Origin of the sequence: Cereibacter ovatus (assembly GCF_900207575.1) — a bacterium.
Taxonomy (GTDB): Bacteria; Pseudomonadota; Alphaproteobacteria; order Rhodobacterales; family Rhodobacteraceae; genus Cereibacter_A; species Cereibacter_A ovatus.
Window position 1 is genome coordinate 392,054 of the sequence record NZ_OAOQ01000001.1, and the last position, 55,902, is coordinate 447,955.

General features: G+C 67.9%; 56 protein-coding genes (1 of these 56 running past the window's edge). 29 read left to right on the top strand and 27 right to left on the bottom strand.

Annotated elements, in window-relative coordinates; genetic code table 11:
- On the bottom strand, window positions 1-337 hold the 5' portion of the coding sequence (locus CRO07_RS01845; RefSeq protein ID WP_097028967.1) for a hypothetical protein. It extends 317 nt beyond the left edge of the window; only the first 337 of its 654 coding nucleotides appear in the window; the start codon lies at window positions 335-337; its stop codon lies beyond the left edge, outside the window.
- 126 nt (window positions 338-463) lie between these two features.
- Complete coding sequence (locus CRO07_RS01850) at window positions 464-1,096, bottom strand: response regulator transcription factor (protein WP_097028968.1); 633 nt, start codon at window positions 1,094-1,096, stop codon at window positions 464-466.
- Between the two features lie 281 nt (window positions 1,097-1,377).
- Here CRO07_RS01850 and CRO07_RS01855 point away from each other — a divergent pair, with 281 nt between their 5' ends.
- Complete coding sequence (locus CRO07_RS01855; RefSeq protein WP_097028969.1) at window positions 1,378-1,917, top strand: molybdopterin-dependent oxidoreductase; 540 nt, start codon at window positions 1,378-1,380, stop codon at window positions 1,915-1,917.
- A gap of 53 nt (window positions 1,918-1,970) precedes the next feature.
- On the top strand, window positions 1,971-4,580 hold the full coding sequence (locus tag CRO07_RS01860; protein WP_097028970.1) for a hybrid sensor histidine kinase/response regulator: 2,610 nt from the start codon (window positions 1,971-1,973) through the stop codon (window positions 4,578-4,580).
- Between the two features lie 49 nt (window positions 4,581-4,629).
- On the opposite strand, the gene CRO07_RS01865 is transcribed toward CRO07_RS01860, so the two are convergent.
- On the bottom strand, window positions 4,630-5,568 hold the full coding sequence (locus tag CRO07_RS01865) for a hypothetical protein (protein WP_097028971.1): 939 nt from the start codon (window positions 5,566-5,568) through the stop codon (window positions 4,630-4,632).
- 140 nt (window positions 5,569-5,708) lie between these two features.
- Here CRO07_RS01865 and flgB point away from each other — a divergent pair, with 140 nt between their 5' ends.
- The 13 genes from flgB to CRO07_RS01930 all read left to right on the top strand — a co-directional run bounded on the left by flgB (window position 5,709) and on the right by CRO07_RS01930 (window position 19,969).
- Window positions 5,709-6,050, top strand: a complete 342-nt coding sequence (flgB, locus tag CRO07_RS01870) for a flagellar basal body rod protein FlgB (protein WP_235840917.1) — start codon at window positions 5,709-5,711, stop codon at window positions 6,048-6,050.
- The gene (flgC, locus tag CRO07_RS01875; RefSeq protein WP_097028973.1) at window positions 6,050-6,466 is read left to right on the top strand and encodes a flagellar basal body rod protein FlgC; all 417 of its coding nucleotides are present in this window, start codon (window positions 6,050-6,052) and stop codon (window positions 6,464-6,466) included. The genes flgB and flgC overlap by 1 nt, the downstream gene beginning before the upstream one ends.
- Before the next feature lies 1 nt (window position 6,467).
- The gene (locus CRO07_RS01880; RefSeq protein WP_097028974.1) at window positions 6,468-7,139 is read left to right on the top strand and encodes a flagellar hook assembly protein FlgD; all 672 of its coding nucleotides are present in this window, start codon (window positions 6,468-6,470) and stop codon (window positions 7,137-7,139) included.
- 41 nt (window positions 7,140-7,180) lie between these two features.
- A complete protein-coding gene (locus tag CRO07_RS01885; RefSeq protein WP_097028975.1) occupies window positions 7,181-8,449 on the top strand; it encodes a flagellar hook protein FlgE in 1,269 nt (422 codons plus the stop codon).
- Between the two features lie 8 nt (window positions 8,450-8,457).
- Entirely contained in the window at window positions 8,458-9,213 is a 756-nt protein-coding gene (locus CRO07_RS01890; protein WP_097028976.1) for a flagellar basal body rod protein FlgF, read from the top strand.
- A 267-nt stretch (window positions 9,214-9,480) separates the two neighbouring features.
- Entirely contained in the window at window positions 9,481-10,269 is a 789-nt protein-coding gene (gene flgG / locus CRO07_RS01895; RefSeq protein ID WP_097028977.1) for a flagellar basal-body rod protein FlgG, read from the top strand.
- 8 nt (window positions 10,270-10,277) lie between these two features.
- Window positions 10,278-10,937 (top strand): flagellar basal body L-ring protein FlgH, encoded by a 660-nt coding sequence (locus CRO07_RS01900; RefSeq protein ID WP_097028978.1) that lies wholly within the window; start codon window positions 10,278-10,280, stop codon window positions 10,935-10,937.
- Complete coding sequence (locus tag CRO07_RS01905; protein ID WP_097028979.1) at window positions 10,934-12,055, top strand: flagellar basal body P-ring protein FlgI; 1,122 nt, start codon at window positions 10,934-10,936, stop codon at window positions 12,053-12,055. The genes CRO07_RS01900 and CRO07_RS01905 overlap by 4 nt, the downstream gene beginning before the upstream one ends.
- Window positions 12,056-12,233: 178 nt before the next feature.
- Window positions 12,234-12,539, top strand: a complete 306-nt coding sequence (locus CRO07_RS01910; protein ID WP_097028980.1) for a rod-binding protein — start codon at window positions 12,234-12,236, stop codon at window positions 12,537-12,539.
- 4 nt (window positions 12,540-12,543) lie between these two features.
- The gene (gene flgK / locus CRO07_RS01915) at window positions 12,544-16,647 is read left to right on the top strand and encodes a flagellar hook-associated protein FlgK (RefSeq protein WP_097028981.1); all 4,104 of its coding nucleotides are present in this window, start codon (window positions 12,544-12,546) and stop codon (window positions 16,645-16,647) included.
- 7 nt (window positions 16,648-16,654) lie between these two features.
- Entirely contained in the window at window positions 16,655-17,887 is a 1,233-nt protein-coding gene (flgL, locus tag CRO07_RS01920) for a flagellar hook-associated protein FlgL (protein WP_097028982.1), read from the top strand.
- A 49-nt stretch (window positions 17,888-17,936) separates the two neighbouring features.
- On the top strand, window positions 17,937-18,719 hold the full coding sequence (locus CRO07_RS01925) for a transglycosylase SLT domain-containing protein (RefSeq protein WP_097028983.1): 783 nt from the start codon (window positions 17,937-17,939) through the stop codon (window positions 18,717-18,719).
- 149 nt (window positions 18,720-18,868) lie between these two features.
- Complete coding sequence (locus CRO07_RS01930) at window positions 18,869-19,969, top strand: sigma-54 interaction domain-containing protein (RefSeq protein ID WP_097028984.1); 1,101 nt, start codon at window positions 18,869-18,871, stop codon at window positions 19,967-19,969.
- A 186-nt stretch (window positions 19,970-20,155) separates the two neighbouring features.
- Here the strand turns inward: CRO07_RS01930 and fliD are convergent, their stop codons facing one another.
- The 3 genes from fliD to CRO07_RS01945 form a co-directional block, all read right to left on the bottom strand.
- Entirely contained in the window at window positions 20,156-21,805 is a 1,650-nt protein-coding gene (fliD, locus tag CRO07_RS01935) for a flagellar filament capping protein FliD (RefSeq protein ID WP_097028985.1), read from the bottom strand.
- 181 nt (window positions 21,806-21,986) lie between these two features.
- Window positions 21,987-23,081 carry an OmpA family protein gene (locus CRO07_RS01940; protein ID WP_097028986.1) on the bottom strand — a complete coding sequence of 365 codons (1,095 nt, stop codon included), beginning with the start codon at window positions 23,079-23,081 and terminating at the stop codon, window positions 21,987-21,989.
- Between the two features lie 3 nt (window positions 23,082-23,084).
- Entirely contained in the window at window positions 23,085-23,846 is a 762-nt protein-coding gene (locus CRO07_RS01945) for a motility protein A (protein WP_097028987.1), read from the bottom strand.
- Window positions 23,847-24,006: 160 nt separating this feature from the next.
- On the opposite strand from CRO07_RS01945, the gene CRO07_RS01950 reads away from it, so the two are divergent.
- Together CRO07_RS01950 and rpoN are read left to right on the top strand one after the other, a co-directional pair.
- Complete coding sequence (locus tag CRO07_RS01950; RefSeq protein ID WP_097028988.1) at window positions 24,007-25,476, top strand: flagellin N-terminal helical domain-containing protein; 1,470 nt, start codon at window positions 24,007-24,009, stop codon at window positions 25,474-25,476.
- Between the two features lie 177 nt (window positions 25,477-25,653).
- On the top strand, window positions 25,654-26,994 hold the full coding sequence (gene rpoN / locus CRO07_RS01955) for an RNA polymerase factor sigma-54 (RefSeq protein WP_235840909.1): 1,341 nt from the start codon (window positions 25,654-25,656) through the stop codon (window positions 26,992-26,994).
- 149 nt (window positions 26,995-27,143) lie between these two features.
- On the opposite strand, the gene CRO07_RS01960 is transcribed toward rpoN, so the two are convergent.
- From CRO07_RS01960 to CRO07_RS02050, 19 genes are all read right to left on the bottom strand, one after another.
- Complete coding sequence (locus CRO07_RS01960; protein ID WP_097028990.1) at window positions 27,144-27,812, bottom strand: hypothetical protein; 669 nt, start codon at window positions 27,810-27,812, stop codon at window positions 27,144-27,146.
- A gap of 66 nt (window positions 27,813-27,878) precedes the next feature.
- Window positions 27,879-28,613 carry a hypothetical protein gene (locus tag CRO07_RS01965; protein WP_097028991.1) on the bottom strand — a complete coding sequence of 245 codons (735 nt, stop codon included), beginning with the start codon at window positions 28,611-28,613 and terminating at the stop codon, window positions 27,879-27,881.
- Window positions 28,614-28,654: 41 nt separating this feature from the next.
- Window positions 28,655-28,855, bottom strand: coding sequence for a hypothetical protein (locus tag CRO07_RS01970; protein ID WP_097028992.1), 201 nt, complete (start codon window positions 28,853-28,855; stop codon window positions 28,655-28,657).
- Window position 28,856: 1 nt separating this feature from the next.
- Window positions 28,857-30,008 (bottom strand): flagellar biosynthesis protein FlhB, encoded by a 1,152-nt coding sequence (gene flhB, locus CRO07_RS01975; RefSeq protein ID WP_097028993.1) that lies wholly within the window; start codon window positions 30,006-30,008, stop codon window positions 28,857-28,859.
- Complete coding sequence (gene fliR / locus CRO07_RS01980) at window positions 29,995-30,837, bottom strand: flagellar biosynthetic protein FliR (protein ID WP_235840910.1); 843 nt, start codon at window positions 30,835-30,837, stop codon at window positions 29,995-29,997. The genes flhB and fliR overlap by 14 nt, the downstream gene beginning before the upstream one ends.
- Window positions 30,838-30,844: 7 nt before the next feature.
- On the bottom strand, window positions 30,845-31,111 hold the full coding sequence (gene fliQ, locus CRO07_RS01985; RefSeq protein ID WP_097028994.1) for a flagellar biosynthesis protein FliQ: 267 nt from the start codon (window positions 31,109-31,111) through the stop codon (window positions 30,845-30,847).
- Window positions 31,111-31,854, bottom strand: coding sequence for a flagellar type III secretion system pore protein FliP (gene fliP, locus CRO07_RS01990; protein ID WP_097028995.1), 744 nt, complete (start codon window positions 31,852-31,854; stop codon window positions 31,111-31,113). The genes fliQ and fliP overlap by 1 nt, the downstream gene beginning before the upstream one ends.
- Window positions 31,851-32,108 (bottom strand): flagellar assembly protein FliO, encoded by a 258-nt coding sequence (locus tag CRO07_RS01995; protein WP_097028996.1) that lies wholly within the window; start codon window positions 32,106-32,108, stop codon window positions 31,851-31,853. The genes fliP and CRO07_RS01995 overlap by 4 nt, the downstream gene beginning before the upstream one ends.
- A gap of 72 nt (window positions 32,109-32,180) precedes the next feature.
- On the bottom strand, window positions 32,181-32,474 hold the full coding sequence (gene fliN / locus CRO07_RS02000; protein WP_097028997.1) for a flagellar motor switch protein FliN: 294 nt from the start codon (window positions 32,472-32,474) through the stop codon (window positions 32,181-32,183).
- 48 nt (window positions 32,475-32,522) lie between these two features.
- Entirely contained in the window at window positions 32,523-33,494 is a 972-nt protein-coding gene (gene fliM / locus CRO07_RS02005) for a flagellar motor switch protein FliM (RefSeq protein ID WP_097028998.1), read from the bottom strand.
- A 2-nt stretch (window positions 33,495-33,496) separates the two neighbouring features.
- A complete protein-coding gene (locus CRO07_RS02010; RefSeq protein WP_097028999.1) occupies window positions 33,497-34,075 on the bottom strand; it encodes a flagellar basal body-associated FliL family protein in 579 nt (192 codons plus the stop codon).
- A 10-nt stretch (window positions 34,076-34,085) separates the two neighbouring features.
- Complete coding sequence (locus CRO07_RS19035; protein WP_235840911.1) at window positions 34,086-35,687, bottom strand: flagellar hook-length control protein FliK; 1,602 nt, start codon at window positions 35,685-35,687, stop codon at window positions 34,086-34,088.
- 112 nt (window positions 35,688-35,799) lie between these two features.
- The gene (locus CRO07_RS02020; protein WP_097029000.1) at window positions 35,800-36,216 is read right to left on the bottom strand and encodes a flagellar biosynthesis protein FliJ; all 417 of its coding nucleotides are present in this window, start codon (window positions 36,214-36,216) and stop codon (window positions 35,800-35,802) included.
- A gap of 1 nt (window position 36,217) precedes the next feature.
- Window positions 36,218-37,546 (bottom strand): FliI/YscN family ATPase, encoded by a 1,329-nt coding sequence (locus tag CRO07_RS02025; RefSeq protein WP_097029001.1) that lies wholly within the window; start codon window positions 37,544-37,546, stop codon window positions 36,218-36,220.
- Window positions 37,543-38,256, bottom strand: a complete 714-nt coding sequence (locus CRO07_RS02030; protein WP_097029002.1) for a FliH/SctL family protein — start codon at window positions 38,254-38,256, stop codon at window positions 37,543-37,545. The genes CRO07_RS02025 and CRO07_RS02030 overlap by 4 nt, the downstream gene beginning before the upstream one ends.
- A gap of 3 nt (window positions 38,257-38,259) precedes the next feature.
- The gene (gene fliG, locus CRO07_RS02035; RefSeq protein ID WP_097029003.1) at window positions 38,260-39,282 is read right to left on the bottom strand and encodes a flagellar motor switch protein FliG; all 1,023 of its coding nucleotides are present in this window, start codon (window positions 39,280-39,282) and stop codon (window positions 38,260-38,262) included.
- A 1-nt stretch (window position 39,283) separates the two neighbouring features.
- A complete protein-coding gene (gene fliF, locus CRO07_RS02040) occupies window positions 39,284-41,002 on the bottom strand; it encodes a flagellar basal-body MS-ring/collar protein FliF (protein WP_097029004.1) in 1,719 nt (572 codons plus the stop codon).
- Between the two features lie 19 nt (window positions 41,003-41,021).
- Window positions 41,022-41,345 (bottom strand): flagellar hook-basal body complex protein FliE, encoded by a 324-nt coding sequence (fliE, locus tag CRO07_RS02045; RefSeq protein ID WP_097029005.1) that lies wholly within the window; start codon window positions 41,343-41,345, stop codon window positions 41,022-41,024.
- A 14-nt stretch (window positions 41,346-41,359) separates the two neighbouring features.
- Window positions 41,360-42,496 carry a sigma 54-interacting transcriptional regulator gene (locus CRO07_RS02050; protein WP_097029006.1) on the bottom strand — a complete coding sequence of 379 codons (1,137 nt, stop codon included), beginning with the start codon at window positions 42,494-42,496 and terminating at the stop codon, window positions 41,360-41,362.
- 398 nt (window positions 42,497-42,894) lie between these two features.
- Between CRO07_RS02050 and CRO07_RS02055 the strand changes: the two genes are divergently transcribed.
- From CRO07_RS02055 to CRO07_RS02110, 12 genes are all read left to right on the top strand, one after another.
- On the top strand, window positions 42,895-43,218 hold the full coding sequence (locus tag CRO07_RS02055; protein ID WP_235840912.1) for a hypothetical protein: 324 nt from the start codon (window positions 42,895-42,897) through the stop codon (window positions 43,216-43,218).
- Window positions 43,219-43,338: 120 nt separating this feature from the next.
- Entirely contained in the window at window positions 43,339-44,541 is a 1,203-nt protein-coding gene (locus tag CRO07_RS02060; protein ID WP_097029007.1) for a chemotaxis protein CheA, read from the top strand.
- A complete protein-coding gene (locus tag CRO07_RS02065) occupies window positions 44,538-45,347 on the top strand; it encodes a CheR family methyltransferase (protein WP_097029008.1) in 810 nt (269 codons plus the stop codon). Before CRO07_RS02060 ends, CRO07_RS02065 begins: the two co-directional genes overlap by 4 nt.
- On the top strand, window positions 45,347-46,420 hold the full coding sequence (locus tag CRO07_RS02070; RefSeq protein ID WP_235840913.1) for a protein-glutamate methylesterase/protein-glutamine glutaminase: 1,074 nt from the start codon (window positions 45,347-45,349) through the stop codon (window positions 46,418-46,420). The genes CRO07_RS02065 and CRO07_RS02070 overlap by 1 nt, the downstream gene beginning before the upstream one ends.
- 18 nt (window positions 46,421-46,438) lie before the next feature.
- Window positions 46,439-46,951 (top strand): chemotaxis protein CheW, encoded by a 513-nt coding sequence (locus CRO07_RS02075; protein WP_097029010.1) that lies wholly within the window; start codon window positions 46,439-46,441, stop codon window positions 46,949-46,951.
- 3 nt (window positions 46,952-46,954) lie between these two features.
- On the top strand, window positions 46,955-47,674 hold the full coding sequence (locus CRO07_RS02080; protein WP_176504465.1) for a ParA family protein: 720 nt from the start codon (window positions 46,955-46,957) through the stop codon (window positions 47,672-47,674).
- Complete coding sequence (locus tag CRO07_RS02085) at window positions 47,671-49,677, top strand: methyl-accepting chemotaxis protein (RefSeq protein ID WP_097029011.1); 2,007 nt, start codon at window positions 47,671-47,673, stop codon at window positions 49,675-49,677. The genes CRO07_RS02080 and CRO07_RS02085 overlap by 4 nt, the downstream gene beginning before the upstream one ends.
- Window positions 49,678-49,732: 55 nt before the next feature.
- Entirely contained in the window at window positions 49,733-50,137 is a 405-nt protein-coding gene (locus CRO07_RS02090) for a response regulator (RefSeq protein WP_011908653.1), read from the top strand.
- A gap of 25 nt (window positions 50,138-50,162) precedes the next feature.
- Window positions 50,163-53,252: an Hpt domain-containing protein gene (locus tag CRO07_RS02095; RefSeq protein ID WP_097029012.1), complete on the top strand. Its 3,090-nt coding sequence runs from the start codon at window positions 50,163-50,165 to the stop codon at window positions 53,250-53,252.
- A 139-nt stretch (window positions 53,253-53,391) separates the two neighbouring features.
- Window positions 53,392-53,994: a hypothetical protein gene (locus CRO07_RS02100; RefSeq protein WP_235840914.1), complete on the top strand. Its 603-nt coding sequence runs from the start codon at window positions 53,392-53,394 to the stop codon at window positions 53,992-53,994.
- A 113-nt stretch (window positions 53,995-54,107) separates the two neighbouring features.
- Window positions 54,108-54,503 (top strand): flagellar export chaperone FliS, encoded by a 396-nt coding sequence (locus CRO07_RS02105; RefSeq protein ID WP_097029013.1) that lies wholly within the window; start codon window positions 54,108-54,110, stop codon window positions 54,501-54,503.
- Window positions 54,500-54,832, top strand: coding sequence for a hypothetical protein (locus CRO07_RS02110; protein WP_097029014.1), 333 nt, complete (start codon window positions 54,500-54,502; stop codon window positions 54,830-54,832). The genes CRO07_RS02105 and CRO07_RS02110 overlap by 4 nt, the downstream gene beginning before the upstream one ends.
- A gap of 204 nt (window positions 54,833-55,036) precedes the next feature.
- Here the strand turns inward: CRO07_RS02110 and CRO07_RS18355 are convergent, their stop codons facing one another.
- Both CRO07_RS18355 and CRO07_RS02120 read right to left on the bottom strand, forming a co-directional pair.
- Window positions 55,037-55,222 (bottom strand): hypothetical protein, encoded by a 186-nt coding sequence (locus CRO07_RS18355; RefSeq protein ID WP_141400036.1) that lies wholly within the window; start codon window positions 55,220-55,222, stop codon window positions 55,037-55,039.
- Window positions 55,223-55,328: 106 nt separating this feature from the next.
- Window positions 55,329-55,805, bottom strand: coding sequence for a hypothetical protein (locus CRO07_RS02120; RefSeq protein WP_097029056.1), 477 nt, complete (start codon window positions 55,803-55,805; stop codon window positions 55,329-55,331).
- Window positions 55,806-55,902: the final 97 nt, after the last annotated feature.

The window sequence follows — 55,902 nt, forward strand, 5'->3', positions numbered from 1 at the left end:
GGGCGAAGATGGTCTGGTAAAGCGCGCACAGGCAGATGAACGCCTTGTCGCGCGCCTCGGTCTCATCGCGTACGAAGGCCGGCAGAGAGGGGAAGACCGTCTCGCTTTCGCGGTCTTTCAGCACGATGTCGACGATCCACCCGCGCCCGGCCGGCATCACGATCACCGCAAGGATCTGGTCCTCGTCCAGCACGCTGGCGCTGCCGCGCACATAGGCATCCGGCGGAAACCAGCGATTGTCGAGCAGATAGTTGCTGCCCGCCCGCCGCCGCGCCTCGCCGGCCATCTCCGCCAGCCGTTCCGCACCGCTGTTGAGTTCCGCTCCGCTGTAGCCCATCCGCCGCTCCTCAGCCCGTCGGGACAGCGGTGCAAGAAACGGGCCACCGCCCCGTTCGGACGCCCCCGGATTGCGCGCGCGCTTCACAGCCCCCCGCTCTGGCGTGCTTTCCGGCCACCGGCCGGGTCAGATGATTCCCAGATTGCGCGCGGTCACCACCGCCTGCGTGCGGTTTGTCGCGCCCAGCTTCTTGCAGATCGATTTCACATGCATCTTGATCGTCGGCTCGGCCAGGTTCAGGCCATGGGCGATCTCCTTGTTCTGGCGCCCTTCGGCCAGATAGGACATCACCAGCATCTCTTTTTCGGTCAGCCGCCCGCCCGAGGTGTCGCCGCCCTGCCGGCGGTCGCGCGCCAGTTCCAGCGGCAGGTAGTGCTCGCCCGCATACATGAAACGGATCGCATTGCCCAGGCTGCGGACCGGCGTGGTCTTCAGCACGATCCCGGAGGCGCCGGCGGCAAGGATCTCGTCCACCATCCGCGGCGTCGGGTTCGAGGTCAGGATCGCCACCGGCTTGCCCGCCGACATCTTGATCGCCCGCACCAGTCCCGCCACCCCGTTCATGCCCGGCATGTTCAGATCAAGCAGCGTCACGTCGAAGGGACCGTGCTCCTTGATCCGCTCCAGCGCCTCATCCAGGCTTTTTGCGGTCTTGACGGTCATCTCGGATGAGGCGGTCAGGAAAAGCGAGAACATCTCGACCACCATCTCGTGATCGTCTGCGATGAGAACGCTAAGTTTCAGGGGCGTCTGGGTCATGGTACTCTCGCTTCCGTGTCTCTCGCATCCCTGCGTCGAGGGGTGATCGTGCGAATGATGGACTTACAAAGTATACATCCTTCGCCTGTGGGTTGCACACATCCTAAAAATTGCGGATTTGACAAGGGGAATAGAGACACTGCACACTCCCGCGTCTCTTGCGTGACATTGGTTTGCGGCAAATCTATACGAAAGTATGTTAAGACATTCTTAAGCGGTGATGTCTGCTCTGGAAAGGTCTGTTACTCATCTCGCGACATGTTCCTGGTCGGAGGCTTTGAATGTCGTTTCATCCGCTTGACTGGGCGACTCATTTCCGTTGCATTGCTGCGACAGTCACAAGTGTCGTTCTTCTGGCTGCTCCGGTTGTGGCGCAGGATCTGCGCTCGCCCGCGGACAGGCCGGTTCTGACGGTGGACGGCGCCATCTCCGTGACCAATGTCGAAGGCAAGGCCGCTTTCGACATGGAGATGCTGCAATCCTTGCCCGAGGTGACCTTTCGCACCTCGACGGTCTGGACCGAGGGCGTTCACGAATTTTCTGGCGTTCCGCTGAAGGCCGTGCTTGCGCATCTGGGCGCGACCGGCGCCACATCGGTTTCGGCCCGCGCGATCAACGACTATTCGGTCGAGATCCCGGTTGGGTCGATCACCGACACGGCGCCGATCATCGCCTATCACATGGATGGCGCCCGGTTCTCGCGCCGCGAGAAGGGGCCGCTGTGGGTGGTCTATCCGTTCGATTCTGACGAAGCCTATCGGTCCGAGGTGATCTACGGTCGCAGCATCTGGCAGCTTGACCGGCTGACAGTCAAAAAATGAGCGTGCCGTCCCGAAAATCGGGACGGACCGAACGGGGAGCGGACGTAAAGGTCATGTTCTCCGAAGCGCAGGATCATACCCGCGGCGGCCGGTTCGAGCCGTTCTTGCGCATGGGGATGATCCTTGTGGTCGGGCTTTCGACGCTGATCGGGGCGCTGTTCATCTTTTCCGACATCGACCACCAGCTGGAAGCGAACCGGGTTGCCCATCTCGACAACCGCACCTGGGTTCTGGCGCAGCTTGAGGTGGACATTCTGAACCTTTCCTCGGCGGTGCAACTGGCCGAGTTGCGTCCCGACGATCCCGACCGGCTGGAAACGGTTCGGCAAAAGTTCGACATCCTTTACAGTCGGGTCGAAATCATCCGCGGATCGGAACCCGAGGTGATTGCCGGGCTGATCGACAAGGTGCTGCCGCGGTTCGACCGCCCGGGGGGCTTTTTCGATCTTTGGATTCCGGTAATCGACGGCACCGATGCGCAGCTTCGCGCCAGCCTTCCCCGCATGATCGACCAGCTTGAGACCGAAACGCGGATCGTGCGCGAGGGCGTTGTCGCCACGCTGAGCACGGTGATGCGGCACGCCGACGAACATCGCGCCAACCTGCGCCTGTCGCTTCAGCAGTTTGCGCTGGCCTCGCTTGGGTTGCTGGCGCTGATGGCGGTGCTGATCGTGGTGGTGATCGTGCAAAGCAACACCCGCCGCCGCCGCGGCGTGCTGCTGGAACGGTCGGTCCACAATCTGCGGGCCACCATTGAATCCTCGCTGGATGCGGTGGTGGTGCTGGATCACATGGGGCGGGTGGTGGAATGCAACCAGGCCGCCCTTGACATGTTCCGCTGGCAGCCCGAGGCCGCGCGCGGCGCCAGTTTCGTGGACTACATCCGCAACGACGAGGGCGGCAGCCTGCTGCGCCCGCGCCGCGAAGGCGAACCGGACCTTCTGCCCGCCGGCACCGACGGGCGCATCACCATGATGGCACAACGCACCGACGGATCGACCTTCCCGATCGAGGTCAGCGTGGCGCAGGCGCAGGGTGCGGCGAAAGACCCGTTCTTCATCGCCTTCATCCGCGACATCTCGGAACGGCTTGAACGCGAGGAAAACCTGAAGAAGGCCCGCAACGACGCGCTGAAGGGCGAAGAGGCCAAGTCGCGCTTCCTTGCGGTGATGAGCCACGAAATGCGCACGCCGCTGAACGGGTTGATGGCGGCATCAGACCTGCTTCAGACCTCGACCGATCTGAGCGAGCGCCAACGCTGGTTGACCGATATCATCATGAGCTGCGGCACGGCGGCGCTGGATCAGGTGAACAACGTGCTGGAACTGACGCGGCTTTCGGACCGCGACGGCGCCAGCTATTCCTGTTCGTCCTTCTCGCCCGTCGAGGTGATCGAGGGGCTGATCCGCCAGAACCAGCCGCAGGCGGCCAAGCGTGGCAACAAGCTGTGGTTCATGACCCCGAAAGAGGGTGTGCCGCGGGTGATCGCGCCGCGCCATCTGTTCCTGCGGGTGATGTATAACCTGATCGGCAATGCGATCAAATTCACCGACAACGGCAAGATCTCGATCGAGATGCTGGTCCGGCCCGGCGATGTTGCCGGCACTTGCGTGTTTTCGATCCATGTCAGCGATACTGGCATCGGCATCGCCGAGGAACATCTGGACACGATCTTCAAGAATTTCGAGACGCTGGATTCGTCCTATGGCCGCATCCGCGAAGGGACGGGCCTTGGTCTGGGCATCGCCAAGCTGGCGGCGGAAACCATGGGCGGGCGGATCAGCGTGCAAAGCAAGCTGGGGCTTGGCTCGGTGTTCACGCTTCAGGTGACGATGGCGTTGGCCCATGACGAGGATATTGCCGACGACGAATGCGATGAGGATGTGGCAGGGGCGCCGGCGCCCTCGCGGTCGATTCTGGTGGCCGAGGACAATGCGATCAACCGTCAGCTCATGGCCGAGATCCTGCGCATGGCCGGCCATGAGGTGACACTGGCCGAAGACGGCGCCGAGGCGGTCGAGGTCGCCGCCAGCCGCCGGTTCGACCTGATCCTGATGGATGTCAGCATGCCGCGCGTGGATGGGCTGGACGCGACGCGGCAGATCCGGGACGGCGGCGGTCTGTCCCATGCAACGCCGATCGTGGGCGCAACCGCGCACGCCGACCCTGAACATGTGCCGGGCTTTCTGGCGGCGGGCATGAATGACGTTCTGGTGAAGCCCATCACCCGCGCCGCGCTGTTCCGCGCGATCCGCCAGCAGACCGATGGCATTGCCTGCGCCGATGACGATCTGATCGCCGACGATCCGGACGCGCAGGGCCTGCCCTTGATCGACGAGGAACTGCGCGCCGATCTGATCGGCAACCTTGGCCCGGATTACATCGCCTCGATGAGCGGCCGCGTGCTGAACGAAGCCGCTGCCGCGCTGGCCGAGATGCACCGTCTGCACGACGAAGGCAACCATGCGGCGGCGGCAAAGCTGGCGCATCGCGCGGCGGGTGCCGCGGCGGCGGTGGGGCTGGTTGCGATCCACCGCGTTCTTTCGGGCTACGAGACCGCCTCGGCGACCGACAATCTGCCCGCGGCCGAGGTCGCACTCGAGGCGCTGCCCGGCGCAATCGATGCGACGGCGGCCGCGCTGAAGACGGCCACGCACGCCTGATCCGGTGGTCGCGCCGTCCGCCGCCGGGCAAACGCCCGGCGCGCGGCCATCACTCACCCGCCTCTGACGCCTTCTTCTTGCGCGCCCGCCGCTGAGTCGGCTTTCGCGCCGGTGCCGGCTCTGCCTCATCGGGATCGTCCGGGAAGGTGACCTTGAAGGGCTTGGGGCCGTCGTCCTCGGGATCGTCCGGGAAGGTGACCTTGAAGGGCTTGGGGCCTTCGTCGGGATCGTCCGGGAAGGTGACCTTGAAGGGCTTGGGGCCTTCGTCCTCGGGGTCTTCCGGGAAGGTGATCTTGAACGGGGTTCCGGCGGCCGCCGGAACCTCGGCGGGGCTGGTCTGTTCCGGGTCCATGTCGTCTTCGGTGGCCGGCAGGGGGATCGGGTCGTCAAGTTCTTCCGCGATCCCGGCGATCAGCAGTCGCGCCGCATCCTCAAGCCGCACCGACAGCACGCCGCCTTTCGGGAAATGACCGGGGCCGCGCGGGCCGTCTTCGGTCAGGCGGATGCGGGTCCAGCCTTCGTCCCGCTCTCCTTCGGGGGCGTCGTCAGTTTCGGGGTCGTCCGCAGGCTCGTCGAGGTCTTCGGGTGCGGGTTGACCCTCATCCTTGGGGTCGAACTCGGCAAACAGCGACATCATCGCCGCAAAATCCACCTTCGGGATCTCGACCGGCTTCGGGGCAGGCTTTGGCGCGGGCTTCGCCGGGGGCTGCGGTTCGGGCAGCGGTTCCGGTTCGGGCGCGGGCAGGGCTTCGGGCTCGACCGGGGCCGGCTCTGGCGCGGGCGGCTCAAAGATCAACGGCGCACCGCGCAAAAGCGCCAGCCGCGCCGCCAGCAGCGCGCGGCGGCGCGGACCGGGCAGGGTGGCGCTGTAAATCCGTTCCAACCGCGCCAGCGCCTCGGCCCGGTCAAGCGTGCCAAGCGCCGCCAGAACCGCGCGGGCGGCGCGGTCGATCGCCGGGTGGCGGGCCAGAGGTTCGGGGGAGGTCATCGCTTTCTCCTCGCGCGGCGGGCATCTGGCATCGTCCTTGCAAGTCCCGGTCCAGATACCGCCATCACGGCGGCGCGACGGAGGGAAAGGTGACGGTTCCGGATATCCGCGATCATCTCGGGCTTCATGCCGATGCGCTGATGCTGCGCGAAAAGCGCAACAACCTGCTCACGTCCAACATTGCCAATGCGGCGACGCCGAACTTCAAGGCGCGCGATCTGGATTTCGCGGCCGAGATGGCGCGTGCGACCGGCGGCGGCAGCCTGACCACCAGCCAGTCGCGGCATTTCGCGGTGGGCGGACCTGCGGGCAGCGGACAGGCGCTTTACCGTGATCCGGTGACGCCGTCGCTGGATGGCAACACGGTCGAGATGGCCGTGGAACAGATGGAATTCGCCGAGAACACCCTGCGCTACCAGACCAGCCTTGCGCTGCTGAACCGCCGGATCTCGGGGCTGATGACGGCGATCAAGGGGGAATGATGAGCGGGATCGGAAACGTCTTCGATGTCGGGATCCGGGCACTGTCGGCGCAGATGGTGCGCATGAACACGGTGGCCAGCAACCTTGCCAACGCAGGCACCGTCAGCAGCAGTGCCGAGACCGCCTTTCGCCCGCTGCGCCCGGTGTTCGAAACCGAATATGCCGATGCGATGGGCCAAAGCGGCCTTGCCACCACCGGCGTGGCCGAGGTCGTCAGCCTTGATCGCGAACCCGCCCGGGTCTTTCGCCCCGACCATCCGCAGGCCGATGCCGAAGGCTTTGTCTACGAGGCCGCCGTGTCGGTCGACGAAGAGATGGTCGAGATGATGGAAGCCAGCCGCCAGTATCAGAACACGCTGGAAGCGGTGTCCACGCTGCGCTCGCTGATGGCGCGCACCGCCAGCATGGGATCGTAAGATGACCAGCATCGACACCTCTTTCGCCACCGGGCTGGCCGTCCAGACCGCGACCCGCCAGACCGGCAACGCCAATCTGGGGCAGGACGACTTCCTGACCCTGCTGACGACCCAGTTGAAAAATCAGGACCCGTTCCAGCCGATGGAGAACGGCGAGTTTCTGGCCCAGATGGCGCAATTCTCGACCGTGGCCGGGATCGAGCAGTTGAACACCACCCTGCAAGGCATCGGTGACGGGATGGGGCAGTTCCGCACCGCCACTGCTGCCTCGCTGATCGGCAAAAGCGTGCTGGTGCCGGGCACGCTGGTGCGCGCCGATGCCTCGGGCGCGGTCAGCGGCGCGGCAGTGCTGACCGAGCCCGCCGAGGCGGTGATGGTCACCTATTCCAACAGCGTCACCGGCGCGCTTCTGCATACCCAGACGCTGGGGCCGCAGCAGGCAGGCCAGATCGGCTTTGGCTGGGACGAAGTGCCGGCCTCGCTGGTCGGTTCGCGCGTGCCGCTGCGTATCAGCGTCACCGCGGCCGGCGGCACCGCCGGCTCGACCCCGCTTGCGCCGTCGGTCTACGCCCGTGTCCTGTCCGTCGGCACCAGCGCGGACGGCAAAAGCGTCGTTCTCGATGTCGAGGACAAGGGCACCGTCAACGCCAACGCCATCACCTCTTTCCGCTGATCCCGCCCCACTGCTGAAACGCCCGCAACCGGAGCCTTCCCATGTCGATCAACACCGCCCTGTCGGGCCTTGCCGCCGCCCAGCACGATATCGCCGCCACCTCGCACAACATCGCCAACGTGGGCACCATCGGCTTCCGCGGCAGCCGGGCCGAATTCGCGGATGTGTTCAACGCCTCGCCCTACAGCATCGCGCGGACCGCCGTGGGCTCGGGGGTGCAGACGCTGCGCACCGCGATGCAATTCGGGCAGGGCTCGGTCGTGGCCACCGGCAACACGCTGGATCTGGCGGTCGAGGGGCAGGGCTTCTTCGCCTGCGAACCGGCGGTCGGTCCGAATTCGGCCAAGCCCGAACCGATCTATACCCGCGCGGGCGCCTTCGGGTTGAATGCGGACGGGGTGGCGGTGAATGCGTCGGGGCAAAGCCTGCTGGCATGGCCGGTCAGCGTTGAAGGCGACGCGCTGAGCCAGGTGCCGGGCACTGCCCAACCCCTGAAGATCCCGCTGACCATGGGGGCGCCGGTCGCGACGGGCAGCATCGTGATGACGGTGGATCTGCCGACCGATGGTGCGATGCTGGGCCAGCAGGGCGCGGTGCCGCCCGTGGACGCCTTCGATCCGGCCAACCCCACCACCTATGCCGCCGTCACCGCCGTTCCGGTCTTTGACGCCAACGGCAATGCCGTCGAGGCGGCGGCCTATTTCATCAAGACCGCCAATCCCGACGCGCTGACCCCCGAAACCGGCTGGGCGCTTCGCCTTGTGGTCGGCGGAGAGGTGATGACCCCGGCCGAAGGCGACCTGAGCTTTGACGCCACCGGCACGCTGATCGGCACGGGACAGCAAAGCTTCACCTCGGGGATGGGCAAGCCCTATACATTGCAACTGGCCGGAACCGTGCTGGCCGACCGCAGCTTCGAAGTGAACACCGTCGCGCAGGACGGCAAAAGCGCCGCCGCCCTGACCAGCCTCGAGGTCGATTCCAGCGGCACCGTCTGGGCAGCCTATGGCGCGGGCATTCCGGTGGCGATGGGGCAGGTGGTGCTGGTGACCTTCGCCAACCCGCAGGCGCTGCGGGCGCTGGGGGCCTCGGGCTTTGCCGCCACCGCGGATTCGGGCCAGCCGGTTGCAGGCACCGCGGGGGATTCGGGCTTCGGCATCATCCGTGCCGGCGCGCTGGAACACGCCAACGTCGACCTGACCGAGGAACTGGTCCACCTCATCACCGCGCAGCGCAACTATCAGGCCTCGGCCAAGGCGCTTGAGACCTCGAATTCGCTGATGCAGACGATCATGAACATCCGCAGCTAAGGCAGGCCATGGACCGGCTGATCCATACCGCGCTGAATTCACTGGCGAACCTGCGCGACAGCCGGGTGATTCAGGCCCAGAACCTTGCCAATCAGACGGTGCCGGGCTTTCGGCGCGATCTGGCGAACGAGGGCGATCCACGCTTTCTGAAGGCGCTGGACGAAGCCTCGGCCCGGGCCTTCCAGACCGAGCGCGGGCCACACAGCTTTTCGTCGCTGCCGGGCACGATGACCCAGACCGGCCAGCCGTTGGATGTGGCCATCGCCGAAGAGGGGTGGTTCTACATCCAGCCCGACGGCGGCGAGCCGGCGCTGTCGCGGCGCGGCGACCTGCGGCTGACTGCCGACGGCCAGCTGGTGAACGGCGCGGGCGAGGCGATGCTGGATCAGGGGCTTCAGCCGATCCAGCTGCCGCCGGTGCGGGCGCTGACCATCGACGACGCCGGCCGCATCACCTTCGAGGCGCAGGACGCCCCCGAGGGACAGGTGACCGAAGGCCCGGTGCTGGCCACCGTCATTCCGCAAGGCGTCGAGTTGCGCAAATCCCCCGATGGCCGGGTGCGCGCCGGAGATGCGCCGCTGCCGGCGCCCGATCAGCGCGCGAAGGTGCTTCAGGGGGTGCTGGAAGCCTCGAACGTGAACACGATGGAGGAACTGGTGGCCTCGATCGAGTTGCAGCGCAGTTTCGAATTGAACCTGCGGATGATCTCGACCGCGAAGGAACTGGACGAGACCGGCTCGCGGCTGTTGCGCCCGCCGGAATAGGCGCGGGCCGCGCCCCCGGACCCAGGCCCGGACGGCGACCGTCCGTCCCCCGGACGCAGGCTTGCGATCTGGTGCCGGTGCGCGTCTGCCCCCGAAGGCCCAACGCTGCCACAAAGGGCCTGGGTCCGGGAGCGCGCGCCCCGGCCGATGGCGGCCCACCCCCCCCTGTGGCGCGCAGCCCCCCCCCATGGCGCGCAGTCGGCATGAGGTTCGGGGGCTGGCACGGGCCTTGCAGACCGACAGGCGAAAGCGCCCGAAGGAGCCCCGATGTCCAGCAATGCGATGCATGTCGCCGCCACCGGCCTGAACGCCCAGCAGACCCGGTTGCAGGTGATCTCGAACAACCTTGCCAACGTCAACACCACCGGCTTCAAGCGCGACCGCGCCAATTTCGAAAGCCTGCTGTATCAGACCTACAAGCCCGCGGGTGCCCAGACCTCCGAAGGCACGAACATGACTTCGGCCTCGGCGGTGGGCACGGGGGTGCGCGTGGTATCCACCGAAAAGCTTTACACCCAGGGCTCGCTGGTCAACACCGGCAATGCGCTGGATGTGGCCATCGACGGGATGGGCTTCTTTCAGGTGCTGATGCCCGACGGGCGCATGGGCTATACCCGCAACGGCACCTTTTCGCAAAGCGCCGACGGCACGCTGACCACGCCTTCGGGCTATGTGGTCCAGCCCGAAATCCAGCTGCCCGAAGGAGCGGTGTCCATCACCATCTCGGCCGACGGGATCGTCAGCGCCCTGATGCCTGACGAGATCGAGGCGCAGGAGCTGGGCCAGATCACCATCGCCAGCTTTGCCAATCCGCGCGGCCTGCAACCCGTGGGCGAGACCTTTGCCGTCGAAACCGCCGCCTCGGGCGAGGCGGTGATCGGCACCCCGACCGAGCCGGGTTTCGGCAAGCTGGTTCAGGGTTCGCTTGAATCGTCGAACGTCAATGTGGTGCAGGAACTGGTCGACATGATCGAGACCCAGCGCGCCTACGAGGTCAATTCCAAGTCCATCTCGGCCTCGAACGAGATGCTGCAATTCCTTGCCAACAAGCTTTGAGATCCGTCATGTCCCGCCGCGCCCTGCTGTTTCTTGTCCTGCCCCTTGCCGCCTGTTCGACCCATATCGAGGATCGCGCCTCGGAAGCCTGGGCGCCGGTCTATCCGGTCGAACAGCCCGCCCCGACCGATGCGATGCCCACGGGCGGGATCTATTCCGCCTCGTCGCGCGGATTGTTCGTGTCGGACCGGCGCGCGGCGCGGGTGGGCGACATCCTGACCGTGCAGTTCACCGAGAAATTCTCGGCCTCGAAATCGCAGAGCGCCTCGGGCGCGCGCAGCAACGATTATGAAATCGACCTGCCCGATGCGCTGACGCTGGGGCTGGACAATGGCGCGCTGACCAACAGCACCGATCAGGGCTTTTCGGGCCGGGGGGCGGCGTCGCAGTCCAACTCGCTGCGCGGGCGGATGTCGGTGTCGGTGACCCGCGTGCTGCCGGGCGGCAATCTCGAGGTGATGGGTCAGAAGCTGCTGACGCTGAACAACGGCAACGAATATGTCCGGCTGAAGGGCGTGGTGCGCCCCGAGGATATCGGCCCGGACAATGTCGTGGTCTCGGACCGGATCGCCCATGCCGAGATCAAGTATGTCGGCGCGGGCGACACGGCCGATACCGCAAAACCGGGCTGGCTGCGGCGCGGCCTTGCCGTGGTCTCGCCGCTGTGAGGGGCGCGGGCCTTCTTCTTGCCGTGCTTCTGGCGCTTCAGCCCGCTGCGGGGTTCGCGGACCGGCTGAAGGATCTGGCGACGGTGGCGGGGGTCCGCTCGAACCCCTTGGTGGGTTATGGCATTGTCGTGGGCCTGTCGGGGACCGGCGACGGCAATTCGCAACTGACGCAGCAATCGATGCAGTCGCTGATCTCGCGGCTGGGGCTGTCGGTCGAAACCGGCGATCTGAAGGCGAAGAATGCCGCCGCGGTGATGGTGACGGCCGACCTGCCGCCGTTCCTGAAAACCGGCCAGCGGCTGGATGTCACTGCCTCGACGGTGGGGCAGGCCAAATCGCTGAAGGGCGGCACGCTGCTGATGACGCCGCTTCTGGGCGCCGATGGCGAGGTTTACGCCATCGCGCAGGGCAATCTGATCGTGGGCGGGTTGGGGGTCGAGGGTCAGGACGGCTCGTCCTTGACGGTGAACATCCCGACCGTGGGCCGGGTGCCGGGCGGGGCCAATGTCGAAAAGATGGTCGACACGCCGTTTCTGGAATCGGACCATCTGATCCTGAACCTGAACCGGGGCGATTTCTCGACCGCGGCGGCGGTGGCCGAAGGGGTCAACCGCACCTTCGGGCCGGATGTGGCGGTGGCGCTGGATGGTACCTCGATCCGGGTCCGCGCGCCGGCCGACCCGGCGCAGCGCGTCAGCTTCATGAGCCTGCTGGAAAATATCGAGGTCGATCCCGCGCCCCCGGTGGCGCGGGTCGTGGTCAATTCGCGCACCGGAACCGTGGTGATCGGCGGGACGGTGAAGGTCACCCCCGCCGCTGTCACGCATGGATCGTTGACCGTGCGCGTGACCGAAGATCAGCGCGTGACGCAAGGGGCGACGGTGGTGGCCGGAAACGGCGGCACCGTGGTCGCCCCGGGCGAGCCGGTGGTGACGCAGGACAGCGGCATTGCCGTGCAGGAAGACCCGGCCAAGGCCTTCGTGTTCGATCCCGGTGTCTCGCTCAGTTCGCTGGTGGATGCGATCAATGCGGTGGGCGCCAGCCCGTCGGATCTGGTGGCGATCCTCGAGGCGCTGCGCGAGGCGGGTGCCCTGCGCGCCGAACTGGTGGTGATCTGATGGCCCAGCCCCCCGGCCCGATCCGTCCCGCACAGGTCGCCTGGGTCGATGCCCGGGGCCATGGCCGGGAAAGCAGCGCCGGGGCGGGGGGGCCGATGGCGGCGCCTGTTGTTGGCCCCGTCCTCAAGAAACCGGCGGCTTCGGTTTGCCGCCCGATCCGCAGGAAAGGACAGATCCGATGGACGTGACCTTCCGCCCGCTTGCGCAGCCTTCGGCCATGTCGCTGTCGGGCGCGCGTCCCGAACCCGGCGGCAGTCAGGATCTGCGCAAGGCCGCCGAAGGCTTTGAATCGCTGTTCGTGTCCGAATTGCTGAAGGGCGGCCGCGCCGGCCTGCCGGGGGGCGATCTGCTGGGCAATGCCGGTGTCGATGCGGCGCGCGATCTGCTGGACATGGAACTGGCCCGCGCCGCGGCCGGGCGCGCGGGTCTTGGCATCGCCGATGCGATCGAGCGTCAGTTCGCCCCTCTGGTGAAGGTAAGGTAAGCCTTTGTCCATCCTTGACATTGCCCGCTCTGGCATCCTGTCCTATCGCACGGCGCTGTCGGTCACGGCCGAGAACATCGCCAATGTGAACACCGAAGGCTACATCCGGCGCGAGGTGTCTCTGGTGCAGTCTCCGGGCGGGCAGACCACGCCGACCTCGGGGGCGACATCGGGCCAAGGTGTCCGGGTCGAGGACGTGCGGCGCGCCTTCGACGGGCTGGTGGCGGCGCGGCTGAACGCGGCGACCGGATCGGCCAGTTCTGCCACCAGTTTCGACGCCACGGCAGGTGCCATCGAGACGCTGTTCCTGTCGGGTGCGGGCAGCGTTCCGCAGTCCTTGGAAGGCTTTTTCAATGCGGTGAACGCGCTGTCGGCCAGTCCCGCGGATGGCGCGCTGCGGCAGGTGTTCATCGCGGCGGGTGACGATCTGGCCTATTCGGTGACGCAGGTCGCGGGCGGACTTGCCGGCCTGCGATCCGAGGTGCTGACGATGGCCGGTCAGGCGGCGGCACTGGCCTCCAGCCAACTGGCCCAGCTTGCCGACCTGAACGGTCGCATGGTGGGCTCGTCTCAGGGGTCGCTGAACCCGCTGCTGGACGAACGTGACCGGCTGTTGCGCGAGTTGTCGGGCACCATCGGGATTTCGGCCAGTTTCGACAGTGGCGGCCGCGTGCGGGTGACGCTGGGATCGGCGCCCGGGGGGCCGGTTCTGCTGGAAGGCGATGTGGCGACCGGGATCGGTCTGGCCGAGGCGGGCGGTCTGGTCTTGAACCTGACCCGTGGCGGCGTCACCAGTCAGACCCGCCAGCTTTCGGGCGGCACGCTTCAGGGGCTGGCGGCATCGCTTGGGGCGGTGGATGCGGCTGCGGCCGAACTGGATGCGCTGGCCAGCCATATCGCGACCGAGATGAACGCGGTTCACCGGCAGGGGCTGGATCAGACCGGACAGCTTGGCGGTGATCTGTTCGCGCTTGACGGCTGGCAGGTCACGGCGATGGCCACCAACGGCGGCAATGCCCGCGCCGAGGTCGTGGATTTCGACATGGATCTGGCACCCAGCCCGCTGACGCTGGTGCGCGACGGGGCGGCGGGCCTGTGGCGGGCCCTGGACGCCGGCGGCGCCGAGCTTGCCAGCGGTGCCGACACGTTGGCACTGGACGGGTTGACGCTGCGACTGACGGGGACGGCTGCGAATGGCGACCGGCTGGTGCTGACCGCGCGTCAGGACAGGGCCATCGACATGCGCTTCGTGCCGACGAGCACGCGCCAGATCGCCGCCGCGGCCGCCACGCTGGTCAGCAGCGCGGCCTCGAACGCGGGCAGCGCCACGGCGACGATGACCCCGGTGACGGTGGCGCCGCCTGCGGGGCTGGGCACGGTGGCCGATCTGCTTTCGGATGCGCCCGCCGCCGCTTCGGCCGTGCCGCTGATCCGCGCGGGGGTGGTGGGCTATGTGCCGGCGGGGGCGGCCTCACTTAGCCTTGCCAGCCTTGGAACGCAGGCGCAGCAGGAATTCGCGCTGACCGATGCCGAGGCTGCGGGCGCCACGCTGCTGTCGTTTTCCGTGGGCGGCACGCTGCATCAGTTCGACCTGTCGACGCTGGGCGCGGGATCGGCCGGCGATCTGGCCGCGGCGCTGAATGCGGGCGCGGTGGGGATGGCGGGGGAAACGCTGGCCGGGCTTGGCATTGTCGCCTCGGGCGGGGCGGGGCGGTTTGCGCTGTCGCTGGGCGCGGGCGATTTCGACGCCGGTGCCAGCATCACCGGCCCCGGGATCGCGGCCGCGGGCAACCCGACCCCGGCCGAGCCTGCGGGCGGCACGATCCAGATCATCACCCGCGACGGCCGCCATATCGCCGGCACGCCGCTGTCCTCGGCCGAGGTCGCGCTGCTGCTGACGGAAGAGAACGGCTTTCTGCCCGGCGCGGTCTATACCTACACCGCCGACTATCTGAATGCGGCCGACGGGACCGGCTATCGCGGACTGGGTTTTGACAGTGTCACCCTGCCGGGTCAGCAGACATTGTCGCTGAGCATCGCCGCGCCCACGCTGGGCGCCTCGGGCAGTGTGGGTGCGGCCAGCACCGCGGCCAGCCTTGCCGTCGATGGCGGGACCGGCCTGCCGGTCGTGATCGACATCCCGGCCGGTGCCTCGGCGCGGCGCGTGGCCGACATGCTGAACGCAGCCCTTGACGGGATCGAGGCGGCGGCCAGCACCGCGGTCGAGATCGCGGCCCCCGCTGACGGGATGCTGAGCTTTCGCCTTGGCGGCGGCACCGCCACACCGCTGACGATCAGCGGTGCGGTTTCGGGCGGGCGGATGGACGGTCTGGCGCAGGCGGTGAACTCGGTCACCTCGGCCACCGGCGTGCGGGCCGAGCTTTCGCCCGACGGCACGCGGCTGCTGCTGATCCAGGACGAGGGCGAGGATATCGCGCTGACCTCGGTTCGCCATGATGCGGGGGCTGCGGTCACGCTGCGGGCGACGGCAACGGATGGCACGGCTTCCACAGGCACGGTCACGCTGGCCGGCGCCTCCGACAGCGTGCGGTTCACCGGGCAGATCCGGCTTGGTTCGGCCACCGGATTTGCGGCCGATCTGGACGGAATCCGGCAGGATGCGACCGTCGATCCGATGCTTGGCGGTCTTGTCGCGCGCAGCACCAGTGCCGCGGGCGGGGTCGAGCGGTTCGCGTTCCGCCTTGATCCGGCGCTGGATGGGGCGGGCCTTGCGGCGGACGGGCTGTCCGGGGTGGCGGCCTCGGCCAGCTACAGCCTGACCCTTGGCAGCCGCAGCGTCAGCCTTGATGCCGGCGCGGCCGGGGTGGTGGATGGGGCGGGGGTTGCGGCCTCGCTGGCGGCGCTGCTGCGCGAGGGCACGCCCTCGGCCGGACTGACGGGCCGGGCGCTGACCAGCCTTCCCGCCGAGGGCCGCACCCTGACCGTGTCGTATGACGGGCAAAGCTACACCTTGCGCATGACAGCCACCGGCATCAGCGTCGAGGGGGGCGAGTCCGGCCAGCTGACGGCGGCTTTCGATGCCTCGAACCGGCTGCGGATCACCGGGGCGGGGTCACTGGACGGGTCGGGGATCGTGGTCGACAGCGGGGCCGCGGCGGCCTTCGGGGTGGCGGCTGCCGATGCGCCAGTGTCGCGGCTGACCGGCGCGCCGGCCGATCCGGCCGACCTGCCCGCCAGTTTCGAGATCGAGATCGGCGGCACGCGCTGGATGCTGGATGCGGCGGCCGGCGGGATCACGGCGCCACCCGGTTTTCCGGGCACGGTGGCATGGGACGGCGACGGCCGGCTGGTTCTGGACGTGCCCGCCAGCGCCGGCGCGCTGCGGGTGCCGCCGCAGGACGGCGCCCGCGCCGCGGGCCTTGCGACCGAGGGCGCGCGGGTTGCGGTGACGGATGGCGGGCTGGTGCTGACCTCGACCATCGGCAGCCCGGTGGGGGCGGTGGCCGGGGCCACGGCGCTGGCCAGTCAGCGGCTGACGCTGACCGATCTGCCCGACGAGGATCTGATCGTGGTGATGACCGGCAGCGGCGCCCTGCGACTGGCGGGATCGGTCGGGCCTGATACCGCCGCGCAGTTGCCGTCGGCCATCGAGGTGCGGGTGACGGACGCGCAGACCGGCCGGATCGAGGTGTTCGATCAGGCCACCGGCCATTCCATCGCCACCCGGACGCTGGGCGCGGATGGCGCGGCGACGGTGGCCGGCCTGCGCATCAAGCTTTCGGGCCAGCCCGCGACCGGCGACAGCTTCTTCCTGACGCCCAATTCCGCCACCGCAGGCGGGGCCGAAACCCTGGATCGGCTGCTTGATCTTGCCAATGGCGACCGCGCGACCGGGCGGGGGGGCTATGGGTCCGAATATGCCAACCTTCAGTCGCGCATCGGCGCGCAGGCCAAGGCCGCCACCGGCCGGGTCGCCACCACCGCAGCCGGGCTTGAGACCGCCCAGCGTGTCCATGCCAAGGCCACAGCCGTCGATCTGGACACCGAAGCCGCCCGGCTGATCGAACAGCAGCAGGCGTATCAGGCCTCCTCGCAGGTGCTGTCGGTGGCGCAAACCCTGTTCGAAACCCTTCTGAACGTGCTGTGAGGGCGCCATGACCATTGGAAACACCCTGTTCGCCGCCCTTGCCAGCCGCAGCTTCAGCCGGCTTCAATCCGACATCGGCAGCCTTCAGGAACGGATTTCGGCCGGCACCAACGATCCGCGCCCCTCGGCCAATCTGGAACAGGCGGTGCGGCTGTCGGCGGCCAAGGAACAGCGCGCGATGCTGGACCGTTTTTCCGCCAATGTGACCACCGCGACCGACCGGCTGGCACATGCCGACCTGACGCTGGCCGATGTCTCGACCTATACCCGCGAGTTGAAGGACATCGTGCTGCAACTGGGCAACCCCAGCCTGACCGACGAGGGCCGGTCGGGCCTGCGGATCGAGGCCGAGGCCCTGCGCGAGTCGCTGTTCTCGGCGGCAAACCGCAGCGACGGACTGGGGCAGGGGCTGTTTTCCGGCTATGGCACCGGCGCGGCTTTCGTTCAGACCGCCAATGGCGTGGCTTTTGCCGGCAATGGCGGGCAGACCGTCGCGCAACTGTCGGAAAGCATGCGCCTGCCCACCGGCATCGCCGGCGACGAAGTGTTCATGGCGGTGCGGACCGGCGATGGCGTGCGCTCGATCTTCGAGATGGCCGACGATCTGGTGGCCGCGCTGTCGCCGCCGGTCAGCATGTCCAGCGTGACAGCCACCGCCGACAGCGAGGCCCGCCTGACCATTGCGCCGGTCCGCGCCGAGGCCGTCCTGCGCTTCACCCTGTCCGGCCCGAGCGGCACGGCCGAGATCGAACAGGTGCTGCCCGGCTCGGTGGCCGAGGCGATCAACGCGGCCAGCGGACGGACCGGGATCGTCGCCACCGCCAACGACGATGGCTCGGTTCGGCTGAACGCCACGGGGCCGATCGGGATCGCCGGTCTTTCGCGCAGCGATGGGGCGCGCTCGGTGCTGGCCAGCCTGACGCCGCTTCCCGGCGGCACGCAGGAATGGCTGGTGGACAAGCGGCTTCATGCGTCGAACCTGACGGATGGCTTCGACGATGCCATCGGCCACATGGCCGAGCAGCGGGCGCGTGTGGGCTCGCTTGCGGCCACCGTGGACCGGCAGAAAGAGGCGCTGGCCGCGCGCCAGACCCGCATTGCGCAATCGGTTGCCGGGCTTCAGGATCTGGACGTGGCCGCTGCGGTGACCCGGCTTCAGTCGCTGCTTCTGACGCAAGAGGCCGCGCAACAGACCTATGTCAAGATCGCCAACCGCAGCCTGTTCGACTATCTGCGCTGACGGGCGGGGCTTGGCACGGGCTTGGCACGGGGCTTGCCAGTCCCCTTGCATGAGGATCGCGCTTCTTCTTCTGATGCTGTTTCTGCCCGCGCCGATCCGGGCGGCGGACAACTGCGAGGCGCTGGCCGAGCGGGCAGGCGCCGAAGCGGGCGTGCCCGAGGGGCTGATGGCTGCGATTGCCCGCGTCGAATCCGGGCGCGGCGATGGCGCCTGGCCCTGGACGCTCAATCAGGGCGGCAAGGGGATGTTTCTCGCGACCCGCGCCGAGGCGGTGGCGCGGCTGAGCGCGGTCGTCGCCTCGGGGGTGACGAATATCGACGTGGGCTGCATGCAGTTGAACTGGCGCTGGCACGGGCCGGCCTTCGACTCGGCCGACGAGATGATCGACCCGGTGCGCAACACCCGCCACGCCGCGCGGTTTCTGGTGGAACTGCGGGCGCGGCTGGGATCTTGGCAGGCGGCGGCGGCGGCCTATCACTCGTCCGACCGGGCGCGGGGCGCGGCCTATCTGGCCAAGGTCGAGTCCGCGCGCGGTGGCCTGCGTCTTGCCGATGCCGGCGGCGATCTGCCGACATCGGCTGTGATGCAGGCCGCCCGGATCGAAGGGCTTCTGGTGCTGGCCCCGCAGCCGATGGTGGCTGTTCAGACGCAGGCCGTGGCGGTCGTGGGCCCGGTTCCCGATGCGGCGACCGGCCTTATCCCCTCGGCCGGGCCGTTTGATCTGGCGCCGGCCACAGCCGAGATGTTCGAGGCCGCCGACCTGCCGCCACGGCTGCGGGCACGCTGGCAGGCGGTCGAGTCGTTCCGGGCCGCCCTCGCGGAACAACCCTGACTGGTGAACCCCTCCGAAGGTATGGGCACGCCCTTCGTAAGTGATCAAAATGACTTTTGCCGCATCGCGGCAAGCCAATGGCGTGGTTGCCGTGCGGGTGGTCTATACGAGATTTTAACCCTGATTTCCGCCCTTGCACGGTTGCCCGCATGACCAGCCACTTCCTGCCCGAAGCCAGCTTTGTCCGCCCGCTTCCGCCATCTGCGGGGCTGATCGACCGGGTGATCCCGGGGGACTCGTTGCCGATGCGGCGCGTCAAGCAGCTGATCGCGGCGGTTGCGGTCAGCGAGGCGCCGGTTCTGGTTCAGGGCGCGACCGGCACCGGCAAGGAACTGGCGGCCGAGGCGCTGCACCGTGCCTCGGGGCGCGAGGGGGCGCTGATCGCGGTGAACTGCGCGGCGATCCCGGCGGAACTTCTTGAATCGGAACTGTTCGGCCATGAAAAGGGCGCCTTCACCGGCGCCGACCGCCAGCGGATCGGCCGGATCGAGATGGCACAGGGCGGCACGCTGTTTTTGGACGAGATCGGCGACATGCCGCTGGCGCTTCAGGCCAAGCTGTTGCGCGTGCTGGAAAGCCGCCGGATCACGCGGGTAGGCGGCAGTTCCGAGATCGAGGTGGATTTCCGTCTTGTCACCGCCACCCACCGCGATCTTGCCCGGCAGGTGGCTGCGGGCGATTTCCGCACCGACCTTTACTATCGCATCAACGTCTTTCCGCTGGATCTTCCCGACCTGCGCGAACGGGCGGCCGACATCCCGCTGATCCTGAACCGGATGATCGAGGATCACCTTGCCCGCAGCCCCGCCGCCGATGCGCCCCATTTCGACGCGGGCGCGCTGCGCGAATTGTCGGCGCATGACTGGCCCGGCAATGTGCGCGAATTGCGCAACGTGTTGGCCCGTGCGCTGGTGCTGTTTCCCGGCCGGATGGTCAGCGCCCGCCATGTGCGCGAAAACCTGCTTCAGCTTGCGATGCCCGACCCCGAGTCGGCGGCCGATCTGGCCCCCGCCGCCCCGCCCGAGGCGCAGGGCCTGCCCGAGCCGCGCCAGTTCCAGGAGGCGCTTTCGGCACGGGCCGATCTCGATCTGCGCGGCTATCTGCGCGATATCGAGGTGGCGCTGATCGAATGTGCGCTGGCGCGCAGCGATGGCAGCGTGACCCGTGCGGCCGATGTGCTGCGCCTGCGCCGCACGACGCTGATCGAAAAGATGAAGAAATTCGTCATCCTGCGCTGCTGCGAGGTCTGATCCCCGCGCCCGGATGCGGCCTGCCACGCAGCCGCAGGGCTTCTTGCTGGTGTGGTCTTGGCCCGGCGCCGGGATGCGCGTTCTACGGTGGCGCGCGGCTTGGCCTGCGCGATGCCTTCCTGACACCTGCGCTTGGCGCTGTGCGTGCCGGTGGCCGGGCGGGCGACCGGCGCCCCCCTTGCGGCGCTAGTCGCTGTTCCACTGATCGACAAGGTTTTGCAGATAGGTGCCGGTGCTTTTGAACCGGCTGACCGCCTGTTCCATCGCGGTGAACTGCGCCAGATACCGCTGTTCCAGCTTGGCCGCGCGCAGGTCCAGCCCTTCGAGCACCGTGGTCTGCGCATCGAGGGTCGCGTTGATCTTGTTTTCGCGCTGCGCGATGGCGCCGCCCGAATCCAGCGCGCCGGCAAGCAGCCCCCGAAGCGTCGAGGCAAAGCTGCGGCCAAAGCGGATGGTGGCGCCGGTCACCGTGTCGTCGGCGGTGACGACAAGGCCGCCCAGTTCGCCCGACAGCACGATGAAGCGGGTCTGACCCTCGCCGGTGGGGATGCCCAGCGTGGCCGATCCGCCGATGGTGGCCTTGCCCGATCCATCGCGACTGAAGGCGAAATCGCCCGATCGGGCGGCCGCGCCCAAGGCGCCGCTGACCGTCACGCCGGCATCGGGCGACGAGAAACTGTTGGAAAAGATCGCGTCGAACAGTTCGGGCTTTTGTTCGAACGCGGTGGCGAAGGCCTTGGCGTCGAAGCGCAGCGACCCGTCGCGGTTCGTGCTGACCCCCAGTTGCGACAGGTAGACCGGCTTTTCGCCATGCCCGTTCATCGGCTGCGAGATCATCGCGGTCAGCGCGCGTCGCAGCGTTTCGGCGGTGCGGTCGCCCGCCAGATCGCCCGATTGCGATCCGTCAGTGGCCCGCAGCGTCAGATCCTTCAGCAGCGCAACGGTCGAATTCAGTTCCTCGACCAGATAGGTCATGGCCGTCTCGGCCGCTTTGGCATCGCGGCTGAAGCCGACGGTGGCGGGGCTGCTGGTGGTGCCCGTCAGCGTCAGCGTGGTGCCGGCCAGAAGGTCGGTGATCTCGTTCGACGCGCGCGAGATGGTGATGCCGTCCACCGTCAGCACCGCGTTGGCCGCGGCCTGCACTTCGGCGGCGCCGTTGCTGGCGGTGGTGTCAAAGCGCGCAAGCCCGGCCCCGGGCACGGCTTCGGTGACGGTAAAGCGCAGCGCGCTGCCCGACCCCGGTTCCGAGATCACACCCAGCGAAAAGGTGCCGTCGCCCTTGTCCAGCACCCGTGCCGTCACGCCCCGGATCGACGACAGCGCCTTGGCCAGATCCTCAAGCGTGGCACCCTCGCCCACCGCGATGCTTGACCCCGGCAGGTCGGGGTTGGCGGCGAAACTGGTCGCCTCGGTCTCGCCCTCGGGGGCGAACCAGACGCCGAAATCCACCGCGACGCTGCCCGCGGCCAGCGTCTGGCTGGCCGAGGTGAAGCCGCCGAATTCCAGCACCTGCCGCGTGGCGATCTGATGCACCTCGATCTCTGTCGACTGGGTCTGCACCTTGCTGCGGTCGGTCACCGTCAGCGACAGCGCCGAACTGGACGAGGTCGCCTTGAGCACCGAGGTCTGCGTGACCAGCCCCAGCGCATCGTCCAGCCCTTGCAGGCGCGAACGCAGCGTGCCCAGCGCCGAGATCGAGACTTCGGCCGAAGCGATCTTCTTTTCGGCCGCCGCCCGCCGCGGGGCGGTGTCGGCGTCCACAAGGCTTGTGGTCAGTTGCTTGATGTTCAACCCGGAACCCGAGGCGCCGAGTGCGTTCAGATAGTCCACCGCCATCAGGATACCCCTTGCGCTCTCGGAATGATAACGGCCGGATCGCCCGCAGGTTTAGCGCCTTTGGCGTCGGGGGGGGCCGTTCGGTGCTGCCGGCTGGTCGGCCCGGTCACGCAGGGGGCCGGCATGGCTTGGCCAAGGCCGGTCCTGCGGCCCGGTATCGCGCCCGCGGTGGTCCGCCGGTTCAGTCGCCGCCGTTGCCATAGGTGATCTCGATCTCGATCCGGCGGTTCTTCTCTCGGCCTTCCTCGGTTTCGTTGCTGGCGACGGGGGTGCTTTCGCCGCGGCTGATGGCGGTCAGGCGGGTCGGGTCGAAGCCGGTGGCGCCCAGTTCGCTGACCACATTGGACGCCCGCGCCGCCGCAAGGCCCCAGTTGTCGCCATAGGCCGAACCCGGCCCCAGCGGCACGCTGTCGGTATGGCCCGTCACCGTCACCCGGGTGTTGGGGCCAAAGGACGACAGCGCGATCTGTTCCATCACCTTGCGCGCCTCGTCGGTCAGTTCGGCCGAACCCGAGGTAAAGGCGCCACCCGCACCCACGGTAACGACCACCCGATCCTCTTGGGTTTCGACATTCACAAGGCCCTGTCCGGTCTGTTCGCGCAGCGCGATGCGCAGGCGGGCATCGGCGATCGCCGCGCGGCGCTTGCCGGCGCTGCCGCCGCCCTGACCCTCGCCGCCGCTGCCGGCGGTCTCGCCGGGGGCCTCGGCGGGCGAGGGCGCCTTTTGCGGGGTGGTGCCGGCGGCCTCGGCGATCGCCTCGGCCATCTGCGCCACCTTTTCCTGCGAGGCGTCATCGGGCAGGCGCACCACCACCTGACCCTTGCCGCTTTCGACCGTCAGTTGCCCGTTCGCCGCCGCGGTGGCCAGCGCATCGGCCAGCGCCTTTGTCGCGGCATCATCGGCTTCGGGGGCGGTGCTGTCCTGATGCGACCCGGTGGTGTTGCGGGGCGCCTCTTCGTTGGGTTCCTTGTTCGGCGGGGTGTCCGACGGCGGGTTCGACAGGTCGATGATCGTGGTTCCCAGCGGCTCGGGCAGGGCAGGCACCACCATCTGCACGCCGAACGCTTCGCGCATGGAACCTGCCAGCTTCTTGAACGACGGTTCGTCGAACTGCGCGAAAGCCAGGATCAGCACGAAGAATGCCATCAGCAGCGTCGCGATATCGGCAAATGTCGCCATCCAGGCCGGGGCCCCGACCGGCGGGCATTTGGGACATTCGTGGTCTTCCTCGTCCTCGGGCGGGGGGGGCAGGGGCAGCTTCTGGACCTTGGCCATGTGTCAGGCGGCCTTCAGTTTCAGTTGCTGCTTGGGCGGCAGCGTGGCCACCATCGTGTCCTGAATGTTGCGCGGGCTTTCGCCCCGCGCGATCGAGCGCAGCCCCTCGATCACCATTTCGCGGTAATGCACCTCCAGCGCGGTGTATTTTTCCAGCTTGGTCAGCATCGGCCCGAACAGCACGTTTGCAACCACCGCGCCGTAAAGCGTGGTCAGAAGCGCCACCGCCATCGCCGGCCCGATGGCCTTGGGGTCGGACATGTTGCCCAGCATCAGAACAAGACCGATCAGCGTCCCGATCATCCCCATCGCCGGCCCGATATCGATCCAGGCCTTCACGCAGGCCTGATAGCTCGCATGGCGGTTCTTCATCGCGCTGATTTCCTGCTTCAACTGCTTGACCAGACGCTGCTCGTCGGCGCCGTCGACCAGAAGCTGAAGCCCCTTTTCGAAGAACTTGTCGGGCACGGCCTGGCCTTCCAGCGCCATCATCCCGTCCTTGCGCGCGGTCGCGGCCAGTTCCACCATCCGCTCGATCAGCGCATCGGGTTTGGCGCTGAACGGCTTGAATGCCTTTCCCATCGCCGCGAAGCTGCCAAGAAAGACATCCATCGGCGCGGTATACATCACGCAGAACGCCGTGCCCCCGAACACGATCAGCACCGAAGGCACATCGACGAACGGCATCAGACCGCCCGCATAAAGCATTGATCCCAAGATCATGCCGAGGGCTCCGATCAATCCCAGAAGCGAGGCGATATCCATGGGCGGGTCTCCGGTGCGCTGTCGACGCGGGTCTGCGGGCAAGATGCGTGCCAGATGACGCACGGCGCCATTTGCACCGAGACCGCTAAAAGTTTTCGGAATGGGTCGTTTACTTGACCAGAGCGCCGGGGGGCGCGATGCCACATCAGGAGGCTAACCCATGACGACGATCAACACGAACATCGGTGCCATCGCGGCTCAGGCCAACATGACCAAGGTGAACGACGATTTCAACAACGCGATGACCCGGCTTTCGACCGGCCTGCGCATCAACGCGGCCAAGGATGACGCCGCCGGCATGGCGATCGGGGAAAAGATGACCGCGCAGGTCATGGGCCTGAACCAGGCGATCCGGAACGCCAGCGACGGCAAGAACCTGGTGGACACGACCGAAGGTTCGCACGTCGAAGTCTCGTCGATGCTTCAGCGTCTGCGCGAACTGGCCGTCCAGTCCTCGAACGATACCAACACCGCCTCCGACCGCGGCTCGCTGATGGCGGAAGCCGGTCAGCTGGTCTCGGAAATCAACCGGGTGGCCGAAACCACCACCTTCAACGGCATGAAGATCCTTGACGGCTCGTTCAAGGGCAAACAGCTTCAGATCGGCGCCGACTCGGGCACCACGATGAACATCAACGTGGACAGCGCCAAGGCCAGCGACATCGGCGCCCACAAGGTGACCTCGGAAGCCGCCATCGCCGACTTTGCCGCGGAAACGCTGACCATCTCGGGCAACCGCGGTTCGCAGACCGTGGATACCGCGGCGGGCGACTCGGCCAAGCAGATCGCGTCGAAGATCAACAGCGTGACCGCCTCGACCGGCGTCGAGGCCACGGCGTCCTCGACCGCGATCCTTGAAGGCCCGGACGCCTCGGGCGCCGTCGCCTCGACCGTCGAGTTCGAGATCAACGGCGTCAAGATCGAGGCCGTCTCGGTTCCCGCCTCGGACCCCGAGGGCGGCGAGCGTCTGGCCGGTCTGCGCGACGCGATCAACGAAGTGTCCAGCCAGACCGGCGTGACCGCCTCGATCAACGAGGATGGCAACATCAAGCTGACCGACGCCGACGGCGACGACATCGAGATCACCGCCTTCAGCTCGTCCACCACCGGCTCGTCGATGACGATCACCACCGGCGACGGCGCCGCGACCGACGATCTGGACGGCACCACGACCAGCGTCACCATCAAGGGCGTGGTCGAGATGACCTCGACCAAGTCGTTCTCGATCGCCACCGACGAGGCGGGTGCCGCGGCCACCGAAACCTCGTTCCTTGCCGTCGATACCGACAAGCAGCACTTTGCCTCGAAGCTTGACGCGGTGTCGCAGATCGACCTGACCACCGCCGAGGGCGCCGCCAACGCGATCAAGGTGATCGACGTGGCGCTGTCGAAGATCAGCCAGTCGCGGTCCGATCTCGGTGCGGTCTCGAACCGTCTCGACTCGACGATCTCGAACCTGACCAACATCTCGACCAGCGTGCAGGCTGCCCGCTCGCAGGTCATGGATGCCGACTTCGCCGCAGAATCGACCGCGCTTGCCCGCGGCCAGATCCTGAGCCAGGCCGCGACCGCGATGCTTGCGCAGGCCAACTCGTCCAAGCAGAACGTGCTGAGTCTGCTCCGCGGCTGACGGAAAACCGACAGCCCCGCCATCGCCCCCCGTCCGGTCTCCGGGCGGGGGCTTTTGCGTCAGGCACTTGGCCGCCGCGCGGTGGGCCTGACGTGTCGGCGTTCCGTCATTTTACCCCCGTCAAACGGATTTTTTGCCGGATTGGCATTTTTGGTCCACGGTGCCCTCAGGACTTGCATGGGGACGCGACGGATGCAGCTTTACAACGCCCAAAGCTTTGCGCAGCGCCAGTCGCTTGTGGTCACGGCCCAGTTGCAGCAGGCGATCTGCCTGCTTCAGATGCCCAATTCGGAACTGTCATCCTTCATCGAGGGCCAGGCCGAGGAAAACCCCTTTGTCGAATTGCGCCTGCCGGCCGCGCCTGCGCCATCGGTGGCGCTGCCGCGCGCGGCGGCGGCGGCGGGCGACGACTGGGACAGGATCGCGGGCCTTGCCGCCGATCCCGGCCCTTCGCTTTATGTCCATGTCACCGCCGAGATTGCCCGCCTTGGCCTGACCCCGGCCGAGACGGCGGCGGCGGGTCAGTTTCTTGACGCACTGGAACCCTGGGGCTGGCTGGGGCAACCGCTGGATCTGCTGGCGGCGCGCAGCGGTCTTGACCAGACCCAGGCCGAGGCCTTGCTGACACGGCTTCAGAAGATCGAGCCGGCGGGGCTGTTCGCGCGCAATCTGGCCGAATGTCTGCGGCTTCAGGCGGCCGACCTGGGCATTCTGACGCCGCTGTTTCAGGCGGTGCTGGACAACCTGCCGCTGCTGGCCTCGGCTGATCTGCGGGGCCTGTGCCGTGCCTGTGGCTGCGGGATGGACGATCTGAAGGCGGTGCTGCGCCAGCTTCGCGGCCTGAACCCCAAGCCGGGCATGCTGTTTGATGCGGCGCCCTCGCCGCAGCGTCCGCCGGATCTGATCGTCAGCCGCGCCGCCGATGGCTGGCGGGTTGACCTGAACCGATCGACCCTGCCCACCGTCGTGGTGCGGGCGGATGCGGCGCAGGATTACGGCCAGACCGCGCGGGTCTATGTCGGTGAGCGGCTGTCGGTGGCGCGCTGGCTGGCGCGGGCGGTGGAACACCGCAACCAGACCACGCTGAAGGTGGGTGCCGAAGTGGTCCGCCGGCAGACCGGCTTTCTGGCCGAGGGTCTGGCCCGGATGCAGCCGATGACGCTGCGCGAGGTGGCCGACGCCATCGGCGTGCATGAAAGCACGGTCAGCCGGGTGACCTCGGGCCTGATGATCGCGACGCCGCAGGGCACGCTGCCGCTGAAATCGTTCTTCACGGCGGCACTTTCCAGCCGCGAGGGCGACACTTCGGGCTCGGCTGCGGCGGTGCGCCACCGTATCCGCCAACTGGTGCAGGGCGAAAACCCCGAGGACCCGCTTAGCGATGACGCGATCGCCAAGGCGATTTCGGATGAAGGCGTGACGCTTGCACGCCGCACGGTGGCGAAATACCGCGAGCAGTTGAACATCCCCTCATCGGTTCAGCGGCGCAGGCAGGCGCTTGTGGCCGGCTCTGTCTGACGCGGGACGGGGGACAGGGAAGGGGCCGGGCGTTGCATCGCCCGGCCCCCTGTCTTTTGGAACGGCGGCCCTGCGATGCGCCGCGGGTGGCGGTGTCCGTGCCGTTTGGCCTGCGTTTCACCTCCCGTGCGGCTCTGTCCTGGCCTGGATCACGCCGATGCCGCCGCAGGTTCGGGCAAGACGCGGGCAAAGAGAAAGCGCCCACGCGGATGCAGCGCCAGCCATGCCGCATGGGCGCCGGATTCGCTGCGTGCGGCCAGCGTGGCCGCAGGATGCAGGCCCCGCATCCGCCGGTCGGCCCGGACATAGGCCGCGCCCGACCGCCAGACATGGACCGAGGCCAGCAGATGGACCGCCACCGCCAGCCATGGCGACACCATCAGCGCCAGCGCGACCGCGGCCGTCAGCGCCGCGGCCAGCCCCCAAAGCCGCATCTGCAACAGCCAGACCGCGGTCGCGACCAGCGACAGGATCGAGGGCGGCACCGGCTGAAGGTCATAGCGTCCATCGGGCGCGGCCATCACCTCCCAGTTGCGCAGCGCCTCGGGCTGAAGCCGGGGGGCGTCGGCGGGAAGGGGGGCCGCGATCTGGTCCCACCGGCCAAGGGCCGCGGTGGCGGCCAGCAGCGTGAACTCGGCCTCGGCGCGGCGAAACCCCAGCGCCAGTGGCGAGGCCGCCGCGAACCGCGCGCCAAGATCCGCGGCGCTGCCCGAAAACGGCAGCCCGTTGATCCGCACCAGCCGGTCACCCGGGCGCAGGTGCAGTGCCGCACCGGCCGGAGCAAGGGCGGCAAGTTCAAGGCAGGTCGCGTCAGTCATGGCGGATCAGGGTCCGGTTCTGGGTCGGGTGAAGGTCAGGTCGGGATGGTCGAAATCTGACAAGACTTACGGGAAGCGGATCGGATTGTCGGCGGGCTTGGGCGCGGGGCGTGGCGCTGTCGCTGCGGGGCGGCTTGCGCTGCGGCTGGCGGCCGGCTTGGCCGCCCGTCCGGGCGCGGCGCGGCGGTTGGCCTTCAACTCGTCGACAAGGGCGCGCAACTCTGCCCCATCCGCCCCGCCGCTGCCCAGCGTCTTGTGCAACGAAACCTCGACATCGCCCATCGCCGCCAGCAGCGCATCGCGCGTGGTGGCAAGGCTTTCGTCGACATGGGCCTGAATCGCGGTGGCGAACTGCGGCTCGACCGAGGCCGCCTGAGCGGCAAAGCCTTCCAGATCGGTGGCGATCCGCTCTCCGACGCCGTCGATCGCGGCAAGGATGGCCTGTTCCTTCGCATCCAGTGCGGCCGACAGCGTCTTGACCCGGTCCAGCGCTTCGGCCAGTTCGGTGATCCGGCCCACCATGATCTCGCCCGCGGTGGCCTGCACTTCGGCGGCTTCGCGCAGGTCGGCAAGGCTGCGGAAATAGACCAGCCCCCCTAGCAGCACGGCGATCCCGGTCCCCACCAGCATGCCCAGCATCGCGGCCTGCATCCGGCGCTGGCTGGCCATCACCGCATCGATGAAGGCACGGTGGCCGGCCTGCAACTGGTCCAGATCCTGCGCTGCGTCATTGGCCGCGCTGGCGGCCGAAATCGCACGGGCGATGCCGTCGCCCAGCGGGTCGTTGGTCTGATCGGTCATCGGGGCCTCCTTCTTGCGACCCTTCGGCAAGTTGCGTGCCATCAGCTGCGCCACCTGTCCGCCAATCGTTGCAGCGGGAAGCGCGCGGCCCCCAGCGCCGAGGCCACGGCGCACAGCGCCAGCAGCGCACGCAAGCCGCCCGGACCCGGCCCTGTCAGCGCCTCGAACCCCAGCCAGAGGGCCACGCCGGTGAAACAAATCGTCGAGATCATCTCGCCTATGCTGTGACTGTTGCGGGACATGTCACGCTCCTTTCAGGGGTCGTCCGAATTCGTCGAAGCCAAGCTCGTCTGGCACCTCGACTTCGGGCGGGTCGGCAAACTCGCCGCGGTCAAGCCGATAGACATGGGCCAGAACGGCCGCCACGGCACCGTAAAGCTGCTCGGGGATTTCCTGGCCAATGTCGCCGGTGAAATACAGCGCACGCGCCAGAAGCGGGATGCGCAGCGTGCCCACGCCGGCGCGGCGGCCGCGCTCGATGATGTCCAGCGCCATCGGACCCTTGCCCAGCGCCAGTATTCGCGGCGCCGAGGTTTCGCCCGGCACATAGCGCAACGCCACCGCGAAATGGGTCGGGTTCGTCACGATGGCGGTGGCCTGTGGCACATCGGCCAGCGCCGCGCGGCGCCGCGCGCCGTTCTGCGACGCCTCCATCTGCATCCGGCGCATCCGGCCCTTCACCTCGGGCGAGCCATTGGATTCCTTGGCTTCTTCCTTCAGATCCTGCCGCGACATCTTGATCGAGTTGGTCAGGCTCCAGGCTTGCCACGCCAGATCCAGCCCGCCGATGATCGCCAGCACCACCAGAAGCGCCGACAAAAGCCGCACCAGACCCGCCCCCATCACCGCCGCCGCATCGCCGGGTGCCGCGGTCCACAGCCGGTCCAGCGGGCCCAGCTGGTCGCGCATCACCACCACGGCCACGCCGATCAGCAGGCCGACCTTCACGATGGCCTTGGCCAGTTCCACCAGCGCCTTGACCGAGACCATGCGCTTCATCCCCGCCAGCGGGTTCACCCGGTCGGGGCGGAAATTCATCGCCTTGGTCGAAAAGTTGATCCCGCCCATGCCGTATTGCACCAGCAGCACCACCGCCAGCAGCGGCACCGAGACCGCCAGCCCCCACAGCAGCACCTCGGTCCAGGCCTGTCCCAGCCGGGCAAAGGTCGCGGCATCCAGATCGGTGCCCGGTTGCAGCACGAAATATCCCGACCACCCCCGGACCAGCGCGGGCAACAGCCCCTGCATCAGCACCAGAAGCCCGGTGCCGCCGGCCAGTGAGGCGAAGACGAACACTTCCTTCGAAGTGACGATGGACCCGTCCTCGCGCGCCTGATCGCGGCGCTTCTGGGTCGGCTCTTCGGTCTTTTCCTGGCCGTCGTCACCTTCCGCCATCAAGCATCTCCGACAGGATCAGCAGGCTGTCCGCGACCAGCCCCTCGAAAGCGCCCATCGTGCCGGGGGCGGTCAGGAACAACAGGATCAGCGTGGCCGTCATGGTGACCGGGAAGCCAAAGGAAAACACGTTCAGTTGCGGCGCCGAGCGGGTGATGACGCCGATGGTCACGTTGATCAGGATCAGCGCCGAAACCACCGGCATCATGATCTGCATTCCCAGAAGGAACATCCGCCCGCCGGCCTCGATCCCGGCGCCCAGCAGCCGGCCGGGGTCGAAATCGGCGCCCGGCGGCAGCGTCCGGTAGCTGTTCAGCACGATGTCCAGCGCGGCCAGATGGCCGTCCAGCGCCAGAAACACCATCGTCAGCCCGAAGCCGAAGATCTGCGCCACGATCGGCGTCTGCCCCCCGGCCGAGGGGTCGATCTGCGCGGCAAAGCCAAGCCCTGCCGTCGCCGCGATCCGGTCGCCCGCGACCGAGGCCGCACCGAACAGGATCGACAGCACCAGCCCTGCCGACAGCCCGATGGCCATTTCCTGCACCATCATCGGCACCGCCTGCAAGGATGCGACGGTCTCGGGCGGGGGCAGGTCGATCATCGCCATCACCGGCAGCGTCAGCACGATCGTCGCCATGATCCGCACCGGCAGCGACACGAACCGGCCGCCGAAGACCGGCGACGACAACAGGAACGCCCCGATCCTGAGCGAGGCGAAGAAGAATCCGGTCAGGATCTCATACAGGCGCGGAAGTTCGATGCCGGGCAGGGTCTCCATCAGGCCCCCCGGGATCGCGGGGGGCGGCACGCCGGCGGGCAGAGGCGCCACGAAACCATCATCGGATCGCCGCGATGGTTTCGAACACGAAGGCGAAATAGTCGGTCATCCGCGTCAGCATGAAGCCGGACACCAGCGCCATGGTCAGCATGACGATGGCCAGCTTCGGCACAAAGCTCAGCGTTGCCTCGTTGATCGAGGTGGCGGCCTGAAGGATGCCGATCACCAGACCCACCGCCAGCGCCACCAGAAGCACCGGCCCCGCCGTCATCAGGATGTTCCAGTAGGCGATGCGCAGATGTTCGATGCTTGCGTCGAAATCCATCAGCCGCCCCCGTAGGTTGCCGCCAGCGAGCCCACCGTCAGCGCCCAGCCGTCCACCAGCACGAACAGCAGCAGCTTGAACGGCAGCGACACCAGCATGGGCGACAGCATCATCATCCCCAGCGCCATCAGGATCGAGGCGATCACCATGTCGATCACCAGAAACGGCAGGAACAGCAGAAAGCCGATCTGGAACGCGGTCTTGAGCTCCGATGTCATGAAGGCCGGCAGCAGGGTCGAGAAGGGAACGTCCTTCGGCTCGGCATAGGGGCCGGCGCCCGACAGGTCGGTGAACATCAGCAGATCGTTCGACCTTGTGTTGGCGATCAGGAACTCTTTCATCACCGCGCCGCCACGTTCCAGCGCGGGTTCGGCGGCCAACTGCCCGTCAAGGAAGGGCGAAAGCGCCTCGGCGTAAAGCGTGGTCAGCGTGGGCTGCATGACGAAAAAGGTCAGAAACAGCGCCAAGGCAATCAGCACCTGATTGGGCGGCGTCTGCTGCGTGCCCAAAGCCTGCCGCAGGATCGACAGCACGATGATGATGCGGGTGAAGGCGCTCATCCCCAGAACCAGCGAGGGCAGCACCGTCAGCGCCGTCATCAGCACAAGAATCTGAAGCGACAGCGAATAGCTGGTGCCGCCCGCGCCCTGGGTCAGGGTGATCGCAGGCAGACCCTGCGCCAGCGCGGGCGCGGCGGCGATCAGCCCCGCACCGGCCGCGACAAGGGCGGTCCGCGCGATCATTCCGCAGCCCCCAGCGGCATCACCACCGGCGCGGCACCTCGGCTGCGCAGGATCAGGAATTCGCGCCCGTCCACCGCCAGCAGGATCGCGCGATCCTGCGGACCAAGCGGGGCCACCTCGGCCACGGTGATGCGCTTGCCGTTCGCCAAGCGTGAAATGCCGGGCGCCTTCAGTTTCACGACAAGCCAGAGCCCGCCAAGAAGCGCCAGAAACAGCGCAAGCGTCAGGATCTGGTCGGGGCGCAGGATGTCCACGCGCGGCTCTCCTTGGTGGGCGCCGCGCATTGGCGCGGCCTGTGCCGCAAGGGGTGCAACATCCGTGCCGCGTCAGAGACTTTCGGCGCGCTTCTCGGGTTCGATGATCTGGCCGAATCGGATGCCGAAACGTTCGCCCACCATCACCACCTCGCCCTTGGCGATGGGGGTGCCGTTCACCAGCACATCCAGCGGATCGCCCGCCAGCCGGTCAAGTTCCACCACCGAGCCTTCGGACAGGCGCAACAGATCGCGGATCGTCATCTCGGTTCGGCCGACCTCGACGGTCAGGCGCACGCCGATGTTTTCCAGAAGGCGCAGGTTCTCGGCGCCGAGACGGTCGGCAAGGGGTTTCTGGTCGGGCATCCATCACTCCGAAATCAAAGGGGGCACATGCAGGCGTGCCGGTCTGTGTCAGCCCCGCATCCGGCGCTTGACAAGGTTCAGGGCGGTCTGGCCGCCGCGCTCGCCGGGATGGGCCTCGAAGAAGGGCTGGCCTTCGATCAGCAGCTCCACGCTGTCCGACAGCTGCACCGGCAGCACGTCGCCGGGCTGGATCTGCATCAACTGGCGCAGCGGTACCTCTGGCTCGCACAGCCGCGCCGACAGCGTCAGCGGAATGGACAGGATCGCGCGTTCCAGCTTTTCCCGCCATGTCCGGTCGTCATCGACGAAATCCGACTGCATCCGCGAGCGCAGCTGCGACGAGATCGGCTTAAGGGTCTGAAGCGGATAAAGCAGATCGAAGCTGGCCGGTTCGGTGCCCGGCAACTGCACCATGAACGAGCAGTTCACGATCATGTCCTCGCCATCCACGAACGAGGCGAACTGCATCGACTCCTCTCGGCTGACGACGGTGAAGGTCAGCGCCATCAGATCGCGCCACGCCAGTTGCAGCGCCACGTTCAGCCGTTCGGTCACCAGTTCGATGACGCGCTGTTCGGTGGCGGTGAATTCGGTCCGGGTGGTCTTGATGTGGCGGATCTGGCCGCCATAGTAGCTGTCGGTCAAAAGCGAGATGAAGGGCGGCGGGATCACGATCATCTGGTTGCCGCGCAATTCCTCGATGCGGCTGGCGGTGATCGAGACGAAGTTGTCCTGACTGGATCGGTAGTCGTCAAAACTGCGCACCTCGGGTGGGAACGACGAGATCCGCGGCTGCAAGCGCAGCATCGGCAGGAACACATCGCGCGCGGTGCGGCAGAAGCGTTCGTTGATGATGCGCAGCGCGTGATAATCGCCCAGCAGGTTCAGGTCGTTTTCGCCAAAGGCATAGGAACGGACTTCCTGTCCGTTCGACATGCTCATCGGTTCAGAGGATTCCATGAGGTTGCCGACCAGTGCGGCGACCTCTTTCGAGGAAAGTTTGCGGGGCGTGGCGGCCATGATTATTGCAGGATGAACGAGGGGAAGAACACGGCTTCGATGCCTCCGAAGCCTTCAAGCTGCACAAGGCGCGCGTTGACGGCATCCTTCAACGCCGCCGAAAGCTGATCGCGCCCGGCCTTGTCGGCCAGTTCCTCTTCCGACCATGCGCCAAGGACGGCCAGCATGTCGGACCGCAGCGCGACTTCGTTGCGCGCGACGTTGTCCATCACCTTCTGGTCGTATTGGGTCGACAGCCCGATGCCGACCTGAAGGAACCGGCGCGAGCCGCGCAGGTTCGTCGTCATCGGCTCCTTGAACTGGTAATAGCTGGTCACGAAGGATTCGTTTTCCGGGGTCGGCCGCGGCACTTTCTGCGGCTCGTCGGCCTTGGCCACGCGGTCGTTCTCGGCTTCGGCGGGATCGCGTTCGATCAGGCGCATCATGTCCTTGGCGGGCGAAAGCGGGTTGGCGAAGTAGAAGAACCCCGCGCCGAACCCTGCCGCCAGCAGGACAACGGCCCCCAGCATCATGCCCAGCAGTTTCAGCAGGCCACGGCCGCGCCGGGGCCTTTGTTCGGGATCTGTGGTTGCGTCGGTCACGGGATGGTCCTCAGGCGATCAGGTTGACAAGGCCCGCGCCGACAGTGGGCGACGGGCGAAGCTCTTGCAGCGGGCGAAAGGCCATGGGGCGGCGGGGGGCGCGGTCCTGCGCGTCCTGCCGGGGGCCGGTGTCGCCCTGTCCGGTCTCGTGCCGGGCCAGCGACATGCCGCCCTTTTCCAGCAGGTCGGACAGGCGGCCTTCCTGTCCTGCCAGAAGGCGCGCGGCTTCGGCGGTTTCGGTGACAAAGCTGACCAGTGCCGCGCCGTCGCGCATCTCGACCCGGATGCGCAACCGGCCAAGGGATTCTGGTGCAAGCAGAATTTCCACCTCAGAGCCATCGGCGCCCAGTGCGGTCTCGACATGTTCGCCCAATGCCTGCGGCCAGTCGGGGGTGAGGGTGTCGATGACCTCGCGCGGGGCGGCGTCTGTCGTGGGCTGGGGCGTGGCGGGATCGGTGGTCCGGGCCGGCAGTTCGACCGCCACGACGGTTGCGGGCACCGCGGTGGCGGTGGCGGTGGCGGGCTGGGCGCCGGCATCGTCGGAGGATACGCCGCGGGCCGGCCCGTCGGTTGCGCGGCCGGGGCTGGCCGGCACGGGCGCCGCATCCTGCGCGGCGGCCTGCGGCAGACCCTGCGGTGCCGGATCAGCGCCGCGCGCGGCCGCGGGGGGCGGGCCTGCTGTCGGGTCTGCCGCCAGCGGCCGGGTCGGCGGATCGGATGCGATCCGCGCCAGAGCGGGCGAGGCGCGCAGGGGGGCTGGCGTCGGCTGGTCGGGCGCAGCCACGGCTGCCGCAGGCGGCGTCTGCGTCTGTGGTTGCGGCGGCGTCTGCGGTTGCGGCGGCGCGGGGTCGGTGCCGGCCTCGGGCATGGGGGAAGCTTCGGGTGGCGTGCCGGGTGCTTCGGTGTCTGCCTGAGGCTTCGCTCTGGCGCTGGCCTCGGGCGGAAGGGCCGGCGATTTTGCCCCGGATGCCGGTCGTGGGAAAGCGGCAGCCTGATCGGGGCGCAGCTCTTTCGCGGCTTCCGCTGCGGTGGGGGCGGAAGCGATGGGGGCCTGCGCGGCAGCGGGGGTGGACGCCTCAACCGCTTGCGCGGCCTGCGCGGCAGCCATGGGGGGCGCGGGGACCGGCGCGGCGGCGGGTTCTGTCACGCGGGGGCCTTCGGCCGGGGCCACGTCCGGCGCCCCCCCCAGAGCGGAGGGGTCTTGCGGCAAGGGCCGGGCTGTGCCGGAGATGTCGGGAGCCGCGGAGTTTGCGGCGGTCGGCGGGGGCGGCGCCTTGGCTGCGGTCATCGCTGGGATGACGGGGCCGGGCGGGGGTGCCGGATGGCGGACGGGCCGGGTGTCCGAAGGGGCGGCAAGCGCGTCGATGGCGCGCGGGGCTGCATAAGACGCCTCGGGCGGCAGATCCATCGCGACGGCGGCGGCCGGCGTTTGGGGTTCAGCGGTGGCTTCTGGCAGGCCCGGTGCCAGCGGTGTGGCAGCCGAGGTGGCGGGACGGGGCGCGGTGGTGGCGGCAAGAAGCGTCGCGAACAGATCCGACGCCGTGGCGGGCGCGGCACTGGTCGCACCGGCCGGCGCGATCCAGTCGGGGCCGTGATGTTCCGCCACCTTCATGCCTGCCTCCTGCTTGGCCCGTTCGCCGGCACGTTGCCTGCCCCGTTCGGTTGCGGGCCCGGTTGCGCGTTCGGTGTGACGTGGTTTTGCAAGTTCGGTGCCAGAGCGCGCGTCAGCCGCGCGCCCGTGCGGTTGGCCGCTGGGCCTCGGCGCGGGCAAGCCGGTCTTCCGCCTCGGCGGTGCGGGCGATCGCGGCCGCATCCTGCAACGCTTGCGTGCGGTGATCCTGCCGCGCCATCGCCTCTTGTGCCGCGGCCATCGCCTGCGACAGATCCGCGGCCTGTGCGGCACTACGTTCGACCTGTTCGGCGATCGAAAGGTTCATCCGGTGGGCGCGGAACAGATCGGCCGCAGCCAGCGGTGCCACCTCCTCCACCCGGCGGCTTTCCAGCATCTGCGCCAGCCGCTCGGCCATCCGGGCGGCTTCGGCGTGGCGGTCGCGGATCTGACGAAACTCGCCCTGCGCCTGCATCAGCCGAACCGTTTCACGCCGCGCCATCAGCCCGAGAAGATGGGATTTTTCAGCCATTTCAGACACCTGTTACCTGAAGCAGTGCCGCGCGGCTGGCGGCGAAATCCGATGGCTCGTGTGGGGCCTGCGCGATCAAGTCGCGGATCTTCGGCCACAGCTGCACCGCCTGATCCAGATCGGCATCCTGTCCGGGCATGTAGCCGCCCATCAGCATCAGGTCGCGGTTGTCGGAATAAAGCGAGATCAGCTGCCGCAGACGCGCGGCGGCGCGGCGGTGGGCGTCATCCACCACGTCGTTCATGGTGCGGCTGACCGAATGGGGAATGTCGATGGCGGGATAAAGCCCCAGCTGGGTCTGGCGGCGCGACAGCACGAAATGGCCGTCAAGGATCGCGCGGGCGGTATCGACCACCGGATCGTTCGTGGTGTCGTCGCCGTCGGCCAGCACGGTATAGATTGCGGTGATCGCGCCTTCGCCCGGAAGGCCGGGGCCGGTGCGCTCGATCAGGCCGGGGATCATCGACACGACCGAGGGCGGATAGCCCTTGGCGGTCGGCTGTTCGCCCAGGGCAAGCCCCACCTCGCGCTGTGCATGGGCCACCCGCGTCAGGCTGTCCATGATCAGCAGCACCTGCTTGCCTTGCGCCCGGAACCATTCCGCGATCGCGGTGGCCCGCCGCGCCGCGCGCAGCCGCAGAAGCGGCGAGCGGTCGGCCGGCACAGCCACCATGCACAGCTTTTTCGCCGCCTCACCCGTCATCACCGAGGCTGCGAAGGCGCCGACCTCGCGCGCGCGTTCGCCGATCAGGCCGACCACGATCACATCGGCCGCGGTATAGCGCGTCATCATCTCGATCAGCACCGACTTGCCCACGCCAGAGCCGGCGACGATGCCGATGCGCTGGCCCTGACCCACCGTCAGTGCGGCGTTGATCGCCCGCACGCCCACATCCAGGGGCCGCGAAACCGGCGTCCGGGCCAGCGGGTTCATCGCCCGCCCGCCCAGCGGCCAGTCATGGGGGCATTCGGGCGCGGGCAGCCCGTCAAGGGGGGCGCCCTCGGCGTCGATCACCCGGCCCAGCAGGTCCGGCCCCACCGCCGCCATCTGCCCGCCCGGCACAAGCCGGACCCGCGCGCCCGCGATCACCGGGGCGCGCATCTGGTCCAGAAACAGCAGGTTTTGACCCTTCGAGAAGCCGATGACCTCGCCCTGCACCTCGGCGCCGGTTTCGGTTTCCACCCGGCACAGCGCGCCGGGGCTGGCAGGAAAACCCGCACATTCCAGCAACAGCCCGTCATAGCGGCTGACCCGGCCGGTGACTTGCGGCGCCTGCCTTTGCGGCAGATGCGCCAGATGATGCGCAAGGCCCTGGATCAGCGCGTTCACGGCCGGGGCTCCAGCAGGTCTGACAGCACGATCCCTTCGGCGCGGATCTCGGCATCGCCGCGGCCAAGGCGGGGATCGGCGGCAAGGCGGGCCTCGGCCAGCAGGTCCGAGCCCGCCAGATGCGGCGTGACCGCCGCCAGATCCTGCGGATTGAGCCGGACCGAGACCTGCCGCAGCCCCTGCGACACCCGGTCGGCCAGCGCCTCGATCCGGGCCGCGAAGGCCGCGGGATGGGCGTCGATGGCAAGGCCCGCGCGCTGGCCTGCCAGCAGGCGCACCGCGTGATCGATGGCCTGCGCCAGATGGGCGGTATCGGCGGCGGTGGGGGCCGACAGCCGTGCTGCGGCCGCTTCAAAGGCGCGGCGGGCCTTGTCCAGCGCGGCTTCGGCCTCGGTGCGGCCAAGGGCCTGCCCTTCGGCAAGGCCCGCGGCATGGCCGGCGGCGAAACCCTCGGCGCGGGCGGCCTCAATCAGCGCGGGGTCCGGCGCGGGTGGGGGTGGGGGCGCGATCTCGACGGCTGGCGGCGGTTCCTCGACCTCAAGGGCGGCGCCTTCGGGGGCTTTGCCGCGCACAAGCCCCGCCATCGGCATGGCGCGAAACGCCCCCGCCGGTTCCGGCAGGCGCAGCGGCGTGCGGCCAAGCCCCCGGGCGCCCTGTTCGCGGATCAGCGCCAGCACATCTTCCGGTCCCATCGGAGCTTGCGCGTTCATTGCTTACACCATCAACTCGCCGCCGCGGCCGGCCAGCACGATCGTGCCCTCGTCGGACATCTGGCGTGCCACCGCCACGATCTGTTTCTGCGCCGCCTGCACATCGGTCAGCCGCACCGGGCCCAGGGCCTCCATCTCGTCGCGGATGTTGGCGGCGGCGCGGCTGGACATGCAGCCCAGGATCTTTGCCTTCAGCAGCTCGTCCGCGCCCTTCAGTGCAAGGATCAGCGTCTCGTTCTCGACGGCGCGCAGCAGGGTCTGAAGCGAGCGGTCGTCGGATTTGATCAGGTTGTCGAAGACGAACATGTTGTCCTGAATCGCCTGCATCAGATCCTTGTCGTCCTTGCGGATGTCCTTCAGAATCCGGGCCTCCATCGCCGAGCGGGTGAAGTTCATGATCCGCGCCGCCGCCTTCACGCCGCCGATCTGCGATGCGCGCATGGTGGTCGAGGCCTTGAACTTGCGCTGCATCACATGCTGAAGATCGGCCAGCGCCTCGGGTTGGACGGTGTTCAGCGAGGCGATGCGCTGGATCACCTCGGGCTGGACCGCTTCGGGCAGCAGCATCAGAACCTGCGCCGCCAGCGCGTGATCCAGACAGGCCACCGTCAGCGCCATGATCTGGGGGTGTTCGTCCACCAGCAGTTCCGCGATCGAGGGCGCATCCATCCAGTCAAGGATCTCGAGCGGTCGTTCCGAGGACGACTGACCGATCCGGCTGATGACGGTTTCCGCCTTGTCCTCGCCAAAGGCCGAGGACAGCACGTTGCGGATATATCCGGCCGCGCCGAAGCCAAGCCCGGTCTGCAACCGCAGCGTTTCGAAAAAATCTTCCAGAACAAGGCTCAGCGTGTCCTGATCGACGCCGCGCACCGAATACATCGCTGCGCCCAGATGCTGCACCTCGCGCGGGGTCAGGTTGCGCATGATCTGCGCGGCCGTCGCCTCACCGAACAACATCAGAAGGATGGCGGCCTTCTGCGTTCCCGACAGCGTCTTGAACAGATCGGTGGTTGATTTTTTCATCTCAGTTCACGGTGTCGAGTTCCGAGGCGATCATCTGCCGGAAGGTGGTGGCGATCCGGCCCGAGTCTTCTTCGACCAGCTTGCGGATCACGAGGATCTGTTCCTCGTGGCTTCGCGCGGCATCCAGCATGTTCTTGGTCAGCGCGCCCTGCCGCGCCTTCAGCCGGGCGCGCACATCGTCCAGACTTTCGCCTTCGCCCACCTCGACTGCGGCTTCCTCGGCCGTCAGGGTGCCGGGGCCGCCGGCCGCGGGGGTCGGCAGCAGCACCCGGTTCAGGATCGGGCGCACCACACCCAGCGCCACCACCGCCAGCGCCGCCAGCAGGAATATCTGCCGCGCAAGATCGGCCACCCATGGCTGCGAGGTCCAGCCCGGCGCCTCGGGAACCACCGAGTCAAGGAAGGGTTGCGCCGTGACCGTCACCGCATCGCCGCGCGCCTGGTCAAAACCGATGGCCGAGCGGGTCAGCCGTTCGATATCGGCTTTCAGCGCCTCGGGCAGCAGCGGGGGCGGGGGGGCTTCGGGGTCTTCCGGAACCGGCTGGGGCTGGGCGCGCACCACCACCGCCGCGCTGACGCGGGCGATGCGGGCGGTGGCCGGCACCGTGGTTTCGATCTTGCGGCTGACTTCGAAGTTGCGGGTCGAGCCGGATGACCGGGTGCGCATCGTTTCGGCCTTGGGGGCGGCATCGGTGGGGGGCGCTTCGGCGGCCAGTTCCGGCGTCTGGGGCGGAGTGTTCGAGACCGCGCCGGGAATGCCGCGGGCCGCCGGATCGGCGCTTTCGTCCAGTTGCTGCTGTTCGGACAGAAGGGCGGTGCGGTCGGGATCGACCTGTTCCTCGCGGATCTCCTGCCGGGTGAAATCCATGTCGATGGTGACCTGCACGGCCAGATTGCCGGGGCCGGCGATGGGCGTCAGAAGCTGTTCGATCCGGTTGCGATACAGCGTCTCGATCTGGACGCGGTGCTGCAACTGGCGGTCGTTCAGCAGCGCGCCCGGATCGTCGGCGCCGCGCGACAGCAGGCGGCCCATCTGGTCGACCACCGTCACATCCTGCCGCGCCATTCCCGGCACCGAGGACGAGACAAGGTTCACCACCGCCTCGACCTGTGCGCCGTCCATCACTCGGCCGGGGGCGATCTGAAGAAACACGCTGGCCCGCGGCGGCTGGCTGTCGCGCAGAAAGGCCGAGCGTTCCGGCAGCGCCAGATGCACCCGCGCCGCCGAGACGGCGGAAATCTCGGTGATGGATCGTGCAAGGTCCAGTTCCTGCGCCTGCCGCAGCCGGGCCGTCTCGACCGATTTCGAGGTGCCCATCGGCAGGTCGTTCAGCATGGCGTTGCCGTCGGGCATGCCCTGCGGCAGCCCCTGGGCCGCCAGCAGCATCCGCGCGCGGTGGTAATCGCCACCCGGAACCTGGATCTCGCCGGTCTGGCGATCGACGACCGCGGCGATGCCGCTGCCGGTCAGCGTCTCGATCACGCGGGCCTTTTCGGCTTCGGGCAGGCCGGGGTAAAGCGTGGTGCGGGCAGGTTCGCGCATCAGCAGCCAGCCGGCCAGCGCCAGAACCGTCACCGACAGGATCACGATGGCGGGCATCGCCCTGCGCAGCCCCGGCTGATCGCCGAACCGCTGCACCTGCGAAATCACGCCGCGCATCTGCACCATCAGCGGGCTTTGCGCACCGCGAACCGCCGGAGGAGTGGGAGAGAGGGCCATTCAGGGGTCTCCGCGGTCCTCAGACCGGCATGTTCATGATGTCGCGATAGGCGCCCAGCGCCTTGTTCCGCACGTTCAGCGCCAGTTGGAACCCCAGCGAGGACACCTGCTGGCTGACCATCACCTCGGCCAGATTGCCGGTCTCGCCGGTCTCGAAGGCGGTGGCCTTGGCGCTGGCGTCGTTCTGCGCCGCCGCCAGATCCTTGATCGCGCCGCCCAGACGCTCGCTGAAGGCGGGGGCCTGCGGCTTGTCGGTCTGGCCCACGGGTTCCGGCCGCTGGGTCGCGGACGGGCCGTAAAGCGCCACCAGCGGAGAGGCGCCGGAGATGCCGTTGATGCTCATGGATGCAGGCCCCGTCAGACGGCGGCAAGATGCAGCGCGCGGACCGGCAGGGCGGGGCCGGCGTCGATCACGATGTCCTGCGCGGTGATCCGGCCGCCCTCGTGCAACACCAGCGCGCGTTGCACGACGTTTTCCAGCTCGCGCACGTTGCCCGGCCAGTCGTGGGCCAGAAGGATCTCCATCGCGCCGGCGTCGATCATCGGCAGCGCCACATCCGTCGGGCAGTGCCGCCGCACCAGCGCCATGGCCAGCGCGGGGATGTCATCCTCGCGGTCGCACAGCGGCCGGGTCGCCAGCGGAAAGACGTTCAGCCGATACCACAGGTCTTCACGAAAGCGGCGGGCGCGGACTTCCTCGGGCATGTTGCGGTTCGAGGTGGCAATGATGCGGACATCCACCGGCACCTCGGTCTGGCTACCCAGCGGCGTGACCTTGCGTTCCTGCAACACGCGCAACAGCTTGGATTGCAAGCCCATCGGCATTTCCGAGATCTCGTCCAACAGCAGCGTGCCGCCTTCGGCCGCGCGGATGATGCCCTTGTTGGCGCCCGAAGCGCCGGTAAAGGCGCCCTTTTCATGGCCGAACAGCATGGCTTCCAGCATGTTTTCCGGGATCGCGGCGCAGTTGATCGCGATGAAGGGGGCATTCGCGCGGCGGCTGGCTTCATGCACCTTGCGCGCCAGCACTTCCTTGCCCGAGCCGGTCGGGCCGTTGACGAACACGGTCACATCGGTGCGCGCGACCCGGGCCGCCAGATCGATCAGCGCCCCGGTCGAGCTATCGGCCGCCACCATCGCCGACACCTGACCGCCCAGCAGATCGGCCAGCGCCAGCAGTGCGGGATCGCGGTGGGCGGGCAGGCCGCCGGCCACGGGCAGCGCCACGCGCAACAGCCGGCCGCCCAGTTCCAGTTTCAGCCCGAAGGCCGCGGCGCCTTCCTCGACGATCACGACCGTGCGTGCGCCCACGCTGCGGGCCAGCGCCGTCAGCGCAGGCGTGCCGCCCAGCGCGCATTCATGCCGCGCCGAGCAGACCAGCAGCGCCGCCGGGCCTCGGCCGGACTGGGCCAGCCGCACGCGCCGCCGGGTCAGCAGCCCGGCAATGGCGGCGGCGGCGGCAAAGTCGGTCTCGATGATCTGGATGTCGGTCATGACTGGCCCTCGACGAATGATGCTTCTTGGCCATCAACAGGCAGGGATCGTGCCACTTCCCCCACGCGGGCGGAAAAAATCGCGGCGGGCGGCTAAAACGGTGTTCCGGCCCGCCGATAGTGCAATCTGAGCCGTGCGGGCGCCCCACATCCGCCGGCTTGGCCCGTCGGAGACCCGTCGACGTCGCGGCACGGTCGCGGTGCCTTCGGGTTTCCGACAGGCCTTTCGGAAGCGGTGGCCCCTCCCTCGGTGCGGATGCCCGACTTCCGACGCGGGTCGTTTCCGAACGTATGTCCGCATGTTGGGCGGAGCCATACGAAGGGTTGTATCGGTTCCATACTTCGGACGTCTCACATGCCCGCCGATCCTGTCGTTTCCCCGACGGACGGAACAGAAGAATGCGGGGCCATGGCGTCATGCTGTCAAAGACATACCACCTTAAGTTTCCAAGTCTGGATGCCGCGCAGATTGCGGTGCCATTCGTGATCGAGGCGCTGGGGAACGCGATCCCCGCCTGCAATCTGAGCGGCCTTAACGTGCTGATCTCAAAGGAAGGCGATGTGTCGATCAATGTCTTCTTCCCCGCCATCGGAGAGTTGAAGAACTTTGAAAAGAAACACGGCGGTTTTCTTGACACGATGAAGAAGACCTTTCTTTTCAAGTCCACCGGCTTCGACGGTGTGTGCATCTTCAACTTCGATCGCAACGAGGAAGCCGCCTGACCTGCGCCCGCGCACCCGGTCCGGCCTGTCCGACATGAGCCATTCCCCTTACGTTCTCTTTCTGCCCTGCCGCATGGGTGCGCCTTGTCGCCCCCGTCGCGCCTCGTGCGGTTCAGGGCAATGAGCGCGGCCGCCGAAATCGGCCCGGATGGCGGGCTGCTGCGCGTGTCTTCCGACAAGATCAGCCGGCTGATGGATCTTGTGGGCGAGCTGTCGCTGTCGGTGTCCGCGACCGTCCATTCCCCCGATCTGGCGGGGCTGGAATTGTCCGCTTTCGACGCGGCGGTTCATCGGCTGACCATGATCGTGCGCGAAGTGCAGGACGCCGCGACCGAGCTGCGCCTTGTGCCGGTCGATGACGTCTTCAAGCGCCTGCGCCGCATGGTGCGCGAGCTGGAACGCCAGACCGGCAAGAAGATCGAGATCGTTCTGGAAGGTGAGGATACCGCCATCGACAAGCTGGTGGCCGATCAGCTTTACGACCCGCTTCTGCATGTGGTGCGCAACTCGGCCGACCATGGGCTGGAGCCGCCAGACGAGCGTCGCGCCGCCGGCAAGCCCGAGGTCGGCCGCATCACCCTTTCCGCGGCCCAGATCGGCAGCGAGGTGCGGATCACCGTGTCCGACGATGGTCGCGGCCTGTCGCGGGCCAAGATCCTGAAACGTGCGCGGGAACGCGGCCTGTTCGGCCCCGACGAGGAACCCGAACCGTCGGTGCTGTGGAAGGTGATCTTTCAACCCGGATTTTCGACCGCCGAGACGGTGACCAACCTTTCCGGGCGCGGCGTCGGCATGGATGTGCTGAACACCACAATGACCGCACTGCGCGGCCGGATCGGCGTGGAAAGCGAGGCTGGCAAAGGCTCCGACGTGGCGCTGCACATCCCGGTGTCACTGGCGTTTCTGGATTGCATCATCCTGCGGCTGGGCGCGCGGCTTTACGCGCTGCCGATCGATGCGGTGTCCGAGATCGTCCAGCCCGCGCCGGCCGATGTGATGGGCATGGGGGCCACCGGCGGGACCGAGATGCTGCGGCTGCGCGGGCGCTGGATTCCGGTCTGTCGGCTGGAACGCTTCTACGACGAGGATACCGGCGCGGGGCTGACCCCGCTTGATCGGATGGTGCTGGCGGTGGTGGTGACGGCGCAAGGCCCGATCGCGGTGCCGGTGGATGAGGTGATCGACCGCCAGCAGGTGGTGATGAAGCCCTTGGTCGGCCGTCTGGCGCGGGTGCGCGCAAGCTGGGGCTGCGCGCTTCTGGGCACGGGCGAGGTGGCGCTGGTTCTGGATTGCAACGGACTTTCCGCAGGGGGTGGGGCATGACCTCGCGCGAGCAGGCCGGCTATCAGGCGATCCGCTACTGGCTGAGCCGGCGGTGCGGCATCGCCTATCCCGCCCACAAGGAAGAACTGCTGCGCCAGCGCCTGACGCGGGTCAAGCGCGCCTATGACCTTGACAGTCTGGCCGAGATCGCGATCCGCCTGAACGGCGAGGGCGAGCCGGATCTGGCGCTGGCGGTGATGCATGCCGCCTCGACCAACCACACCTATTTCTTCCGCGAGCCTGACGTGCTTGAGGCGTTCCGCACCATGGCGTTGCCGGCGCTGTCGTGCCGCGACGAGATCCGGATCTGGAGCGCGGCCTGTTCCAGCGGCGACGAGGCCTATACCATCGCCATGCTGATCGCGGGCTCACTGGGCCCTGATGCGCTGGATCGGACGCAGATCCTTGGCACCGACATCAGCGCGCCGATGATCGATGCGGCCGAGGCCGCCACCTATGACCGCCGCCACCTGCACAACGTGCCCGATGCGGTGCTGCGGCGCTGGTTCGTGCCGGTTCCGGGCGATCTTTACCGCGTGGCGCCCCATATCGCTGCGCCCTGCACCTTCCGGCGCATGAATCTGATGAAGCGGCCCTATCCGTTCCGCAAACCGTTTCAGGCGATCTTCTGTCGCAACGTGCTTTACTACTTCGATCGCGACGATCAGGCGACGGTGCTGCGCGCGCTTTACGACGCCACGGAACCCGGCGGCTGGCTGGTGACCAGCGTCACCGAGAATGTGCGCGACCATGACACCGGCTGGCGTCCGGTGACGGGCGGTCTTTTCCAGAAGGAGCCCGCATGATGCGTGATCGGCGGATCCGCGTGCTGATCGTCGACGACTCGGCGATGGTGCGCAAGGTGCTGGCGATGGGGTTGGGGTCGGACAAGCGGCTGGAGGTGGTCGGGACGGCGTCCAACGCCGGGTCGGCCCGCCAGCAGATGGAAGAGTTGCGCCCCGATGTCGTGACGCTTGATCTTGAGATGCCGCATATGGACGGGCTGACCTTCCTGCGCAGCTACATGGCGACAAGCCCGGTGCCGACGGTGGTGATCTCGTCGCTGACGCGCGAAAGCGGCGAGGTCGTCATGCGCGCGATGGAGGCGGGCGCGGTCGACATCATCTCGAAACCCTCGCTGGGCGTGGGCGAGGGGTTGCCTGCGATCATGTCCGATGTCTGCGCCCGCGTGGCGGCTGCGGCCAGTGCCCGCCCGACCTTTCCGGGCAGCGGCGCGGTGGCGCCGATGCGCCAGCCGGACGCGTCCGAGGGCTGGGTCCATGCCATCGGCGCCTCGACCGGCGGGGTTCAGGCGCTTAGCCGCATCCTGCCGCTGTTTCCACCGACGACGCCGGGCATCGTCATCGTCCAGCACATGCCTGTGGGGTTCACGGCGCCGTTCGCCAACCGTCTGGACGCGATCTGCCAGATGCGGGTCTGCGAGGCGGTGGATGGCGATCTGGTGCTGCCTGGGGTTGTGCTGATCGCGCCGGGGGGCTTGCGCCACATGGAACTGGTGCGGTCGGGCGGCGGCTTGCGGGTCCGGCTCTTTCATGGCGATCCGGTCTGCTATTCGCGGCCCTCGGTCGATGTGCTGTTTGCCTCGCTGGCGCGGCTGGCGGGGCGGAGCTGCGCGGCCTCGTTGCTGACCGGGATGGGGCGTGATGGTGCGGCGGGCCTGCTGGAGATCCGCCGTGCCGGCGGGCGCACCTTTGCGCAGGACGAGGCGACGTCCGTCGTCTACGGCATGCCGCTTGCAGCAAGAGACCTTGGCGCGGCCGAACAGATCCTGCCGCTTGACGATATTCCGGGCCGGATGGCCCTTGCCGCGACCGCCGAGCGCTCTTCGCGACGGATGGCCGCGGCAGCGCAGCAGTAAACGAGAGGAGACGGCGACATGGCCGAAGATCTGACCAGAACCGCACGCGCCGAGGCACAGGCCCTCTCGGAGACGGACAATGTCGATGACATGTATCTGACCTTCGCCATTGGCGGCGAGGAATATGGCGTGGGCATCGGGGGTGTGACCGAAATCGTCGGCATGCAGCGCATCATGAGCGTGCCCGACGTGCCCGCCTATATCCGCGGCGTCATCAACCTGCGCGGCAAGGTGATCCCGCTGATGGATGTGCGGCTGCGCTTTGGCATGGCCGAGCGAGCCTATGACGAACGAACGGTCATCATCGTGCTGGATGTGGCCGATGCGCCGGTGGGCCTGATCGTCGATGGCGTCAGCGAGGTTCTCGACATCGCGCCCTCGCAGATCGATCGGCCGGGCCAGTTCGGCCGCAGCACGAAGACCGCGGTGATGGGGCTGGCACGGGTGGGCGACCGGGTGACGATCCTTCTCGATGCCGAGGTGCTGGTGGGCGATGGCGATCTCGCGTTGCCGGCTGAAATGGTGGTCTGACGCATGCGGGTGATGATCTGCAACCAGAAGGGCGGGGTCGGCAAGACCACGACGGCGGTCAACCTGGGCGCGGCGCTGGCCCGTGCCGGGGCCGGGCGGGTGCTGCTGGTTGATCTTGATCCGCAGATGCACCTGACCGCCAGCCTTGGCCTTCAGTCCGAGGGCTGGGACGTGGCCGACTGGCTGTCGGGCCGGGCGGGCAGGCCGCTTGCGGTCCCCGACGAGCCCGGCCTGTTCCTTGTCCCCGGCGCGTCCGAGGCCGTGGCGGACCTGCCAGCCGATCCGGCCGCCGCGGGCTTTGACTGGCTGGTGATCGATGCTCCGCCGAACTGGTCGGATGCGATCGCCGGGCTGATGCGGGGCGCCGACATCGTGCTTTGCCCGCTGGAACCCGATTTTCTGGGCCTTCAGGGCCTGAACCGGCTGTTGCGCACCATGCAGGCCGCGGGGCTGGACTGGGGCCGGCTGCGGCTGCTGGCCACCCGCGTCTCGGACCGTCTTGCCGTGCATCGCGAGGTGCGCGCCCGTCTTGCCGAACGCTTTGGCGAGACCCTTCTGCCCGTCGCCATCCGCGCCTCGGTCAAGCTGGCCGAGGCGCCGGGCCGCGGGCGCACGATCTTCACCCATGCGCCGGCCAGCACCGGCGCGGCCGACCATGCGGACCTGGCCCGCCTGCTGATGCAGGACGGCCGCCGCGCCAGACGAAAGGGAACCAAGGCATGACACGCCGTCCGAAGAAGACCGCCCCCGCGCCGGCCGCCGCCTCGGGGGGCCGCCTGACCAACGATCCGCTTGACTGGCTGGCAGCCCAGGGCACCGCGCCCGAAACGCCGCAAGCCGAGGCTGCGGACCCTGAAACCGCCGCCGCCGAAGCCGTGGCCACGTCCGCCCCGGCCACCGCCGCCCCCGAGGCCGCCCCGGCAAAGCCCGGCCGCGCCCCGGCAAGAACGAGGACCGCGAAGATGACGACCGAAAAGACCCCGGCTTCCGCCCCGGCGCCGGCCGCAGCAAGTGCCGTCGTCCGTTCGGACATCGAAAGGTTGCTGGGCGACATGAAGGCGATGGCACGCGCCCATGTCGAGGGCGACATTTCCCATTTCATGGACCCTTCGGCCTATCCCGAGGACATGGGCGCGGTGGCGCAACTGGTGAACGAGATGGTGCAAAGCCATATCGGCACCATCGCCGAGGCGCTGGTCTGCGTGCGCAAGATGGGCGAGGGCGATCTGGACGCGCCGGTTTCGCGCTTTCCGGGCGGCAAGGCCGCGGCCAATGACGCGATCGAGGCCGTGCGCGCCAGCCTGCGCCGTGCCCATGACGAACGCGCCGAACAGGCCGCGTATATCAACCGCCTTCTGGCCGAGGCCAAGGCCATGTCGGCGGCCCATATCGCGGGCGATGTCGATGTCCGCATGAAAACGGCCGGCTATCCGGCCGAACTGGTACAGGTGGCCGACGCGCTGAACGAGATGGTCGAAGCGCAGGTCCAGTCCATCGAGGAAGCGATCCGTTGCTTCGAGGCCATCGGCGAGGGCAACTTCGATGCCCCGATGCGCCAGTGGCCGGGCAAGAAGGTGATGGTCAACCGTGTGATCGACCGCTTCCGCACCAACATGCGTGCTGTGACGGCCGAAATCGCCCTGCTGTCGGACAGCATCGTGGAAGGCCGGCTGGACCGCGAGGTGGATCTGTCGAAGTTCACCGGCGATTTCGTCGAGATCGTCCGCTCGTTCGAACGCACCTATGCCAGCCTGAACGGCGTGTTCCACTCGTTGTCGGTGCAGCTTGAACAGACCGCGCAGACCGTGCTTCAGGTCAGCCAGGCCTCGCAGTCGCTGGCGACCAACTCGGCTGTTCAGTCGTCGTCGGTCGATGAGGTTTCGGCCTCGGCGGAAGAAACCGACAGCCAGGTGAAGGCCAATGCCGCCGCCGCGCGCTCGGCCAGCCTGCTGGTCGAAGGCGCCGCCACCGTCGCCGCCGAAGGGCGCGAAAAGGTGAACGAGATGGTTCAGGCGATGGACGGCATCCGCGTCTCGTCGCAAGGTATCGCCAAGATCATCAAGGTGATCGACGAGATCGCCTTCCAGACCAACCTTCTGGCGCTGAACGCCGCGGTCGAGGCCGCCCGTGCAGGCCAGCATGGCCGCGGGTTCGCCGTTGTGGCGCATGAGGTCAGGAACCTTGCCGGACGTTCGGCCAAGGCCGCGCGCGAGACCTCGGAGCTGATCGAGGATTCCGGCAGCCGGGTGCAGGCGGGTGTCCGCATCGCGCACGAGACGTCGCGGTCGTTCGTGTCGATCGTGGATGACATCGAAAAGGTGAAGATGCTGGTCCACGACATCGCGCGGGCATCCGACGAACAGACCCGCGGCGTGGCGCAGATTTCGACCGCCATCGGCGAGGTCGCCAAGTCGGCGCTGTCGACCAGTCAGCAGGCGGACGAGCTGGCCTCGTCGGCGACGCAGATGCAATCGGCGACCGAGGCGATGCGCTCCGAGATCGGCCGCTTCAAGCTGCGCAAGCTCAAGACCGAAACCGCGGCGCTGCCGTCGCTGGATGCGCTGTCGCCGGACATGCTGGCCCAGCTTCAGCAGATGGTGGCGGCGCAGATGGGCCTTGCCGTGCGTCCGGCCGTCGGCCCGGCGGGCGCTGCACGGCCGGGTGCCGCCAATGGCCATGCCAGCAACCCCACCGACCGCGACGAACGCGGCTTTGCCGATTTCTGAGAACCGGGCCGCGGGAAGCAACGCCCGCCGCCGCCATCCCAAACGAGGTTAAGACATGCCCTACAACGTCATGATCGTCGACGATGCCGCCATGATGCGGCTTTACATTGCCAGCTTCATCAAGACCTTGCCCGATTTCAAGGTGGTGGCGCAGGCCGCCAACGGGCAAGAGGCGCTGGACAAGCTGGCGGCGCAGCCGAACGTGGACCTGATCCTTCTTGATATCGAGATGCCGGTGATGGACGGAATGGAATTCCTGCGCCACGCCAAGCTGAAGACCCGCGCCAAGATCTGCATGCTGTCTTCGGTCGCGGTTTCGGGCTCGCCCCATGCGGCGCGGGCGCGCGAACTGGGCGCGGATGGCGTGGTGGCCAAGCCTTCGGGCACCGTCTCGCACGATCTTGAGGAAAAGACCGGCGACGAGCTTGCCCGCACGATGCGGACGCTGATGGCCGCCTGAGGCGGCACAGGAGAGGGGTGTGCCCATGTCCGACGACTTTGACGAAATGGACGAGATCTGGGCGCTTTACGCCGACGATGGCGCGCAGGCGCTGGACGCGATGGAGGCCTCTCTGCTGGCGCTGAAGGCGGGCGAGGCGCCGGATGCGCATGTCGGCTCGTTGTTCCGGGCGGTTCATACCTTCAAGGGCAATTCGCGGGTTCTGGGGCTGTCGGTGGTCGAAAGCCGGGCCCATCTGTCCGAGGATCTGATCGGCCTTGTCCGCGACGAAGGCGTGGCGATGGATGCCGAGATCGTCGAGATCCTGCTGTTCGCCTCGGATGTGCTGCGCGCGATGCTGGAGGAAACGGCGGCGACGCGGGCCGATGTCGATCCGTCGGGGTCCGAGGTGCTGATGGAGCAGTTGCAGGACAAGATCGCGCGCTGTCGGGACGGGGGCGAGGCCGCCGCCGCGCCCGATCCCGTGGCGCCCGCCATGGCGGTGGAGGTCGCGCCGCCGCCGCCTGTGGTGGACGTGCCCCCCCCCGTTGCTGTCGAGGCGCCGCCCGTCGTGGCAAGCCCGGCCCCTGCGCCCGCGCCTGTCCCGGACCCGGTCGTCGCATCCGAACCCGCGCCCGCACCCGCGCGGGCGATCAGCCGGCTGGCCGACGATCCCACCTATCGCGCGATCTTTCGCGACATGGCGCAGGGGGCGCTGGACAAGTTCGCGGCCCAACTGGCGCGCTTTGCCGCCGAGCCAGGCCCCGCCGCCAGCCTTGCCCGATCCGAGGCCGAGGGGCTGAAACATGCCGCCGGCCAGATGGGCCTTGACGACTGGGCAGAGGCGCTGGCCGCGTTCCTGTCCGGCTCGATCGATCCCGAGACGCTGTCGGCGCTGGTGCTGCGGCTGGATGATCTGATGGACGCGCCGCCCCAGGTGCCGCCGCAGCCCGCGGGCGACCGGCCGTTCTTCGAAGCCATCGCCGATCCGCTGTCACGGCTGTCGCATCTGGGCATCCGCATCGCAACCGGCGAAACCCCGGCCGCGGACGAGATCGAAAGCGCGGTCGCGGCGGTTCGCGCCTCGGCCGCGGCCGAAGGCTATGTGCGCGTGGTCGAGGCGCTGGACGCCCTGCGTGGCGCGGAAGGCAACGAGGCGTTTCGCACCGGCGAGTTGAAGCTTTATGAAGAGTTGTCCGCGGTCGAGGCGATCATGCCCGAGGCCGCGGCGGCGGCCGGTATCAGCCCGCGAAAAATGCTGCGAAGCTGGTGCGCGGGCCATGCGTTCGACACGCTTTCAACGCTGGAAACGGTGCTGAACACGCTGCGCACCCATGCGGGCGACGCCGAGTTCCGCCGCTTTGACCGGCTGATGCGGCTGGTTCACCACGCCTGCGAACATCATTCCATCGACACGGCGGCTCAGCTTGCCATGTCGCTGGTCGATCTGTTCAGCCGGGTCCATTCGTCGGGTGTGGCGCCCGATGCGATGTTGTTGCACATCGCGCGCGGCTTCATCGAGACGATCGAACTGGCGCTGGATGCCATCGAACAGGGCGAGAAACCCGCGACAGAGGTTCTCGAACGACTGTTCGAGGAAGCGGCCAATGTCTGCTTCCTGACCGATGGTCTGATGACTGCGGGCGCGATTGAACGCAGGCTGGGACTGCCGTCCGAATTCCACCGCGTGCTGTCGCCCGACAGCGTGCGCTCGGCCGCCGAGGAGCTGGAAAAGGGCAAGCGGTTCTACATCGTGCGCACCGACATCAACGATGACGACCGCATCGCCGAAGCCTTCCTTGAATGGCTGAGCGGCGATCAGGCGCGCTCGATCACCAATGTGACGGTGTTCCGTGGCGCCGAGACGCTGTTCGATTTCCTTGTGTCCTCGCGGCTGGATGAGCCCGACCTGATCGAGGCGCTGGTGCGGATGGACCCGTCGGGGCGGCGGCTGAAGCTGACCCAGGCGCTTTGGCCGTCCGAGGCCGAAGCGACCGACCCGACCGAGATCCCCGGTAACGCGCCGCTGGCGCAGGGGGCCGCGATCACGCCGGAAATGCTGGAAACCATTGGCGAGATTTCGGCCAGTCAGGCGATGGTGCATCACCTGCTGGCGGAACTGGCCGAAAGCGATCTGGCCGAGGAAATGGAAACGCTGATGCGCCAGTCCGGCTGGGACTGGGGCGTGGCACGGACTTCGGTGCGGGCGATGCTCGACATCCACGCGGCCCGGCTGCAAGAGATCGCACAGGCCGAAACCGCGCTGACGGCGCAGCTTGCCGCGCTGCAAGAGGAAACGGTATCGCTGCGGGCGCGTCCCGCCAGCACGGTGCTGCGGCCGCTTCAGACCTTTGTCGAGACGCTGGCCCGGCGCAGCCGGCGCGAGGCGCGGCTGACCACGGCGGGCGACGAGTTGCCACTGGATCTGTCGCTGCTGGAGCGGCTGCGCGGGGTGCTGCGCGGGCTGGTTGCGATCCGGATGGAGCCCGCCGGCGGCGGCGCTGCCCAGCTTCATGTCTCGCTGCGCCGCGACGAGGAACGGGTGATCGTCATGGTGCAGGACGATGGTGGCCCGCAGGCCGACACGCCGGCCTTTACCGACCTTGTGGCCGGGATCAAGCGGCTGAACGGCAGTTTCCGCGCGGTTCCGGTTCCGGGCGGCGGGCTGCGGTTCCATATCGGTCTGCCGCTGTCGATGGTGGTGCTCGAGGGCATGGTGGTGGGCGTCGATGGCGTGCGCTACGTCGTGCCGGTTGACGCGATCCGCACCATTCTTCAGGTCGAACCCGAGATGCTGATGACGATCTCGGCTGCGGGGGGGCAGCGCGTGCTGCGGATCAGCGACAGCGAGATCGTGGCCATTCACCGCCTGCGCGGCCATCCGCTGGAAGGCGGGCGAGACCGGCCGTGGCCGCCGTTGCGGCGGGTGTTCGTGATCCTGGGCAACGCCGGCCGTTCGGTCGCGATTCCGGTGGACGAGCTGGTGGGCCAGCAGCTTGTGTTGCTTCGGCTGCTGCGGGGGGTGCTGTCACGGCTGAATCATCTGACGGGACTGGCGCTTCTGGCCGGCGGCGACGTGGGGATGGTGCTTTCTGCCAATAGAATCTGCGAACCACAGGCCGCCGAAGCCGTTTGATACGCTCGAAAGGATGTAGCCCCGTCTGACCAAAGACAAGCGGGCGGGGGCATCCGTATCGGCGGAGGACGGCAAGATTGATCGGCGGGTCAAGAACGGTCACCTTGGCCACATCGCCAGTCACTCTCAGGGGTTCGCCATGTTCTATGCCGTCGGTCTCAAAAGCTCCGGCCCGTCGTTCTCCGAGGTTTCTGGCCGCATGATCGATGCGGTGGGCGGGGCGCTGAAGCCCTTTGCCGATGCCGTGGCCACCTCCGAGCGTAACCTTGCCGGCTTCCGTGTCGGTTTCATCGGTGACGCGGCCAGCCGCGGTCTGGTGGATCTGGTGCGCGACATGGGCGCCGATGTGGAGATCTGTGGCATTCGTGCGCGCGGGCAGTCGTCTGGCCGTCGTCTGGATGCCGTCGTCATCTCGTGGCCCTCGGCTGCGGGGCGGGAAGCCGCGGAATGGACGCAGGTCGCGCGGATGCGGATCGACAATCCGCGGCTGGCCGTGATCCTGATGGACTGGACCGCGGGTTCGGTCTTCCTGCCCGAACATGATCTGCATCTGGCGCGTGGCGCGTCGCGCAGCGAGATCCGCGCCACCTTCACCGAGCTGCGCCGCCTGCGCCGCGAACAGGCGATGGCCGCCGAGGCGCTTTCGGCGCCGGCCTGTGCCTCTGTCGTCCGCCCGCTGTTCCGCCGCAGCGCAAAAGCTGCCGCCCCCGTCACCGTCTTCCCCGGCAACAAGGCCGCCTGAGGCGGGGCGCCCGCCGCGCCGCCTTTGCCGGGGTCGGAAAAAACCGCTAAAACTTTTCCGGATCGAGACGTTTAATCCCTTGAACACCAACCGCTTACGGAAGGATACAGGGGATGACTTTCGCAGATGCGCGTGCCCGCTATCGGCGCGCAGAGACGGCGGAATTTCAGGTCGTCGATGACCCGCATCAGATCGTCCTTGTCACCTTGCGGGAACTGGAACGGTCGCTGAAGGCGCTGGCCGCCGCCGCGGCGGTGGGGTCGTCCTATCCTGACCAGCACCTCAATCGCGCCTTCACCGCGATCTATATCCTTCAAAGCAGCCTCGATTTCGAGAACGGCGGCGAGATTGCCGGCAACCTGTTCCAGGTCTATGAATACTGCCGCCTTCAGGTCAGCGCGGCGTTCCGGCGTGAAGCGGGGCCGCAACTTGACGATGCCGCAACCCATATCGGCGGCATCCTGTCAGCATGGGAACAGATCGGGCCGGCGCGGGCGGTGCGGCCATGACGGCCGCGGTCTCTGACCTGCCGGCTTCTGCCACATCGGTCTGTCTTGGCCTTGCCGCCGCGACCGATGCGCTGCGCGAAGCCACCGCCCGCGGTGACCTTGCGGCGATGGTGGCGCAGGACGACCGCCTGCGTGCCCTTGCGGGCGGGCTGGCCGGGCCGGGCCGTGAAGGGGTGGCCAGCGCCCAGCTTCTGGCCGCACTGGTCGCTGCGCTGGATGCGGTGCGCGCGGCCGAAGCCGAGATCGAGGGCCTGCGCCTGCGGGCCGATGCCGACCGCCAGCAGACCCGGCGGCTGCGGCTGGCCTATAGCGACGGGGTGCGCCGGTAATGGACGCGGGCAAGCCCTCACGGCCGGCCCCATGCCGGCGCTGCGGGTTCCTGCGGATCTATCTTGTGCTGGCGGGGGGCATCATCCTGCTGATGGCGCTGCGGCCCGAGGCCGTTCAGCGCCTGGGCCCGATCCTGCCCACACCCGAAGCGATCAGCGCCACGCTGACGGCGGCGGCGGCCACGCTGGCCCTGATCCGCTGGATCAGATGGAAACGGAGGCCGCAGCCGGCCGCCGCGCCGCGGCAATCGGTGCCAGCAGCGCGCTGAGCGGACGCAGCCGGCGCCGGGATTCCGACCCGCGCTCGTCGCAGAACACCGTTTCGACCGCGATCCGGTCAAGGTCTTGCGCGAAGGTCTCGTCAAGCAGGCGGGCGGTGCTGTCGGACATGGAAAGCTCCTTCAATCTGGCGGTCCCCGGCCGGGTGGCGCCATCGTCACGCGGGTTTCAGGGCGCAGGGTGCAAGTCCCGTGCCGCGGCGCGGGCGCGATCGGTCCTAACCGGCGCGGAAATCGGTGATCAGCGCCTCATACACCGGGTCGGGCACCTCGGCTGTGCCGTAGCGGCTGTTGGCCACGTCGCGCAGCACGCCCGGCAACGCCCGCCGGAACGCCTCAAGCGAGGGCTGGGCCTCGTCGCAGATGCGCACGGCCTCGGTCAACTCGACCATCAGCAGCGGCAGATCGCCCAGAAGCAGCTTGTGCATCGCCATCATGTCCAGACGCTCGCCCTCGACCGCGAAGGTCACGCGCAAGTCCAGCGTGCGGGTGCCGCCGCGGATTGTCGCGCTGATCGGATCGGGCAGCGGAAGATAGGTCAACGCGCCTTCGGGGCCGGTCTTTTCCTCCACCTCGACCGGCGCCGCGGGCGTGGTGCGGTAGATCGTGACGCCCATCCCAAGGCCGAACAGCACCAGCGGTCCGGCCAGTGCGGCACCAAAGATGACACGGGACTGAAGGCGGGCTTGGGACATGGAACGCTCCGACAGGTGGGGCATCATAGCGATATCCGTCCCGCGTTTCAGCCTGCCCGAACGGGTGGCGCCCCCTGCGGAAGACGGGGGCCACGGC

Coding starts and splice junctions, on each gene's coding strand:
- flhB (WP_097028993.1), bottom strand. CDS start 30,008: ATGGCGGAAGGTGACGACGGCCAGGAAAAGACCGAAGAGCCGACCCAG.
- fliE (WP_097029005.1), bottom strand. CDS start 41,345: ATGAGCATCAACGGCATCTCCGGCGCCTCTCCGCTGGTGGCGCTTTAC.
- CRO07_RS01940 (WP_097028986.1), bottom strand. CDS start 23,081: ATGGCCAAGGTCCAGAAGCTGCCCCTGCCCCCCCCGCCCGAGGACGAG.
- fliM (WP_097028998.1), bottom strand. CDS start 33,494: ATGGCCGCCACGCCCCGCAAACTTTCCTCGAAAGAGGTCGCCGCACTG.
- CRO07_RS01930 (WP_097028984.1), top strand. CDS start 18,869: ATGACCAGCCACTTCCTGCCCGAAGCCAGCTTTGTCCGCCCGCTTCCG.
- CRO07_RS02050 (WP_097029006.1), bottom strand. CDS start 42,496: ATGACCGACATCCAGATCATCGAGACCGACTTTGCCGCCGCCGCCGCC.
- fliG (WP_097029003.1), bottom strand. CDS start 39,282: ATGAAAAAATCAACCACCGATCTGTTCAAGACGCTGTCGGGAACGCAG.
- CRO07_RS02100 (WP_235840914.1), top strand. CDS start 53,392: ATGTTCTATGCCGTCGGTCTCAAAAGCTCCGGCCCGTCGTTCTCCGAG.
- CRO07_RS02030 (WP_097029002.1), bottom strand. CDS start 38,256: ATGAACGCGCAAGCTCCGATGGGACCGGAAGATGTGCTGGCGCTGATC.
- CRO07_RS02110 (WP_097029014.1), top strand. CDS start 54,500: ATGACGGCCGCGGTCTCTGACCTGCCGGCTTCTGCCACATCGGTCTGT.
- CRO07_RS01950 (WP_097028988.1), top strand. CDS start 24,007: ATGACGACGATCAACACGAACATCGGTGCCATCGCGGCTCAGGCCAAC.
- fliN (WP_097028997.1), bottom strand. CDS start 32,474: ATGCCCGACCAGAAACCCCTTGCCGACCGTCTCGGCGCCGAGAACCTG.
- CRO07_RS01865 (WP_097028971.1), bottom strand. CDS start 5,568: ATGACCTCCCCCGAACCTCTGGCCCGCCACCCGGCGATCGACCGCGCC.
- CRO07_RS01860 (WP_097028970.1), top strand. CDS start 1,971: ATGTTCTCCGAAGCGCAGGATCATACCCGCGGCGGCCGGTTCGAGCCG.
- CRO07_RS02065 (WP_097029008.1), top strand. CDS start 44,538: ATGACCTCGCGCGAGCAGGCCGGCTATCAGGCGATCCGCTACTGGCTG.
- CRO07_RS01945 (WP_097028987.1), bottom strand. CDS start 23,846: ATGGATATCGCCTCGCTTCTGGGATTGATCGGAGCCCTCGGCATGATC.
- CRO07_RS02070 (WP_235840913.1), top strand. CDS start 45,347: ATGCGTGATCGGCGGATCCGCGTGCTGATCGTCGACGACTCGGCGATG.
- CRO07_RS02105 (WP_097029013.1), top strand. CDS start 54,108: ATGACTTTCGCAGATGCGCGTGCCCGCTATCGGCGCGCAGAGACGGCG.
- fliD (WP_097028985.1), bottom strand. CDS start 21,805: ATGGCGGTGGACTATCTGAACGCACTCGGCGCCTCGGGTTCCGGGTTG.
- CRO07_RS01900 (WP_097028978.1), top strand. CDS start 10,278: ATGTCCCGCCGCGCCCTGCTGTTTCTTGTCCTGCCCCTTGCCGCCTGT.
- CRO07_RS01850 (WP_097028968.1), bottom strand. CDS start 1,096: ATGACCCAGACGCCCCTGAAACTTAGCGTTCTCATCGCAGACGATCAC.
- CRO07_RS01960 (WP_097028990.1), bottom strand. CDS start 27,812: ATGACTGACGCGACCTGCCTTGAACTTGCCGCCCTTGCTCCGGCCGGT.
- flgL (WP_097028982.1), top strand. CDS start 16,655: ATGACCATTGGAAACACCCTGTTCGCCGCCCTTGCCAGCCGCAGCTTC.
- CRO07_RS19035 (WP_235840911.1), bottom strand. CDS start 35,687: ATGAAGGTGGCGGAACATCACGGCCCCGACTGGATCGCGCCGGCCGGT.
- CRO07_RS02060 (WP_097029007.1), top strand. CDS start 43,339: ATGAGCGCGGCCGCCGAAATCGGCCCGGATGGCGGGCTGCTGCGCGTG.
- CRO07_RS02075 (WP_097029010.1), top strand. CDS start 46,439: ATGGCCGAAGATCTGACCAGAACCGCACGCGCCGAGGCACAGGCCCTC.
- CRO07_RS02120 (WP_097029056.1), bottom strand. CDS start 55,805: ATGTCCCAAGCCCGCCTTCAGTCCCGTGTCATCTTTGGTGCCGCACTG.
- CRO07_RS01965 (WP_097028991.1), bottom strand. CDS start 28,613: ATGACCGATCAGACCAACGACCCGCTGGGCGACGGCATCGCCCGTGCG.
- CRO07_RS01890 (WP_097028976.1), top strand. CDS start 8,458: ATGGACCGGCTGATCCATACCGCGCTGAATTCACTGGCGAACCTGCGC.
- fliF (WP_097029004.1), bottom strand. CDS start 41,002: ATGGCCCTCTCTCCCACTCCTCCGGCGGTTCGCGGTGCGCAAAGCCCG.
- CRO07_RS01925 (WP_097028983.1), top strand. CDS start 17,937: ATGAGGATCGCGCTTCTTCTTCTGATGCTGTTTCTGCCCGCGCCGATC.
- flgB (WP_235840917.1), top strand. CDS start 5,709: ATGCTGCGCGAAAAGCGCAACAACCTGCTCACGTCCAACATTGCCAAT.
- flgC (WP_097028973.1), top strand. CDS start 6,050: ATGAGCGGGATCGGAAACGTCTTCGATGTCGGGATCCGGGCACTGTCG.
- fliQ (WP_097028994.1), bottom strand. CDS start 31,111: ATGGATTTCGACGCAAGCATCGAACATCTGCGCATCGCCTACTGGAAC.
- CRO07_RS18355 (WP_141400036.1), bottom strand. CDS start 55,222: ATGTCCGACAGCACCGCCCGCCTGCTTGACGAGACCTTCGCGCAAGAC.
- CRO07_RS01855 (WP_097028969.1), top strand. CDS start 1,378: ATGTCGTTTCATCCGCTTGACTGGGCGACTCATTTCCGTTGCATTGCT.
- CRO07_RS02020 (WP_097029000.1), bottom strand. CDS start 36,216: ATGGCTGAAAAATCCCATCTTCTCGGGCTGATGGCGCGGCGTGAAACG.
- flgG (WP_097028977.1), top strand. CDS start 9,481: ATGTCCAGCAATGCGATGCATGTCGCCGCCACCGGCCTGAACGCCCAG.
- fliP (WP_097028995.1), bottom strand. CDS start 31,854: ATGATCGCGCGGACCGCCCTTGTCGCGGCCGGTGCGGGGCTGATCGCC.
- CRO07_RS02095 (WP_097029012.1), top strand. CDS start 50,163: ATGTCCGACGACTTTGACGAAATGGACGAGATCTGGGCGCTTTACGCC.
- CRO07_RS02080 (WP_176504465.1), top strand. CDS start 46,955: ATGCGGGTGATGATCTGCAACCAGAAGGGCGGGGTCGGCAAGACCACG.
- CRO07_RS01885 (WP_097028975.1), top strand. CDS start 7,181: ATGTCGATCAACACCGCCCTGTCGGGCCTTGCCGCCGCCCAGCACGAT.
- CRO07_RS02090 (WP_011908653.1), top strand. CDS start 49,733: ATGCCCTACAACGTCATGATCGTCGACGATGCCGCCATGATGCGGCTT.
- CRO07_RS02055 (WP_235840912.1), top strand. CDS start 42,895: ATGCGGGGCCATGGCGTCATGCTGTCAAAGACATACCACCTTAAGTTT.
- rpoN (WP_235840909.1), top strand. CDS start 25,654: ATGGGGACGCGACGGATGCAGCTTTACAACGCCCAAAGCTTTGCGCAG.
- CRO07_RS01910 (WP_097028980.1), top strand. CDS start 12,234: ATGGACGTGACCTTCCGCCCGCTTGCGCAGCCTTCGGCCATGTCGCTG.
- CRO07_RS01970 (WP_097028992.1), bottom strand. CDS start 28,855: ATGTCCCGCAACAGTCACAGCATAGGCGAGATGATCTCGACGATTTGT.
- CRO07_RS01880 (WP_097028974.1), top strand. CDS start 6,468: ATGACCAGCATCGACACCTCTTTCGCCACCGGGCTGGCCGTCCAGACC.
- CRO07_RS02085 (WP_097029011.1), top strand. CDS start 47,671: ATGACACGCCGTCCGAAGAAGACCGCCCCCGCGCCGGCCGCCGCCTCG.